The organism is Pseudomonas sp. Pseusp88 (assembly GCF_047303955.1).
In the GTDB taxonomy this organism is placed as follows: Bacteria; Pseudomonadota; Gammaproteobacteria; order Pseudomonadales; family Pseudomonadaceae; genus Aquipseudomonas.
This window is the reverse complement of sequence record NZ_JBGLYM010000005.1, coordinates 288,356-343,965: the sequence shown is the minus strand read 5'-3', so window position 1 is coordinate 343,965 and position 55,610 is coordinate 288,356. Positions and strand designations below refer to the sequence as shown.

Sequence of the window (55,610 nt, the reverse complement as noted above, 5' to 3'; positions counted from 1 at the left end):
TCATGCCGGAAGGTCTGGCCGCCACCTACAGCCTGCCCATCAGCAAGAACTTCGAGCTGTTCGGCAGCGCCGGTAACTACACCCTCAAGGACAACATCGATGGTGACGGTACCCAGTTCAAAAACGACCTGCGTCTGAACGCTGGCCAGTTGGGCATCAAGTTCGCACCGATCGACATGCTGAAGTTCACCGCTGGCGGCAGCGTCTATCAGTACCAGAACGACAAGGACTCCGCGGCCCTGGCGGTCAACGGCAACAACACCAACCGCTTCCGCCTTCTGGAAGGCTTCGGTCAGGTGGACATCAACGGGCTGGCCGTGCCTTTGTCCCTCTATGGCCAGTACGTGGTCAACAACGCCACCGACAGCGACGAAGACACTGGCTGGCTGACCGGTGTGAAAACCAAGGTGTTCGGTTTCAACCTGGACTACAACTACCGCGATACTCAGCGTAACGCAGTGGTTGGCGCCTTTACCGATTCCGACTTCGCCAACGGCACTACCGGTTCCCGTGGTCACAAGCTGAAAGTGGGCTACGACATCGACAAGAACTTCGCTGTCGGCGCGACCTACTTCCTGACCAAGGCTGACTTCGCCAACACCGCTCGCCGCGATGCTGACGCCAATACCCTGCAACTGGATGTGGAAGCCAAGTTCTAAGAATCGCTGAAACCCTGCTGCACGCGTGAACCCCGGCCTCTAGCCGTCTGCCAGTCATGGCAGGTGGCTAGAGGTTTTTTGTGCCTGGCCCTCCGGGGCACGGTCTGCAGGAGCTGCCGAAAGCTGCGAACAGGGTTGGCTGACACCCCGCTATCACAGCCTTCGGCAGCTCCTGCACAAGCACCTTATTCCGGGTAGCGATGAAATATTTGATAGGCTTTGCGCTTCCTACGTCTTTATGAAAGATTTTAAATAACTCTTTCTTCCCTGGAGAAAGCATGGACCTGACCCAACTGGAACTATTCAAGGCCGTCGCCGAGGAAGGCAGTATCAGCGCAGCCGCTCAGCGCCTGCATCGGGTGCCCTCCAACCTGACCACGCGAATCAAGCAGCTGGAGCAGGAACTGGGCGTGGATCTGTTTATCCGGGAGAAACTGCGCCTGCGTCTGTCCGCTACCGGCTGGACTTTCCTTACCTATACCCGTCGCATTCTCGATCTGGTGGACGAAGCCCGCCAGGCTACCTCGGGCACTGAACCCCAGGGCATATTCGCCCTCGGCTCACTGGAAAGCACGGCGGCTGTGCGTCTGCCCGCCCTCCTCGCCGAATTCCATCAACGCTATCCGAAAGTCGAACTGGACCTGTCCACCGGGCCCTCCGGCGACATGATCGACGGCGTGCTCTCCGGGCGACTGAGCACGGCCTTGGTCGATGGTCCGCTGCATCACCCGGATCTTGACGGCGTGGAAGTCTTCAACGAAGAAATGCTGCTGATCACCGCTGCCAGCCATGTGCCAGTGAACCGCGCCCAGGATGTCAACGGCAAGACCGTCTATGGCTTCCGCTCCAACTGCTCCTACCGGCGACATTTCGAGGAGTGGTTCAAAGCCGATGAAGCGATGCCGGGCAAGATCTTCGAAATGGAGTCCTACCACGGCATCCTCGCCTGTGTGACTGCCGGCGCAGGTGTGGCCATCGTGCCGCGCAGCATGTTGGAGAGCATGCCGGGCAGCCGCAATGTCAATGCCTATCCGCTCAACCAGGCCTTTCGCTACCGCACCATCTGGCTTATCTGGCGCCATGGCGCACGCTCAGCGAACCTGACTGCCTTTATCGAGATGATCAAACAGCAGCATCCCGAGCCACTGGCACAGACGACCTGAACAACCTCAAGGCAGACGCCGGTAGCGATAGGCCTGGGTCTGATACGGGAACGCAATGATCTGTTGATCACGCAGGGCCGCATGACTATGAATCAACTGGCGCAGCTGTCGGGCCACGTCCTCATTCTGCTCGGCAGGGAGCGCAGCGATAAAGCTCACCGACATGAAGCGCTTGATGATCACCTCCTCGGCCGTGCCGCTATGGCTGTAGCTGAAACAGCTCAACTGCGGTTCGGAGAAATAACGCCCGGTAAAGGCTTCGCGCCATTTGCCGTTATGGAAACGCGGTGTATCGCCCTCATAAGGGGTGATGATCTCGGTGATTGCAGCGACCCAGTCCACCGACTCGTCGCGCACATTCCAGATCAGCCCTAACTGCCCGGTGGGTTTGAGCACCCGATGAATCTCGGCCAGGGCCGCTTCGCTGGCAAACCAGTGAAAGGCCTGGGCGCAGGTCACGGCATCGGCGGTTTGCGGGTCGCAGGGAATCTTTTCGGCGGTGCCTTCGAGGATGCTCAGGTCCGGCAGACTCTTGACGAACTCGGTGCGCATTTCGGCAACCGGTTCGACGGCGAGGATATCGTGGCTGACGGCGCTGAGCAGACGGGTGAACTTGCCGGTGCCGGCGCCAAGGTCGATTACTGTCGAGTCGGCCCCTATGCCCAGATCTTCAGTCAGCCAGGTCTTGAGGCCCTCTGGATAGTCAGGTCGGCCCTGGGTGTAGGTAGTGGCCTGGGTGGAAAAACCTTTTTGCGCGGATTGGTGGACGCCGGTCATGGTTGCCTCCTGTCGTATCAGATCCGGGACCTGACGTGGAATGAAAACTTTAGGAGCGCCGCCCGGCCGCTCCTGTGAATCCGGTGTTTGCTACGGGACAGCACGGTATCAGCGAAATATTCGCTGGAAATCAACGATGCTTTATACACCTGCAACAAGTCCATTTGCAGGTGGACCATGGTAGAGCACAGCGTTAACCTGCTGCTTTTGATCTAAACATCCGCCCCTGCCCATCGAGACCGCTATGCCCCTGAATCTGGATACCGTCATCGACCGCCACGCCACCGGCAGCAAGAAGTGGAGCCAATATCCCGCCGACGTATTGCCAATGTGGGTCGCCGACATGGATTTCCCGGTTGCCCCGGTCATCATCGACGCCCTGCAAAAACGTCTTGAGCACCCTATGCTCGGGTACTGCGTGGCTCAGGACAGCCTGCGCCAGACCCTGGTCGAGCATCTTTGGAGTGCTTACGCCTGGAAGGTTGAGCCCCAGGAACTGATCTTCCTGCCCGGCGTCATGCCCGGCGTCAACATGGCCCTCAATGCCTTGGTTCGCCCCGGCAAGCCAGTGATCGTGCAGACGCCCAACTACTCGCCCCTGCTCCTGTGCGCTGCCAACTGGAGCCTGCCGCGGGTCGACCTGCCGTTCAGCGCCGATGCCAAGGGTGAATACCACACCGACATCACCGCCCTGAAGAAAGTCCTGCCTGGTGCCGGTGCTTTCGTCATGAGCAACCCGCACAACCCGCTGGGCAAGGTGTTCAGCCGCGAGGAGCTGCAACAGATCGGCGACGCTTGTCTGGCCCACGACACTCTGATCATCAGCGATGAGATCCATGCCGACATCCTGTTCGACGGGCGCAGGCACACGCCGATCGCCTCCCTGAGCCCGGAGCTGGCGCGACGTACCATCACGCTGATGTCAGCGAGCAAGGCCTATAACATCGCCGGGCTCAAGACTGCCTTCGCTATCGTCCAGGACCCGGAACTGCGTCATCGCTTCAATAGCGGCAGGCTGGATATGGTCGACAGCGTCAACGCCATGGGCCTGGAAGCCACGCAAGTTGCCTACGCTCAGGGCGGCGAATGGCTGGCTCAGGTGCAGACCTACCTGCAGGCCAACCGCGACTATCTGGCCGAAGCCCTGAAAACCCGCTTTCCGGGAATCCGCATGCATCTGCCGCAAAGCACCTACCTGGCCTGGCTGGATTGCTCGGGGCTGGGTCTGGTCAATCCGCAGAAGTTCTTCCTGGAAAAGGCCAAGGTCGCCCTCAGCGCCGGGCCTGAGTTTGGCGACGACTGCAAACAGTATGTCCGCCTGAACTTCGGCTGCCCGCGGCCGCTGCTGGAGGAAGGTCTGGCACGGATGGAGCGGAGCCTGCAAGGCCTGTAAAAGACCTGGTGGCCTCAAGACCTGTGGGACCGGCTTAGCCAGGAAGAGGCCGGTACATTCGCGGCATTTTCTCAATCAGCAAAGACGCCTTCCCGGCTGAAGCCGGTCCCACATCGGCGGCTCACAACCCCGCATCGTCCTCCACCGGCCGGCTTGCCCGGTAACTGCCAGGGTTCTCCCCGGTCCACTTCTTGAACGCCCGGTGAAATGCGCTGGGCTCCTGGAAGCCGACCATCACCGCGATATCGCCGATGCTCAAGCGCGTCTGGCGTAGTTTCTGCTGGGCTATGCCGCGGCGTACTTCGTCCTTGATCTCCTGGAAGGCGCAGCCTTCGCGCTCCAGTCGACGGCGGAAAGTGGTCTGACTCAGATGCAGTTCCCTGGCCATCTCAACCAAAGTCGGCCATTGGCCGTAGTGGCTATTGCGCAGGCGCTGGTAAACCTGGGCGGCCAGGCCCTGCTGGTTGCGGAAACGGATGATCAGCCAGTGCGGAGCGGTGCGCAGGAATGTTTTCAGGTTGGCCAGGCTCTGCACTACCGGCAGGCGCAGGTAGTGGCTGGAAAATTCCACTTCGGTACGATTGCCGCCAAAAGTCAGGTTAAAACCCCACAGCAGTGAATCATCGGCCATGCGCGGGCGGCCGTGTTGCAATTGCACCCGGTCCAGCGCAATACGCCGACCGCTGAGCCAGCACAGCAGGCTGACGATCAATTGCAGGAAGGTTTCCACACCGAAGCGCAGGCGCTCATCGTCCTCGCCCCGGCTGTCGACACAAATAATCGCGCGCTGGCCGCGAATCACCAGATTGCCGTGGAAGTCGCGCAAGAACAGACCGAAGTTGCCCAGGCACTGGCGCAAGGCCTTTTCCAGGTTGGGTTCCTGAATCAGCCCACGACAGATCAGGGTGAAACTGCCCCGGGGCATGCCGTGGGAGTCGAGGCGGAAAAACTCGTCGTCCAGCTCGCGCAGCAAAATCAGCCACAGTTGGGCAAATGCACTGACCGAAACCCGCCCGTCCGGCTGACCCAGTACGGCTTCGTCGATACCCGCTTCGGCCAGTACGGCCTGGCGGCGCAACGGCTGCTCGCGCAAGGCGTAGGTCACGGTCTGCACGTAATAGACCGCGACTGAATCCTTTTCCTGCATGCCCGGTTTTCCTTTTTATTTGATCAGAGCCGACCCCTGAGGGTGCCAATGGTAAAGAACGCCAGACGATCTGGACAGTTTCGACATAGGCCCCGACAGGATGCGCGCCCTAGACTGCGCCGCCTGCTATGAAAGCGTCTTTACTTTTATGTTCAACAACAGTTCCAGGGAGTCGACATGAGCAATAACGAGGTTTATATCGTCAGCGCGCTGCGCACCGCCATCGGTGGCTTCGGCGGCTCGCTCAAGGACGTCTCGCCCATCGAGCTGGGCACCCAGGTCAGCCGCGCCGCCCTGCAACAGTCCGGGCTTGAAGCCGGGCACATCGGTCATGTGGTCATGGGCCATGTCATCCCCACCGAAGTGCGTGACGCCTACCTGTCGCGGGTGGTGGCCATCGAGGCCGGGCTGAACAAGGAAACTCCGGCATTCAACGTCAATCGTCTGTGCGGCTCGGGCCTGCAGGCCATTGTTTCGGCGGCGCAAGCGCTGATGCTCGGTGATGCCCAGGCCGTGCTGGCCGGCGGCAGCGAATCCATGAGCCGTGGCGCCTACATCATGCCGCAAGCCCGCTGGGGCGCGCGCATGGGCAATATCCAGGCGATCGACTACATGCTCGGCGCTCTGCACGACCCATTCGCCAATATCCATATGGGCATCACTGCGGAAAATATCGCCGAGCAATACGGCATTACACGCCAGGACCAGGATGCCCTGGCCCTGGTCAGCCAGCAGCGCGCGGCCCGTGCCATTGCCGAAGGTCGCTTCAACGGTCAGATCGTGCCAGTGGAAATCGCTACCCGTAAAGGCACCGTGCAATTTTCGGTGGATGAGCACGTGCGTGGCGACGTCAGCGACGAGCAGTTGGCGAAAATGAAACCGGCGTTCAAGAAAGACGGCACGGTCACCGCCGGCAACGCCTCGGGGCTCAATGACGGTGCTGCAGCATTGGTCATGGCGACAGCGACCATGGTCCGTGAACAAGGCCTCAAACCCCTGGCCCGCCTGGTCGCCTACGCCCATGCCGGGGTCGAACCGTCGATGATGGGCCTGGGACCGATTCCGGCAACGCGCAAGGTCCTGGAAAAAGCCGGGCTGACCGTCGCCGATCTCGATGTCATCGAATCCAACGAAGCCTTTGCGGCCCAAGCCTGCACCGTCGCCCGCGAGCTGGGCTTCGACCCGGACAAGGTCAATCCCAACGGCTCGGGCATTTCCCTCGGTCACCCGGTGGGCGCGACTGGCGCAATCATTGCCACCAAGGCTATCCATGAACTGCACCGGATCCAGGGCCGCTATGCGCTGGCGACCATGTGCATCGGCGGTGGCCAGGGTATCGCCGTGCTGTTTGAACGGGTCTGAACGGAGGAACCATCATGAGTCTGCACAATATTGCCGTGATCGGCGCCGGTACCATGGGTAACGGCATTGCTCAGGTCTGCGCCAGATCGGGCCTGCCCGTCACCCTGCTGGATATCTCCGATGCCGCGCTCGAGCGTGGCATGGCGACGATCCGCAAAAACCTGGAGCGTCAGGTCAACAAACAGGTGATCACTGAAGACGAGGCCGCCACTGCGCTGCATCGTATCCACTGCACCACCGACTACGCAGCGCTGAACGACGCCGACTGGGTCATCGAAGCCGCCACGGAAAACCTTGAACTCAAGCTGCGCCTGCTCAAGCAGATCGCTGAGCATGTCAGCGCCGACTGTGTGATTGCCTCCAATACATCGTCGCTGTCGATCACTCAACTGGCCGCGAGCGTGAATAATCCGGAGCGTTTCATCGGCCTGCACTTCTTCAATCCGGTGCCGGTGATGGGCCTGATCGAGGTCATTCGTGGCCTGCAGACCAGCGACCTGACCCACTTCCAGGCCCTGGAAATGGCCACGCGCCTGAACAAGACGGCGATTACCGCCGGCAACCGTCCGGGCTTCGTGGTCAATCGCATCCTTGTGCCGATGATCAATGAAGCCATCCTGGTCTTGCAGGAAGGCCTGGCCAGCGCCCAGGACATCGACGACGGCATGCGCCTGGGCTGCAACCAGCCTATCGGCCCCCTGGCACTGGCCGACCTGATCGGCCTGGACACCCTGCTGGCAATCATGCAGGCATTCTACGATGGCTTTAATGACAGCAAATACCGCCCCGCGCCACTGCTAAGGGAAATGGTCGCGGCGGGTTATCTGGGACGCAAGACCGGCCGTGGTTTCCACAGCTATAACTGACTGGCCTTGTTCTTGAGAATGTCCAGCACCGCATTGGCGGCATTGGACAGCAACGAAGTCGGTCGGGCGATGACACTGATGCGTCGCTCGACCGGGATCGGCAATTGCACATAGTCGAAAGCGCCACCGGCCTCGGGCAACAGTGCCCTGGGCAGGATACTCAGGCAATGACCCTTGGCGACCAGATCAAGCAAGGTATCGACGTTGCTCAACTCGCCGCGATGGATCAGGCGCAACTGTACCGAAGCCAACTGGCTGTGCAGACGCTCGACGCCGGGATGACGCCAGGACACATAACGGATCGCCTGGACCAGTTCGTAGAAGTTGCGGGTTTGCGGCCATTTGCTGCGCGCCGCGACCAATACGTAGTCATCGCGCCAGTGATGGTGTTCAAGGTGATGGTCGTCCAGCGTGGTGCTGGGCATGATCAGGATATCGGCCGAGTCTTTGTGCAGGACCTCCAGCGAAGGGTTCTGCTCGCTGCTGTGCACGACACTCAGGTGCACTTCCGGATGCAGCCGCGACAGCGCCTCGATCGCCGATTCCAGGGTGGTCTCCTGGATATGGGTGAAGTAATGAACGCTTACACTGCCGCCGACGGCATTTTTTTTAGTTGCTCAAGGGTCGCCATGATCTGCCCCAGGGTCTGGTTGATCACCTGGCCTTCGGGGGTCAGGGTGCAACCGGTGCGGCTGCGCACGAACAGGCGCTTGTTGAAGAAGTCTTCGACCTCTTTGATGGCATAGCTGATGTTGGACTGACTGACGCCGAGAATGGCGGCGGCTTCGGAAAACGAACCTTGCAGCGCGACGGTCTGCACGACTTTGAAGAAGTGGGTTTTCATGGGGCGACTCTCACGGGAGCACGAAGGAAACCGCAGCGGCCGCCCCTTCCCGGCCCGCATGGCGACGGATGCACAGGAACGAAGCGAGCCTGTCCGGGTTACCGGATATTGTTCAGAACAGCGGTGGCAAGCCCGGCGCCCGGGCATGCTCACAGGTTCAGGGTCACGGATGGCGATCCGTGCCAACCATTACAATGCTCTGGCTCCGCAACCCCGAAACCGTGCAGCCTGCATGGCTCAGTCGTTCTCGGTCCAGTCGAAATCCATTTGCAGTGCGGTGCGCTCGGCCAGCTCTCGGCTGTGCAAGCGCTCGACCATATGCAGGCTCATGTCGATACCGGCAGAAATACCGGCCGACGTCACGAAGGCGCCCTCATCGACCCAACGCAGGGTGCTGAGTACGTCCACCGACGGGAACATCTCCTTGAGGTCGCTGATATCTTCCCAATGGGTGGTGACCTGCTTGCCGGCCAGCTTGCCCGTCTTGGCCACCAGGAAAGCCCCGGTGCATACCGCCGCCACGACACGCTCGGGTACCGCCTGATCACTGATCCAGCGAATCACATCGGGCTTTTCCAGCTCGGCATTGACCACGCCACCGGGCACGATCAGGCAATCGATGTGCGGGTGATCGGAGATCGAGTAATCGGGGTCCACTTTCAATCCGGCTCGAGCCCGTACCGGCGCGGTGCTGCGCCCTACGGTAAAGACATTGAACAGCGCGCGGTCATCGCGGCTGTTACGGGCGTGCATACGCGTCGCCGTCGTGAAAACCTCATAGGGACCGGCAAAGTCGAGAACTTCAACGTCATCAAAAACGTAGATGCCAATGTTGATCGACACGAGTGCGCTCCTCGGCCGGCTTGCGCGGCCGCCATTCATAGATAATTTGAAATAACTGGATCTGTTGCTGACAGGGATCAGGTTAACGAGTACAACTACGGCCAACCACTGTCCCAAATGCCAATATCCGGTAACATCGCGCCATGAAAAATCATCTCGTCGTTGCGTTGATCTACAACCAGCTCTGCACCTTCGAATTTGGCTGCACGGTCGAGGTCTTTGCCCTGAAAAGGAAAGAGCTCGGCGTGCCCTGGTACGAGTTCGCCACCTACCCGGTCGACGAGGGTCCGATCACCGCTGCCGGAGGCATAACCATCGTGCCCACGCCCGGCGAAGTGCTCCTGGAAAACGCCGACACCATCATCGTGCCGGGCTGGCGCGGGGTTGAGTCGGCGGTGCCGCAGAAGCTGATCGAACAGCTACAGGCCGCCCACGCCCGGGGTGCACGGATCTGCTCGATCTGCACCGGCGCCTTTGTCCTGGCGGCCGCCGGGCTGCTGGAAGGCCAGCGCGTGACCACTCACTGGCGCTACACCGATCTGTTGGCCAGCATGTACCCCGGCCTGACCGTGCAGCCCAACGAGTTATATGTCGATCAAGGCAATATCGTCACCGCAGCCGGCTCGGCGGCGGGTCTGGACATGATGTTGCATCTGGTACGCAACGATCATGGCGCCAAGGTGGCGAACATGGTTGCCCAGCGCATGGTCATCCCGCCCCATCGCGACGGCGGCCAGTCGCAATATGCCTCGCGTCAGCTGGTGTCTAGCGGTGATGGCCAGGTATCGAAGCTGATGGACTGGATCCGCAGCGATCTGCAGCATCCTCACACCATCAAGGAAATGGCCGACCGCGCCGCCGTCAGCACCCGCACCCTGCACCGCAGTTTCATGGAAAGCACCGGGCTGACGCCTTATGACTGGCTGCTGGGCGAACGCATCGCCTATGCCAAGGAACTGCTGGAGTCCTCGCACCGGCGTCTGACGGAGATTGTCGAAGCAGCGGGTTTCGGCTCGGAAGAGTCCTTCCGACGCCATTTCCGCAATCTGGTGGGGATCAGCCCGAGCAGCTATCGCAAGCAGTTCGCGAGGGCGTGAGCCGTTGGAGCATGCGATGCGGCAACCCGACATGCTCGCGAAGGCTTCGACGCGTTATTTCTGATACTTCGCGGCGCTATTCGCGGGCAAGCCTCGCTCCAACGGGTCTGGTACATCATCCGTAAATCGCAGTTACCAGCCCATCCGCCACCTCCCCCCAGGCCCCGGCAACTGCGGTATTGGTCAGACACACCAGACTGATCCCGGCCTGCGGGTCCACCCAATAGTGACAACCATACAACCCGCACCAGGACCAGGTTCCGGCGCCCTGCCGCTGCCCGGCCACTATCGGATCGGTCAACAGCAATGGCCCCAGACCGAACTTCCAGCCCGGCCCTCGATGACTGATCTCGATGTCGCCAATGGCATTTCCCAGCAACAGCGCGCTACTGGCCGGTTGCAATAACGGCGCACCGCCCATGCGCAGACATTCCAGCAGACGCAGATAATCATCAGCGGTACCGATCAAGCCCGCGCCCCCCGAAGGATATCCGCGGCGATCAGGCGTCAGCCGGGCCTGACAACCGTCGATGTCCAGCACCTCATCGGCCGTCATGGGCAGGCCACCATCCGCATAGCCCATTGGCAGGATTTGACCGGTTTTCAGTTCGAATGAGGTGGCCGTCATACTCAATGGACCGGTTACCCAACGGTGGATGGCGTCAGACAATGCCAGCCCGCTGGCCACTTCGATCACAGCGCCAAGCACATCGGTGGCCAACGAATAGCGCCAGGCGCTGCCGGGGTCGAACAGCAACGGCACCTGCGCCAGACGCCGCAAATTCTCGCCCAGACCGAACGCCACCTGGTCCAGCCCATCCGACACCCCTGCCCGCCCATAATCATTGCCCGGCGGCATTTCGAAGCCATAGCCCAGGCCTGCCGTATGGGACAGAAGATGGCGCAGGCTGATGATCGCTTCGCGCCCATCGGCCAGTCGGGGTCGAAAGCCCGGTAGCCAATGGCTCACCGCCCCGTCGAGCTGCAACAGCCCCAGCTCGCACAGACGCAGAACGCAGACCGAGGTCAACAGCTTGGTCAGGGAGGCCAGGCGAAAGCGCATATGCCGCGTGACCCGCCGCCCGGCCTCACGATCCGCCCAACCGAGGGCACCGGCATAACGCAACTCGCCATCCTGGGCCAGCAACAACACGCCGCCGACAATCTGGCCGCGAGCGGTCACCTCGCGCCAATAATCAGCGACACGCCCTATCACAAGTGGATTCAACGCTATGGGAGCGTGCGGTGCGGTGATCCGACTTGCCCGCGAAGGCCATGGGTCGGGTTCAAAATATCTGTCCGATGTACCGGCCTCTTCTCGGGCAAGCCTCGCTCCCACCGGCTTAGAGCGCACGCAGGAATATCTCGCTATACACCTGCGCCGAATGCCGGATCGGATTGGTATGGGAGCAGCCATCGGCAAACGCCATGCGCCCGACCCGTTCGGCGTCCCGGTCATCGATGCCCAGGGCACTCAGGCGATGGGGAATGCCGATCTGTTCGCGCAGGCCCAGCAGCCAGTCCATCACCCCGCTGAAACCGGGGCGCGGCAGGTCGAGAAGGCGCGCCAGGTCGCTCATCTGCGGCCCCAACACAGAAGCGTTCGCCTGCAGCACATAAGGCAGCAGGATGGCGTTAAGCAAGCCGTGATGGTGGTCGTACAGGGCGCCAAGGGTCTGGGCGATGGCGTGGACGCCGCCCAGACCTCGCTGGAACGCAGCCGCGCCGAGACTTGAAGCCACCAGCATCTGCTGTCGCGCGTCGAGATCGCTGCCATCAGCCACGGCCAGGGGCAGGTACTGCTTGATCAACTGCATGCCCTTGACCGATACCGCTTCGGCCATGGGGTGATACATCGGCGAGCAGTAAGCCTCCATGCAATGAGTCAAGGCATCGACGCCGGTGGCGGCAGTCAGATGTGCAGGCAGTTCCAGGGTCAGCGTCGGATCGAGAATCGCCACCCGCGGCATCATCCGCGCGTGCAGGATGGTGCGCTTGACCCGGGCTTCTTCGTCGGTGATGACCGAAGCGCGGCCGACCTCCGAGCCAGTCCCGGCGGTGGTCGGCAAAGCCACGATGGGCGCGATTCCCAGTGGATCGACCCGCAGATGGTTATCGCCGATATCCTCGAAATCCCACAGTGGACGGTTTTGCCCTGACATCAATGCCACAGCCTTTGCCGCGTCCAGGGCCGAGCCACCACCGAAAGCGATGACGCCGTCATGCTCGCCCTGCTGATAGGCCAGCAAACCCTGGGCGACGTTATGCCCGGTGGGGTTGCCCTTGACCTGATCGAACAGGCCGCAGCTACCAAGCGCGTCAGCGCAATCGGCAACGGCTGAACGAATCATCGCCGTGCCGCCAAGAAACTGATCGGTAATCAGCAAGGGCCGCGTGATACCCGCCACCCGGCAGGCGTCGGCAAGTTCGCGAACGCGGCCAGAGCCCACGCGAATGGCGGTCGGGTAATTCCAGTTAGCGTTATCCATGGGTTCAGCTCCAGGTGATCAGGCCGACCGGCAGCAGGCCGATCAACAGACGAATGCCGAAGGCGACCATGAACAGCCCGGTGACGATATCGATGGTCTTTTTCATGCGCGCATAGCGCTGCTGCACCGAAGGAATCGAGAACAAAGTCGCCAGCAGGACGAACCAGGAGATCGCCAGCACGGCAATGATCGACACCCCGGCGGTACGCACCCACATCGGCATGCCCGGCGTGGTCACGGTGGTGAATACACTGGTGTAGAAGGCCAGGGCCTTGGGATTGGTCATATTGGTCAACAGACCGAAACGATAGGCACGACCCAGGTTCTGGATACCCAGCGAGGCAATATCCCGAGGCTTGGGCTGGCTGCCGGCATTGCGCAGGCTCTTGGTACCCAGCCAGGTCAGATAAGCGCCGCCAAGCAATTGCAGGCCCGGTTGCACCCAAGGCAGTTGCTGGAATACCAGGCCCAGCCCGGTGGCCGCCAGCAAGGCCCAGATGATGCTGCCTGAGGCGACCCCCAGGCCGGCGCAGATCCCCTGCTGCCGGGATTGGCTGAACGACAGTTGAGTGATGACCAGAAAGTTCGGGCCGGGGCTGATGATCAGCACGATAAAGGCGCCGGCCAGGGCTGTGAGCAAAGTGATCTCGGACATCAGTAGTTTCCTTTCAGTTATGGAGTTGAGTGATAGCGAAAAGGGTTAACCGGCCAGGGCGGGCAGCATCCTGGCGCCCCCCAGCGCCTCAAGACACGACTGCACCGCGGCCCTTGCCTGCAAGGGTGCGCGGCACGTCGGGTCGAGGGTGGGTACGTAATGGTTGTAGAAAAGGCAGCCTTCCACCGCCGGGCCAAGCACCCACAGACGCTCATGCACCGAGCCGTCACTGCGTCGGGCACGGTTATGCCGGTCGATGTCGATGCCATCGGCGGGATAGTCATGGGCGCTGCGCAACTGGCCCTGGCGCAGCAAGTCGTCCAGCAACGGATGACGCTGGCAGGACAGGCCGCTATGGGCGTTGCGCGCACGGATCAGGCTGTCCACCTCCACCGTCATGGCGCAGTGTTCGGCCATGGGCCGCAGCTCGTAGCCCATGGCCCGCTCGATCATCCGCATCGGTGGCAGAACCTGCACCACACCGGCATCGATCAAGGCCAGCAGGTCTTCGTAGCGTTCCTTCTGTGGACCGCCTACCAGGCGATTGGATACCCCGGCCCAGTTACCGTAAAAGTCCAGGGTCGAAGCCTCATCGAGACCGTCGTGATCCACCGCCAGGCGCAGCAGATCGCGATAATCGCGCCAGACTTCCAGCGCCTGTTTGAGCGGGCTTTGCCGGGTGCCGAGACGGCTGAGAGCCAGGTCGCTTTCGATCCACTGACGAAACCAGTCGCCATAATCCCTGGCATCGCCCCGCCAGGGTTCGGTACCCATCCACTCGCCCGGATCAAAGTCGCCATAGATCTCGGCCAGTTGGGCGAACAGCGCATCCCGCACTGGCTTCTCCATGGCCCCGCACAAACGGACTTGCAACTGCGCCAGATGTTGCCCGCCGAACTGCCGGGCCTTGGCCTGATAGAACCGCGCGCGCATTTCGTCTTTGATCAGAGGCAACAGGTCGCGGCGAAAATCCAGGCGCCGGTCAGCGCGCCGTTGACGCAAGGTATCGATGGCTGCGGCCGTGAAATACAGGCGCGGGAAGCCCGGTTTTTTGCCCTCCTGCCACTGCGGCCGGGCATGAAACGGCAGGCCGCTGCGGGAGAACAGGAATAGCTGCGGCTCATTCCCCGACGCCTGGTAACGCCAGCGCTGTCCGTCCCGCACATAACGCCCGCCCCTGCCCTGGGTCAGGGCCGCCAGGGTATCCATGGCGGTCAGACCCAGACCCTCGATAGCCACGCGCTGACCGGTAGCCGGCCCTCCCGTCATCATCAACGCGTCCTGTCCGCGAGGATTATGGCCGGTGGTCAGAAACAGCCCGTCAGCTTCGTAGCAATCCCCCTTTTCGCTATGCAGGATATAAGCCTCGCCGCGGGGACGGCAGGCGACGATGCGTTCAGCGTGATGGCGAATGTCGATATGGGCCGGGCACAGCTCCAGTAGCAGCCGATAGCTGGCCTGCAAATAGCGCCCCAGCAGCTTGCGTGGAACAAAGTCGCCGTAAGCCACCGGCTGACCGCAGCCATCAGCGCTCAGGTGGCCGCGTTCATCCAGCAGGACCCCTTGGGCATGACACCACTGCAGAAACCCCGGCATCGGCGCCGCACTGGCAGGAAATGCGGTAGAAAATGCAGTCAACTGCCCGGCCATGGTATTGAGCATCAGATAGTCCGGCTGCTCGGCCCAATGCAGGCCGCCGCCCGGCTCCTGCGGGTCGAAGACTTCGATCCGCAGACGCTGACCGCTCCAGTCCCGGGCCAGGCCCAGCAGCTGTTCCAGCACGCTGAGGCCCCGGGAGCCCATGCCGACGATTGCGATTGTGTGCATGACTTGTTCCTTGTCCATGAGCATCCTCACCATCGGTTCGATTCGAAAAAGAACTGCGGCACCGGCACTGCGCTGCCTTCGGCAAGGGCCTGGCGATACAGGCGCTGCCCCACGGCAAGGTCGAGCACGCCGAGGCCGAACGGCGAGAAGATCGTCGGCAGGTCCGGGTCGAGGGTCACTTCGCCGAGCATTAGCTGCGCCAGGGTCCCAGTGATAAAGGAGCGGTCCTGATAGCGCTGCACGGCCAGATCCGGCGAGGTATTGGCCTTGAGGCAGTGCTCGACGTCATCCAGCAGGTTATTGGCGCGAGCGATGATTTCCGGGCCCAGGTCGCGCAGAGAGATATTCAGCAACAACTGATCGGCACGGAAACGCCGATCCAGCACGTAAGGACTGGGCGCAGTGGTAGCGAACAGCACAACGTCGGCGTCCAGGGCTTCATCCAGTTCGGCCAGACGGGTTTCCAGACGTTGCCGTTCGCCGTGGGCGATCAGGGCATGGGCTGATTCCAGATGCGGGTCATGGATCATCACCTCGCTCAGTTCCCAGCCATCGCTGACGAACAGATCGACAATGCTGCGGGCGATAAACCCGGCACCGATAACTGCCAGGCGTTTGATCTGTCTACGCTGACCAAGAATCCAGCGCGCCGCCAGCACCGCCGATGCCGCCGTGCGCAGGGCACTGATCCGCGACGCTTCCAGGCAGGCGTAGGCATAACCGGTGTGGGCATCGTTGAGGATCAAGACCGCTGAAGCCCGTTGCAGCCCCGACTGAATATTGCCGGGAAAGCTGGAAATCCATTTGATCCCGCTCACCGCATGCTCGCCGCAAAGGCTGGCGGGCAGCGCGATAATCCGATTGGCCGGGGCCTCGGGGAAACGCAGGAAATAGCTGTCCGGGTTGATCGAACGCCCGGCGTGATGTTCCAGATAAGCGTGACGCACGTCCTCGATACAGGCATTTGGATCAGCTGCCAGCAACCGCGCCACGGTCTGGCCGTCGACCACATGGAACGGCGCCTTCTGCTGCTCAGCATGCAACCACGTGGTGCGGGTTTCATCGATGGGCATGTCGTCCAGGGTCATGCCCAGTACGCCGCGACCGAAGCGCTGTTCGACCCAGTCATCGTCGTACAGCGTGTCCAGATAGCGATCGCCCCAGTCCGGCGACAGTGCTACCACCACCGAACCCGGTGCGATGCGCTCACGCCAGGCATGTACCGCCGAAATCACCGTGGCCGTGGAGCCGCCCACCAACAGGCCTTTGTTGCGCGCCAACAGCCGCGACATCGCCACGGTATGGGCTTCCGGGACCATTTCCAGGGCATGAATGCCTTCGACATTGAAGATCGGCGGCCGCTGGCTGGTGCCCAGCCCGGGAATGAAACGCTTGCCCGCCGGGGTGCCGAAGGTCACCGAACCGATACTGTCCACCGCAATGATTTTGGTCTGGGGGTGATGGCGCTGGAAATACTGCACACAGCCCATCAGCGTGCCGGTGGTCCCGGCCCCCACGAACAGGTAGTCGACATGGCCGAAACGCTGGCCGATGGAGCGCGCCGTGGTACGGGCATGAGCCCGGGGATTGGCGGCGTTTTCGTACTGGTTGAGCCAGACATAGCGTGGATCGGCGACGATCTTGTCGCGAATCAGCGCGATCCGCGTGCCGAGGAATCCGCCATTGGCATCGGCGGTCTCGACCTTGATCACCTCTGCGCCGTAGCTGTGCATCATGCGGATGTTATGGGCCGAGCTATTGGGATCGACCACACAGGTAAAGCGAATGCCACGCTCGGCGCAGATCATCGCCAGGGCCACCCCCAGATTGCCGGAGGATGACTCGATCAGCACGGTATCCGGCTTGATCAGGCCACGGCCTTGCAGGTCGTCGACCAGGCCTACGGCGGTCTTGAGCTTGATGGAGCCGGCCGGATTGAGGGATTCCAGCTTGAGGTAAAACTCATGACCCAGACCGGCGACTTTGAGGAAAGCCTGGTCGTGAACGATATCGGAAAGCTTGTCGTACATGATCAGCGCCTCACTCGGCCAGGGCCGGCCGGGGCTGGGCGATCTGCACCGCACGGCCGAGAGCATTGGCGATACGCTCGGCGCGCAGGGCCATCAAGGAAAACGACTGGCTATCGCTGATGCCATGGCTGCGCTCGGACAGGCCGTTGACCCACAGCTGCACATCGCACTCGCCCTGGGTCGCCACGTGGTAGTCGCGATCAATGACCAGGCCGCCGTCGATATCGGCCTGCAGCCAAGGTTGCAGGTTGCTCAGCAGCGGCGGAATCAGGTGCTGCTCAAAGCCGGTGCCCAACACCACCACATCCACTTCGACCACTTCGCTGCGCTGGCTGAAACTGTCGGTGAGGGTCACACGGTAGCCCTCGGCAAGCGGCTCGATGGCGCTGATCACCCGGTAGGCATAGGTGCGCAGACGCTCGCGCCCGGCGATGCGGTCCTCGTAGATCAGAGAAAACAGCTTGCTGCTTTCGTCCGGATCGATGCCCGCATAGTTGGTCGCACGGCTCCAGTCGAGAAAGGTGTGGCGCTCGGAGTGGCTGAGGCTATGAAAATAATCGACATGGTCGGGGGCGAACACCCGATTGGGGAACTGGCCCAGTTGGGTCAGCTTGAAGCCGGCGGAACGGTGTACCGAATGGACCTGGATATCGCTGCGACGGCTGAGCAACTCCAGCACCGACTCACTGGCACTCTGCCCCGAGCCCACCACCAGCCAACGCTTGGGCAGTTGCTCGCCAAATGCGTGCACGCGGCTCAAGAACTGCGAGGTATGAAAAAAACGCGGCCCGAGCAAAGACTGAAAAACGTCGGGCACTCTGGGTACGCTGCCAGTGGACAACACCAGATTGCGCGTAGTGAAGCTGCCTTGGGCGGTGTCGATGCGCACCTGACTCAGGCGGCCGTTGCGGATGATCGGCAACACTTCAGTGACCGGTGCCGAGAAGCTGGTGTGCTGATCGACCTGCTGCGAGACCCAGGCCACGTAGTCCGACCATTCATGACGGCTGGCCGGACGCCCCAGCAGGCCGAAGTCGAACAGGCGACCCCGGCTCTTCAGATACATGGCGAAGGAAAAACGGCTGCGCGGGTTGCGCGGGGTTACCAGATCGCGGAACACATGGTGATTGATATCCGTGCCAGCCAGCAGCAGCTCGCGGTGCCACTGGGTATCGGCAGCGCTTTCCAGATAACGCACGGACAGCCGTGCCAGTGGTGTGTTGTCGTCCCGAGCGTCCTCGAAGACACAGGACAGGGCAATGCCGGCCGGCCCGAAACCAATACAGATTGCATCAGAGTGTTGCGCTGATAAGTGTTCCATACAGAGGTCATCCATCGTGAAGTAATTGGCAAACAACAGGTTCAATCAGCCACGGGCAGCAGCCCGTTCGGGCCCAGGTGCCAGACCCGATTGCAGGCACCTCGGCATTCGCCCTGGTCGAAACCGACATCACCCAGGGGCGTTCGCCAGGTCGAGTGATTCAGGGCGTCGAGCAGGCGGGTACGGCGCAGCCCACGTCCGGCCAACTGGCCGAGCACTTGAAACAGCAGCAGGCTTTCTCGGTAATAGCTCTGCGGCAGGCCGTCGAACAACGTCAGGTGCCAACGCGTCGCCGGACAGGCATCGGCACCCTGCCCGACCGCACCGAAGCCGATCACCCAGGTGTTCCGGTCATCGCTGGCTGCAACGCCGAGATAGGGAGAAGCCGCGTCGTCGGTGAGGATCAGCGGCCCCCGACTGCCAGCGGCCCGGCGCCCCTGCCAGTGCTCGCGGCTGGCGCGCAGACGTCCGGCGAAGACTTCCACCTCGGCCTGATCACACCCGGCAAGCTGTCGCAGACCGGCCTTGCTGGCGGCCGCTGCAATGGCCTGGGCCAGGGCCTGACCATGGGCGCTGCCGTCAGCATCGATGTGCACGGACTGCCAGCCGCACTGGCGGATAAAGCGCAGCAGGTCCCTGGCCAGTTGCCGGTCTGAAGGGCAAAAACGAAAGACGTTGTGATGGTCCAGGGTCAGCCGATCCAGGGTTGCCGCCGGGGTCAGCAAGGCAATCCCCGCCGCCCGGTAGATTGGCACCGCGCCCAAGGCCGCATCGGAGGAGAAATGCCCGACAACGATATCCGCGCCCCACTGCACCATGGCCCGCGCCACATCGGCACCGCGTTCACGGTGGGCGCCATCGTCGAGAAAGTGCCACTCCACCTGCGCCAGTGCCGGCAGGGTGTTGCGCGCCGTGGCCAGGGCCCGCATGAAAGTTCGGGCGTGGGGTGTGTCGGCCGGATCGAACAGCGCCGATATTCCGACCTTGAGGCGTCCATCGCTCATGGCTGTACCGCCGCGAATGCAGGGATCGTCGCGCCGATCCGCTGCGGCGAAAACATCGACCAAGCGCCGCTACTGGGCCAGGCGCCGGCCAGATGCTGCTGCACCTGTTCCAAAGCGATCTGCGCCACACCGGGAGCGAACTTGAAACCCAGCCCGCACATGCCGCTGGCGAGGAATACCGGACTGTCCTCGTTGCAGAAGCCGATCAGCGGGCGACCGTCAGGGCTATAGCTGTCGAAACCGGGCAGGACATCCAGCACCGCTGGCTGGGCCGCAGCCCCCAGCAGTCCTTGAATCCTGCTCCGGGCATCCGCTTCGTGACGCCGGTCAGGCGCCGCCAGTTGCTCGGGATAACGGGCTTCATCACGCAGGCCGCAACCGCTTTGAACAATGTCCGGAGTCAGGGGAATGGCGTAGGACTGCGTCACCGCATCGATCAGCGGCACGGAGCAGCGCAACGCCGTGCCGACCCGGGCCAGGGGAATCGAACGGCTATGCAGCGGCAGGTCCGGCAACAGGCGCCGGGTCCAGGCACCCGTAGCGACGACCACAGCACGACAACGCAAAGTGGTCTGGCCCAATGCCAGGCGCACCTCATGCCGGGATACGCAATCGATGGCCTCGATCTGGCAATGCTCCAACAGTAAGCCCCGTTGGCGCACTATGTTGGCCAAGGCGCTACTTGCCTGGCGCGCATTGCCCACACTGGCGTGGGGCTCGAACAGATTGATTCGTTGGTTATCCACGCGGCTGTCGGGGCTCATGGCGGCCCACTCACGGGCTGACAACAGGCGCATAGGGTAATCCGGCCGGGCAAAGCGCCGGATCGCCGCGTCAATCGCCTCGGCCTGATCCGTGGCCGCTCGATAGATCACCCCGGTACGACACAGGGCTTTGGCATAGGTCTGGGCAAACACACCCTCGGCCAGTTGACCCAGGGACAACGCCGTCAACGTCATCAGCGTCGGGTCGGCGTCATACAGGCGCAGCAGCCCGCCGGAGTAGCCACTGGCCCCCGACGCGCCTGCCGCGCCCTTGTCGATCAGCGCCACGGCAAGTCCGGCGCTGCACAGTCTGGCAGCGATACTGGCCCCGATAATCCCGGCACCAATCACCGCAACGTCATAGTCGATATACATGCATCGCGCGTCCGTTCAGATGGAGTATTCGGCTGCCGAGCCGGTCATGATGGTGGCCGTGACCCGACCTTCGGGCAGGTTGAAAGCCTCTATCAACCGTGCCGCCATGTCCGGGATCAACGACTGTCCGGTAATGGCCATGAACGCAGCGAAATGGCTGACCGGCCGCCCCTCGGCCAGGCGCGTGCGGGTAATGGCGATCACATCCAGCAACACCGCCGCCATGGTTTTCATGGAAAACTGCGCCGGTTCGCTGGCTGCTATCCATTGCAGGCGCAAGGCTTCCAGCAGCCCGGCATCAGCGCCACACAGGCCGCTCCACCAGTCGCCGCCCTGCTGCCCTGCACTGACCAGCAGCGCCGGGAAGAAGCTGCCGAACACCTCTTCACGCCATTCGAGGAAATGCTGCAGGCGAAAATCGCCTTCGCTGTCTTCCGGGGCAATGCTGGCCAGGTACAGCCGCGCACTGTCGGCACAGGCCTGGCGCGCCAGATCGCCGACCCAGATGGCATGGTTGCGGCTGGTGGACAGGTTCAGGCCATCGAGCTTGAGGAACTGGTTGGGCACGAAGCGTTGGTCGATCTTCAGGTGGTCCAGCACCGCCAGTTGCGCCGGGTAGACCACCGCATGACTGAACACGCAGTCGAAACCGAGGAAATGCACCAGGCTGCCCTGCCCTGACTGCCAATACTGGCGGAACAGCTCCGGCCGGCCGATGCGGTCGGCGTATTCACGGAACGCCGCCATATAACCGGCCATGCCCATGAACCAGGTATGTACCCGGCAGGAACCGTCCGCCGCCAGGTCCAGCCCAGCATCCCCCGGCCGGGTCACACCCCAGTCGTGCAGGTGTTCCAGGGTTTCGTGCAGCCAGCTGTCCAGGGGCTTGCGCCACTTGCGATTGAGCAAGGTGTCGCGCAAATGCGGCTTGAACAGCTCCAGTTTGAGAAACGCACGATTCGTGCTTCGCCACTGCGAGGGCTGGCGGCACAGCTTGCAACGCAAGTCGCCCATCAACTCGGCATCCGGGGCCTGGGCACAGTTCTCACACTGGCTGGCATCGGATTCGGCACCGCAGTAGTTGCACAGGCCACGGGCGAAGGCTTCGTAGCCCCAGCGGTCGCAGTCCGGACAGTACGGCTCCATGGCGTCGCGAAACTCGATAAAACCGGCCTTCTGCGCCTTCTCGAAGACTTCGCGCACGGCATCGGCGAAATACGGATTGCGATAGGGCCGCATCCAGTTATCCGGTCGGATATTGATCGCCGCCAGGGATGCTTCAATGCGATCGGTATTGCTACGGGCCAGCTGTACCGGATCGGTGCCGGTTTCCAGGCCCTTGCGCAACATGTACGACTGATAATCATCGGAATAGGACAGCAGCACGCAGTCGTGACCGCGCTGACGCTGGACTCTGGCAAACACATCGGCACCGAGAAAGGGTCCGGCGATATGACCGATATGCAGGTCGCCATTGGGCGTGGGTGGCGTGATGGTAACGACGAACTTAGTCATCAAGGCACCCCGTTTTCTCGTCGTGCCGGGCAACGAAGTCATTGACGTAGTTCATGTCCCACCAGACCACGTAGAAGTGAAAGTCCTCGTCCGAGTCATTGATCACGTAGTGGTTGGTGTGCTTCGGGATCGCCGCAATATCGCCGACCGCGAATTCCATTTCACGCTCCCCGACCACCAGCTTTGCCCGCCCTTTGATGGCGATAAAGATTTCCTGATCGATCTGGGTGTGAGCCTCGCTGGAGGTGCCTGGGCGCACGACGCACCAGCCTCCGGCAAATGGCATCGGATAGCCCTGCCAAGGCAATAAGCGACTGCCATCAAGTCCATATTCATGGACCAGCCCATCGAAGTTTGTTTTGCGATGTATCTCGAACTTTTGCATTTTCAAGCCCGTGCGCTGTTGGTGGGCTGGAGGATGCTAGTTGCTGATAGACCGCGGCTATCCGATTAATAGTTATAACCGATGACTTGCATCGAAATTTTCGATACCCCCAGGCAGGACAGGGCCTGCAGGGCTTTTTACTGTCTTTTTTGTTATGGAACGATCGGCGTTAAAAGAGGTATTCGCGAGTATCACTTTTGATGATGGCGCGTATCACCAAGTACCATTTCATAACTTGTCCGGCACCGGCCTAAAATTATCCCAACAGCGAAGAAACATAATGACTTCGCACCTTGCCTGCAGAATTTGGTAGTACCGGAGAATCCCATGAAATATGTCATGTTTGCCGCCCTGTCGATGTTCAGTCTTTTCGCTGCTGCAGCCGAGGCTCCAGCTGCTGCAACCGCCCAGAGCGAGCAGTACAACTACTCACAGAATCTGGATATCGCCAAGGTGATCAGTATCACCAGCACCAATGCCAACCAGGCGGCCAGCAGCTGCGGCCCGGAAGAGGCGCATATGGTCTATGTCGATAGCAAAGGCGCGCGTCATGACCTGCAGTACACCCGCATGGGTGAAAATTGCGAACAGGGCTGATCAGGTTGTTGTCGACCTCATTGGAGCCAGGCTTGACCGCGAATGCTGTGTTTACCGAGCTCTTCGCGGGCAAGCCTCGCTCCAACTGGTTCAGACTCAACTTTTGGCTGGATGCAACCGCGCCCACATCGCCCGACTGAAGATCCACAGCATGGTTACGGTCGCTACCACGGCAATCACCATGAACACGTCGTTGTACGCCAGGATATTCGCCTCCCGGGTCGCTGATGTGGCAATGGATCGCAGCCCCGCCACCTGCTGCGCAGCGGGGTCGGCCAGCACTTTTGCATAAGCGGACGCCGCCTGCTGCACCCTCCCCGCCACTATTGGATCAGTGCCCGCCAGATGCTCCACCAACTGGCTGGAATGAAATTTCTCCCGCAGCGTCTGGAAGGTACCGAGTGCCGCCGAACCTACCAGGCCACCGACGTTCTGGGTCATGCTGAACAACACCGTGAAACTCACCAGATTGCGCGAGTCGGCAATGACTCCGCCGAGCCCGGTGATCAGGGTCGGGCCGAGAAAATAGGCACCGCCGAAAGCCAGGAGAAACTGGCTGATATACATGTTCGAGGCTCGAGTCAGGTTAGTGGCGCTACTGTCCATCCAGGCGCCGACGGCCATCATTGCCAGGGAGATCACCAGGGGCTTCATGAGGTGCGCCGGGTCGATGGTCAGGGCGCTGGTGACCAACCCGGCGATACTGGCCACCAGGATCACGGCAAACAGCGTCTGCAACTGGTCATTCTGCAGATCGAACAATTGCAGAAAGCCCACAGCACCAATAGCCTGTTCCGATAGCACCACGCGAATCAGGATGACAGCCAATGCAAGCTTGACGATATCGGCACTGCCCAGCCATTTCAGATTGAGCAATGGCCGGGCGCGGTTGCGCTCAATGGCCAGACCGGCACAGAAGCACAGGATCGAACCGGCGCTGGCCAGGCCGATCCACGGTGCCTCAAACCACCAGTCAATCCGCCCCAGGGACAGCACCCCACAGAACAGCGCCGCCCCGGTAGACAGCAAAATAAACGTGAGGAAATCCATTTTCTCGAACACTTTGCTGCGATCCCCCGGCGGCAGTTTGAGAGCAAATACGCAGGCGAAAGACAGCAAGGCCAGGCCCAGCTCAAATACATACAGGCCTCGCCACTCGTCGATTTGCAGCAGATTCATGGAGACCATGCGGGCGATGGGAATCGCCAATTGCGACGAGCCAAAACCCAGCACTACCGCGCGCAGGCGCCACTTCCCCGGAAACGCCTGAATCATATAAAACAGCCCCAGAGAAGTCAGGGACGCACCGACCATGCCATGCACAGCGCGCACGGCAATTGCCGAATCCAGGGTATTGACGAACAGATGGGCAAAGGTCACCAGCACGTACAACAGCAGAAACAGCTCGGTAAAGAGTTGCAGACCAAACTGCTGACGGAACCGCACCAGGATCAGATTCATCGACACGTAGGTCATGTAGTAGGCCGCAGGCAGCCAGGCGATTTCCGGGGTATCGGCGGCCAGATAACCCTGCAGATACGGCAGGTTGACCATGACCATGGCGTTGCCCAGACCACCGGTAATACCCAGCAGCACGCTGATGAAGGCAAAAGCGAAACGCTCCGGCGTGCTGTGCTCGGGGGTCGAGGGCGAGCCAGGGACGAATGGCTTTTCCGAGGGCAGCCATTGATGAGGGGCGTATTTATCCAACGGGTTCAACTCCGGACACGGGCCAATGCGGCTAGATGCCATAGGGCGCAAGCCCGGTATTGCATCCTTGTGCGGACTTCGCCGCCAGCCATACCCAGGTATGACAGGCACCACCCAAGGGTATGGCTGCATGAGCCGAAGATAGAAGTGTTCCATGAGTCTGACTTGCATAAGGTGGCTTCACCGCCAGTCAGGCATCAGGCTCGCTCAGGAAACATCATGGACATCAAGCAGCTGAAGTTTCTCATCGCACTGGAAGAGACCCGTCATTTTGGTCGCGCAGCCCTGCGCTGCCACATCACCCAGCCGACCTTTTCCATGCGTATCCGTAACCTGGAGGCCGAGCTGGATCTGCTGCTGGTCAATCGCGGCCAACGCTTCGAAGGTTTTACCGGTGCCGGTGAGCGAGTACTGGCCTGGGCCCATACTGTCCTGGCGGCCTACGACGGGCTGAAGGCCGAAGCCGAAGCCTGTCGTGGTCATCTGATCGGCACGCTGCGCATCGGCACAGTGGCGATGTCCGGCTTCGATACCATGCATCTTTTGAACCGTATTCGTGTCGAGCATCCGGAAATCAATTTCGAACTGGCGGTATTGCCCGCCGAGCACATCCTGGAAAAACTCGGCAGCAATACCCTGGATATCGGTGTGTCCTTTATTGACGACCTGGACACCGCCCGTTTCGACGTCCTGCCGCTGGCAGAGCCCGGCCTGGGACTGCTGCATGACACCCGGCGCTATCATTTCGACGGGCGCAACCTGAACTGGCAGCAAGTGGCCGACCTGCCCCTGGCGGTCATGAGCCCTGGCAGTCATTTGCGCGCGGTGATCGATCATAATATGTGCAGCCGCGGCCTGAGCCTGCATCCGCTGCTGGAGGCCGATGAGATTTACCCGTTGCTGCAAGCGGTCGACAGCGGCCTGTGCTGTAGCCTGATCCCGCTCAACAGCGACTTGGCCCGACAAAACACCCACTTGCGCCTGATCCCCCTGCTCGACACCCGCCCCCTGAGTAGCCTGGGTCTGATCAAGCGTCATGGGAGCAATCGCTCGCCCTTGGCCGAAACCTGTTTTGCGCTGTATCAGAGCAGTTGCTCGGGTGAGAGCTTGCGAATGGTGTCTTAGGTGAATCCATAGAGTTGGACACAACCATCTGAATGGGATGAGGCTCCACAGCAGCCGCCTTGGTGGCGATCGAGTGTGCAGCACTTGCAATGAGCGCCAATACTGACCAAATGCCATCGCCAGCAAGTCGGCACCCACGAAAGTAGCGCCCTGCCCCCATCATCGCTACTCTGGTCAGGCCTTCATTCATCAGCCTCAAGGATGCGCTCGCGTGAATCAATCGTCTCTTGCCGCACTGCTCGTCGATGCCTACCAGAACCGCCGAACCATCAGCCCGGAACAGATCCCCGCCGACAAACCGGCGTCCTATGCCGTCCAGCAGGAAGTCCTGCGCTTGCGCGGATCTGAGGTTGGAGGCTGGAAGCTGGGGTCGAAATCGTCCACAGGGCCGATCCAGGGCGCGATGCTGCCGGCCGATTGCCTGCTGGCCAGTGGCACTGAACTTGAGTTCGGCGCTTATGTGAAACCGGCCGTCGAACTGGAGATCGCCTTTCGTCTGAACCGCAGCTTCATCCCGCGTGACGAACCTTACAGCGATGCCGAAGTGCTCGGCGCCATCGGCTCCATGGGTACCACTATCGAAATCGTCGCCAGCCGGATCAATACCTGGCCGAAAGTCGAGCCGCTGCTGTCCCTGGCTGATCTGCTCAACCATGGTGCGCTTATAGTGGGTGATTTCATCGATTACGACGCGGCGTTCCCGTTTATCGAGCCCGCGTTGAGTTTCACCTATGCTGGCGAAGACATCGTGCCTGGCGATGGCGTCAACCCCGCCGGCGATCCTCGTCGCCTGCTGCCGTGGCTGGTCAATCACTACACCGGCCAGGGCCTGACCCTGACGCCGGACATCGTCATCACCACCGGTTCCTACACGGGCATGCACTTCCCTGCAGGTCCAGGTGTAGCGGTGGCCGAGATCAGAGGCCTGCCGGGTATCGGCTTCAGCTTCATCTAGCCCGACAACGCCAGGCAGTCATTGCGACTGGCCTGGCGCCCACCTTCACATCAGAAGATATTGATCGGGTAGTCGGCGATCAAACGGAACTCGTTGATATCGCCTTCAGCCTGGTCGGCATTGGCGCGGTGCCAGGACTGACGCATACGCAACGCAAGATCCTTGACCGGGCCGGATTGCACGACATATTTGGCTTCAAGGTTGGTTTCGTGGTGTTTGCCATCTTCGCCATAACCGTAGTTGCGATAAGGGCTGTTAGCGGCCATATGGCTGCCATCGATATCATCGCCATTGATATAACGCGCCATGAAACTCAGGCCGGGAACACCATAAGTTGCCATGTTCAGGTCATAACGCAGTTGCCAGGATTTCTCACCCGGACCGTTGAAGTCAGAATACTGCACGGAGTTAGCCAGGAAGATCGAATCGCCAGTATCACCAGGGCCGTTATGGCCAAATGCCACATAATCAAATGGCGTATCGCCATGAACTTTCTGGAACGCCAGCGTTACAGTGTGAGCACTCAAGAAAGAGTAAGCCGCTGCCAGGGACCAGGTCGTGTTGCTGATGTCGCCAGCCTTGGCTGAGCCGGTATCGTTGGTGCGATAGATATTGAAATCGAAGTTCAACGATTGCAGATCGGAGATCGGCAAGGTCCAGTTGGTATTGGCGTAGTACTGATCCCAGATATCTTCGAGTTTCGACCCGTACAGGCTGACGGTCAGGTTGTCCGAAATCGCGTACTTGCCACCGGCATAGTCGATGCTGTTGGCCGCCACGTTGGCATAGGAGGCATACAGCTCCTGATCGTGGTTAGTGGTCACCGGGCCGTTGCTGCTGGTGAAATGGCCAGCATCGAGGTCAAGACCGGCGATCTCGCTGCTCAGCAGGTTGAAGCCGGTTGCGGTCTGCGGGAACAGGCGCGAGCCACCTGCGGCAAACACCGGCGCCGTCGGTTGCAGGTCGCCGTAATGCAGTTCGGTCTTGGAAATACGCACTTTCACCGAACCGCCAGCCGTGCCGTACTCGTCTTCAGGCTTGCCATTATTGCGTACCGGCAGGTTGCCGGTGCCGCTGGTGCCTGCGCCGCCATCAAGCTTGATACCCCAGTAACCATAGGCATCAACGCCAAAACCGACGGTGCCTTGAGTAAAGCCGGAGCTGAAGTTACCCAGTACACCCTGAGTCCAGTCCTTGCGATCGCCACCGCCGTTCTTGCCGTCGCGATTGAAGTAGTAATTCTTGAGGTGGACATTGAGAGTGCTACCTTCGACAAAACCCGTGGCTGTCGATTGGTCACTGACCACCGCGGCCATGGCCATTTGACTCACGCCCAGAGAGACGGCGAGCGTGACGAGATTCCACTTCATGAACGTCATTGTTTTCCCCTGTTTCAAATGTGTACCAATAGCCGTTAGTGCCGAGAAAAAGGGCATTGCCCGGAACTCTGACAACAACGAAATACTGGTAGAAGAACGACGGCAGATGAAAAAAAATTTAATGAAGCCGTTATTGAAATGCCACGGCTATACCACAGGTCTTTGACCCGATTCTTATATTCGCTACGGTCGATCCGTATAGGGTTTGCTCACCCTTGCGACAATTTTGTAACATTTTCTATCCGATTTGATCTTGTCGAATTAGTGATAGTCACTATCGATCTTCGTAATAGTTTGATTCTGCACTGCGATGGTAACGTGACTCCCGATGAATTCAGCAGCTCAATTGCTTTCTGCTATCCGCATCAGATAAGCGGTTGAGCAGTTGCTCCACTTCATCATTCCTTTGGTAACGCCTTTATAGCCACCCCATTGCTCAGTGAGGTGGCTTTTTTTATGCCCGCAACCCTGTCTACAGCCCGCCGACAAAGGCTTTGATGCGTTCACAGGCACGTGCCAGATGCGCCTCGCTGAGGGTAAAGGAGAGGCGCACAAATCCCTGGGCCGACTCACCGAAGGCAGCAGCATCGAGCACCGAAACACCGCCTTCACGATACAGCCGCCAGGCGAAATCCAGAGAGCTGAGGCCTGTGCCGCGCACATCCACGAGCACGAACATCCCGGCATCGGGCTTGATGACCTTCAACTGCGCGCACGCTCCCAGGCTCTGTACCACCAGGTCGCGGCGACGCCGATAGACCTCGCACATGTCACGGGTCACTTCGTCATGCGCCAGAACCGCCGCCAGGGCGCCCTCCATGACAAATCCGGGCAGGCCATAAAGCATGCTCAGCGACAGGTTCTCGATATGGGTGACCAACACCGGTGTCGCCACCAGCCAGCCAATCCGCCAGCCGGTCATGGCATGGGACTTGGACAGACTGCAGACGATCACACAGCGATCTTCCATGCCCGGCAGGCTGGCCAGGCTGACGTGTTCGCGCTCGTAGCATAGGCTTTCGTAGACTTCGTCCACCACTACCCATAAATCATGGGCAATGGCCAGTCGGGCGATGCCTTGTAACTCCTCGGCATCGAGGACGACACCGGTAGGATTGTTCGGATTGGACAGAAAGATCGCTCGAGTGTGGGGGCTGATCGCCGCTTCCAGTCGTTGCAGGTCAGGACGAAAGCCGGTATCGGCATCGCAGGCCACACGCACCAGCGTTGCACCAGACGCCTTGAGCGTGGCCTCGTAGGTAACGTACATCGGATCGAGTACCAGCACTTCATCGCCGGCCTGCAACAGGCACAGGGACGCAGCGAACAAGGCATTCTGCGCGCCGGCCAGCGTGATCACGCCGGATGCTGTGATTTCCCGGCCCAGGCGTTTGCTGTAACGCCCGGCAATGGCCTGACGCAAATCAGGACGCCCGGCGATATCCGTATAATGGGTATCCCCTGCCTGCAACGCTCCCACAGCGGCCTCGGTGATGAAGTCGGGAGTGGCAAAATCCGGATCACCGACGCTGAGAATGAGCACATCACTGCCCTGACGCTGGGCCTCAAAAGCTTCGTGGTGAATGTCCCAGGCGGCCACACCATGCCCGGCGATTCGGTCGACAAAAGGAGAAAAGCGCATGCCAGAGCCTCTGCAGAGAAAAATCGGTCTTGCCACACTACACCACGCGACGCTCGTCACGGGTCAACATAGGCAACGAATCACGTTCGATCAATTGTAGATAATGTCGAATCGATGGCGTTGATAGTTAAAAACAGCGAGCCGATCTTCACTTGACAGTGTAAAAGAGCGACAAAGTGATGGCTTAGTAGAATCACCCACTCTCTCCCCTGTCGTCCGGAAGGCTTTATGTCCAAACAACTTACAATCGCCAAAAGACTCGGGCTGGGTTTCGGCCTGGTCCTGGCCCTCATGATTGCCGTCGCCGCCATCGGCGTGCAACGCGTCGGATTGATCGAAAACACCCTGAATGGTGTCAGCGAAGACGCCTCAATCAAACAGCGCTATGCCATCAACTTCCGCGGCAGCGTGCACGACCGCGCCATCGCCATCCGCGATGCGGTGCTGGTACACAGCGAAGAGAACCTGGCCCTGCACCTGCGTGATATCGAGCGGCTCAACGCCCTCTACCAAGCCTCGGCAACACCGATGGATCAGATATTCCAGAGCAAAGGCGCCAGCGGCGAAGAACGAAAACTTCTGGACGACATCAAGGCCAGCGAGCGTGCCACCCTGGCGGCCACTGACGCGCTGCTCAAGCTGCGCCAGCAAGGTGAACAGGACAAGGCGCAGACGCTGCTGATGAGTCAGGTTTCCGGGCTCTACAAGGAATGGCTAAATCGCATCAACGCCCTGATCGATCATGAAGAAGCGTCGATCGGCAAAGACGTCGGCTTTGTCCGCGAAACCGCCTCGCATTTCGCCCTGCTGATTTCCCTGGCCACGGCCGTGGCGGTGATCATTGGCGTGATTGCCTCACTGCTGATCATCAATAGCATCAAATCGACCCTGGGCGCAGAGCCCCATGAAGTCGCCCGGCTGATTCGCCGTCTGGCCAGTGGCGAGCTCAACGACACCATCGAAACCAAGTATCCGGACAGCGTCATGGGCGCCCTGAAAGCCACCACCACGCATCTATCCGCGACCATTACCCAGGTACGTACGGTGGCCATGGAATTGATGGGCTCCTCGTCGCAGCTGCGCGCCAGTTCCGACAGCAACAGCGAGCAGATGCGCCTGCAAACCAGCGAGACCGAGCGCATGGCTACGGCCATCTCGCAGATGAACGCTACCGTGCATGAAGTGGCCGGTTATGCCAGCCAGGCCGCCAACGCCACACAGAACGTCGACCTGGAAGTGGAAAAAGGCAAACAGGTGGTCGAAGGCACCGCCAGCGCCATGGGTGAATTGGCCCAGACCCTGGAAGCCGCCGCACAGTCGGTGGGCCAGGTCGCTCAGGACAGCCAGCAGATCGAGGGCATTGTCGATGTAATCAATTCCATTGCCGAACGCACCAACCTGCTGGCCCTCAACGCCGCCATCGAGGCTGCGCGTGCCGGCGAGGCCGGCCGCGGCTTTGCCGTGGTTGCCGATGAGGTACGCTCCCTGGCGACCCGGACCCAGGACTCGACCCGGGAAATTCGCGAAATGGTCGGCCAGTTGCAGGCCGGCGCCGGAAAAACCGCCGGACTGATGCATGACAGCCGGCAGATGGCCCAGCGCACCGTGGAACAGACTCGCCTGGCGGAAAGCGCCCTGAGCCAGATTCGTCACGAAGTCAGCGCGATCAACGGCATGAATGCACAAATCGCCACGGCTTCCGCGCAGCAAGGCGTCGCGACTCAGGATGTCAGCCTGAATATCCACCGCATCCACGACTCGGCCATGGAAGCAGCCGTGGGTTCCAATCAGGTCGCCCGCTCCAGCCTTGAGCTGTCGAACCTGGCGGATGTACTGACGGATCGGGTGAGTTTCTTCAAGGTGTAAATGAGTGGAGCGAGGCTTGCCCGCGAAGGTCCTGACTCGGTATGCCTGGTGTATCCCGTCGTTCAATTCGCGGGCAAGCCTCGCTCCTGCATGCGACCTGCGTAAATATTTACAGGCCACACTGAATAAACCCTCCCCCTGCGGTGTTCACACTCAGACACCACAGAGGGCTTCCCATGAACGAACTGCACTCCCCCGGCCACGATCGCTACGACCGTCTGACCCAATGGTTCCACTGGCTGACCGCCGCAGCCGTGATATTCCTGTTTGCCAGTGCCCATATCTGGGAAAACCTGGCCAAGGGCACAGACCTGCGCCGAGGCCTGCAATCGGTGCATATTTCCCTGGGCATCGCCCTGGCCGCGTTGATCGTATTGCGGATCGTATGGCGAGTGTTCGTCGGTACGCACTTGCCCGCCCACGGCTCTCCCGCGACTCGCCTGCTGGCCAGACTTGGCCATTTGGCCCTGTATGGCCTGTTGCTCGCACAAATTGCACTAGGCTTTCTGTTCCGCTGGGCTCAGGGTGAGCGCTTCGAGTTCTTTGGCCTGTTTGCCATTCCTTCGCCGTTGACCACCGATCACGATTTCGCCCATGTGCTTGGCGGTCTGCACGACAAGGTGGCCTGGGTGATCATCATCCTCGCCGGCCTGCATGCCTGCGCTGCGCTGATTCATCACGCCGTTCTGAAGGATCCGACCCTGCGCCGGATGCTGCCGGCATCACGCAGCTGATTTTTTTCGGGACCAATGAATAAAACCGCGAGCCGGGGTGTTTACCTCAAGTACAAGCCCGACTCCTCAGGAGATATGCCGATGAATACTTCATGCTTTAACCGCACCCTGCTGCTGGCCGGTTGCCTGACCGCTGCAATGTCCAGCTTCCAGGCCCAGGCCTCCGGCGATGAAGATGCGCCACCCAAGCCTGACTGCCCCAAAGGCCAGGTCCGGGACAGCAAGACCAACAAATGTGTACCTCAACTGAGCAAGGCCGCCTCCGACGCCGACCGCACCGATTACGCTTACCGCCTGGCCAAGGCCGAGCGTTATGAGGAGGCCTTGAGCCTGCTCAATACCCTGCAGGAACCCAATACCGCCAAGGCCCTTAACTATCGCGGTTATGCCACGCGCAAGTTGGGTCGTACCGATGAAGGCATCGGTTACTACCTGAAATCAGTGGCTCTAGACCCCAACTATGCGCAGGTTCGCGAATACCTCGGCGAAGCCTATGTGATCAAGGGGCGCAAGGATCTGGCCCAGGAGCAGTTGCAAACCATCAAGACTCTGTGCGGCACCGGTTGCGAGGAATACCGTGATCTGGCTGAAGCCATCGATAACGCTTCACGCACCTGAAGCCTCCCTGAAAAACCTGCGCGCCTGACCGGAGGTCGCCATCGCCAGCGATGCACAGCTCAGGACAGAACTGGGCCGATTCCTGCCACGCCTGTGGCGCTACGGCCTGTTGCTGTCACGCCAGCGCCACGTCGCCGATGATCTGGTCCAGGCCACTTGCGTGCGCGCTCTGGAGCGCGCGGCGCAGTATCGGCCCGACACCCGGCTCGATCGCTGGCTGCTGGCAATCCTGCATTCGATCTGGCTCAACGAGATCCGCTCACAACGTGTGCGTCAGGGCCAGGGCTTTGTCGATATCGACGACGCCCTGGCCGTGGATGGCGAACATATCGCCGAACAACAGGTGCTGGCTCGCCAAGTGATCCGCCAGGTCAACGCCCTGCCTGAGGCCCAGCGGGAAACAGTCTTTCTCGCCTACGTTGAAGGTCTTTCCTACAAGGAGGTTGCCGAAGTGCTGCAAGTGCCGATCGGTACGGTCATGAGCCGCCTGGCCAGCGCCCGCCTCAAGCTGGCCCAAGGCGCACCTACCCATGCGTCCGTGGACGGTTCGCCGAATGTATTGGCAGGAGAACGGCCATGATTGATCTGCCTTCGAATCCGCTCGCCGATGAACATCTGGTGGCCTATATCGACGACGAACTGAGTCCGCAACAGCGCGCCAGCGTCGATGCCGCGCTGCAACAGCAGCCGCAACTTGCCGAACGACTGGAACTGTTGCGCGGCAGCGAGCTGCCATTTCGCCAGTCTTTCGACAGCCTTTTGGCCGAAGCCCCCCGCGAGCGATTGCAGGCCATGCTCGATAACCTGCAGCCGTCGAAACCCGCCGCCAGGCCTCTGGGTCGACGGCGCTTTCTCGCGGTGGCCGCCAGTTGCATGTTGGCCGGCGTGCTGGCGGACCGCCTGTTCCTCGCCTTGCGCACGCCTGCGCCGGTCAGTCGTGGCTGGCGCGGTGTTGTCGCTGAGTATATGGCGCTGTACACGGAGCAGACTCTGGAAAACCTCAGCCCTGACATCGCTGCGCAAAACCGACAACTGGCCTCCGTCGGCCAGCGCCTGGGCCTGCCCCTGGATGCCGAGCGGGTGGATCTGCTCCGGCCGCAACTCAAGCGCGCGCAGATCCTCGAATATGACGGCGTGCCGATCGCCCAGATTACTTACCTGGACCCGCAATTCGGCCCGCTGGCCCTGTGTATCACCGGCAATGCCCAGAGTACGCCCACTCAAGGCAGCGAACAGCGCCTGGGCATGAACGTAGAGTTCTGGTCCAGCAACAGGCATGCCTTCATGCTTATCGGACACAACCCGCCTGACGAGCTACGCAATCTGGCCGAACGCCTTCGACAACGTCTTCCTACGTGAAAAAGCGTCATCTGACGCTGGAGTCACGCAGCTCTTTCTGGTCTAGTAGCGCGCTTGCTTCTGCCCATTGGTTTTAAAAAGGTACCCGCATGTCTGCTCAACGCCTCAAGCGCACCCTGGCTTCCCTCACCCTGTTCGCAACCCTGGCCGCCGCCCCGTCGGTGTTCGCCCATGCGCACCTGGAAAGCCAACTGCCTGCCGCCGACAGCACCGTCCCCGCCGTCAAGGAGCTGCGCCTGAACTTCTCCGAAGGCGTCGAGGAGAAGTTCACCAAGATCAGCATTACCTCCACTGTCGGCGGCAAGACAGAAGTCGAGGCCACGGCCAATGTCAGCACCGACCCCAATGACAAGAAAATCCTCATCGTCACCCCTGCCGCTCCCTTGAGCGCCGGGGCTTACAAGGTCGAGTGGCACGCCGTCTCGGTCGACACCCACAAGAGCGAAGGCAGCTACAGCTTTACCGTCGCTCCGTAAGCGCATCCATGCAAGACGCGTTGATCCTGTGCCGTTTCCTGCACTTTTGCTCGGTGCTGGTGCTGTTCGGCCTGTGTTTTTGTCGGCATGTGATTTTCGTCGGCTTACTGAACCGCGGCGACTCCAGTCCAGGCGATGTTCGATTGAACAGGATTCTTCGCTGGCTCGCTGCTTTGGGCCTGCTTACCGGCCTCACCTGGCTATTGCTGACCGCCGCGAGCATGGGCGGCAACTGGCAGGAGGGTCTCGATCCGCAGACCCTCCTGCTGGTGCTGGGCAATACCTTCTTTGGCCATGTCTGGAGCTGGCACCTGGGGCTCAATGCGCTGTTGCTGACTGCATTGCTGTTTGCACTTCCGGCCGCCTGGCGATTGTCGCTGAGCACCCTGCTGCTGGTGACCCTGGCACCTGTGGGCCATGGCGCCATGTTCGATGGTGGCAAAGGCCTGCTGCTGATCCTCAATCAGGCCGTGCACCTGCTGGCCGTGTCCACCTGGCTCGGCGCACTGGTCCTGCTGATGCTCCTGGCGCGGGCTCGCGATACAGACAAACGCGGCCTGCTTCTGCGGTTCAGCGGTATCGGCTATGGGCTGGTCGCGGCGATCATCCTGACCGGCCTGATCAACGTCCGTGCCCTCAGCGGCGCGCTCTGGCCCAGCCCGGCATTCGCAGGCTTCGGCCTGATCCTGTCGATCAAACTGGCCACGGTCCTGTGCATGCTGGCCCTGGCCCTGTTCAATCGCCTGGTCTTGCTCGATCCGCAGCGCCCCATCGGCATTCTCAAGCTCAGTATCGCCGTCGAGTGCCTGTTCGGTTTTGCGGCGGTGGCGGCAGTATCGCTGCTGGGGACCCTGCCACCGGTGCTGACGGGCTGATCAGCGCGCCAGATTGACCACCACTCGCCCGCGCACTTTGCCTTCAAGAATCTGCGGCGCCACTTCCAGCACCTCACTCAAACCGATTTCATGGCTGATCAGCGGCAGCAACGCCCGATCGAGATCCGTGGCCAGACGCGCCCAGGCTTCCAGGCGGTCTTCCCGTGGCCGATTGACGCTGTCGATCCCGGCCAGGGTGACGCCGCGCAGAATAAAGGGCGCCACCGAACCAGGGAACTCCATGCCCTGGGCCAGGCCACAGGCAGCCACGGTGCCGCGATAACGTGTGCTGGCGCAAATATTGGCCAGGGTATGACTGCCCACTGAGTCGATGGCGCCGGCCCAGCGTTCCTTGGCCAGCGGCCGCCCCGGTTCGGACAGGGTGGCGCGATCGATGATGTCTGCAGCCCCCAGTTGCTTGAGGTATTCGCTTTCAGCCATGCGACCTGTAGACGCGACCACCCTGTAGCCCAGCCGGGCCAGGATCGCGATGGCAAAGCTGCCGACGCCGCCATTGGCGCCGGTGACCAGAATTTCGCCCTTGTCCGGGGTGACGCCGTGTTTTTCCAGGGCAATCACGCTGAGCATGGCCGTGTAGCCCGCCGTGCCGATCGCCATGGCCTGGGCCGGAGTAAACGCGCTCGGCAGCGGAATCAGCCAGCGGCCCTGCAGGCGAGCTTTCTGCGCAAGACCGCCCCAATGCACCTCGCCTACGCCCCAGCCATTGAGCAGTACCTGATCGCCGGGCTTGAACTCGGGGTCGCGGCTGTCCTGCACGGTGCCGACCAAATCAACCCCCGGCACCATGGGAAAGCTGCGTACGACAGGGCTGGCGCCGGTAATAGCCAGACCGTCCTTGTAATTCAAAGTGCTGTAGGAGACGTCCAGGGTGACATCACCTTCCGGCAGTGAATCTTCGTTGATATCCGTCAGCCGGGCGTGATAACCGCTGTCGTCTTTCTCGATCAAGATGCCTTTGAACATAACGCCTCCGATAATTTAGACCGATCGTCTTTTAATAGGCCAGACAACTTATTGCGGCAGGCCACGCAGGAACCCCGCAATGAAGGTATTCAGTGGGCCATCGCTTTTTACCAATCGGGCGCGTAGCACTGCGCCTTCCCAACCAATCCAGAAATAGGCAGCCAATTCGACACAATCGGCGCTCCTGGCCAATTCGCCATGCTCCTGCGCCGCTTCGAGACAGACCGTCAGGCGTGTCTGCCAGTCGAGAAAAATCGCCTCCAGTCGCGGGCGAAAGACTTCCGGCAGGACACTGACTTCCTGCCCCAGATTACCCACCAGGCAGCCGCGCCGATATTCGTAGCGAGCCATGCCGGCCTTGGCCTGCTGAACAAAACCCACCAGCCGTTCCAGGGGCGTCAGGCTTTCATCCAATAGCCAGCGGTCCAGCCTGCGGGCAAAGAACGTCGCGTAGTTTTCCAGCACGGCCTGGCCAAAGGCTTCCTTGCTGTCGAAGTAGTGATAGAACGAGCCCTTGGGCACGCCGACGCGCTTGAGGATGAAATCCAGCCCGGTGGCCATGAACCCCTGCTCGGTAAGCACCTCGGTGCCGCAGCGAATCAGCAGTTCACGGGTGTGCAGGTTGTCCCGGTCCACGCGCGGTGGTCGGCCGGGTCGACGAGGCAAGGGTGGTGTCAGGAGGGCTTCTGTTGTCATGTTTTGAATAATAGACTGATCGTCTCTTAATTCAAGTACGACTAAAGAATGGCACGCTGTTAACCTTGTGCCGTTGCTCAACCATCCCCCACAATCATGGAGAGAAAACAATGACTGCCTGGCCCGATACCCGCATCCTGACCCTGTTCGGTATTGAACTGCCGATACTCGAAGCGCCCATGGCCGGACCGTCCGGCTCGGCCCTGGCCATTGCGGTAGGCAACGCCGGAGGCCTGCCGTCCCTGCCCTGCGCGCTGCTGACCGAAGAACAGATTCGCAGCGAAGTGGCCTTGATCCGCCAAGGCACCCGGGCGCCACTGAACCTGAATTTCTTCTGCCATCAACCGCCGGAGCCGGACGAGCGCCGCGCTTTACAATGGAAATTGGCACTGCGCCCGTACTATCAGGAACTGGGTGCCGATTTCGACGCGCCTACGCCAGTCTCCAACCGCGCGCCTTTTGAAGAAAGCAGCTGTGCCCTGGTGGAAGAACTGAAGCCGGAAGTGGTCAGCTTCCATTTCGGTCTACCGCCCAAGGCATTCATGGATCGGGTAAAGGCTGCCGGCGCCAAAGTCATTGCTTCGGCGACCACCGTGGATGAAGCGGTCTGGCTCGAAGAGCGCGGCTGTGATGCGATCATCGCCATGGGCTATGAAGCCGGTGGGCATCGCGGCATGTTTCTCAGCGATCGCCTGGAAACCCAGGTCGGCCTCTTTGCCCTGATCCCGCAGATCGTCGATGCAGTCAGCGTGCCGGTGATTGCCGCAGGCGCCATCGCCGACGGCCGTGGGGTCGCCGCTGCCTTCATGCTCGGCGCTGCTGCGGTGCAGGTTGGCACCGCTTATATGTTCTGCCCGGAAGCGAAAATGACTGCTCCGCATCGCGCCGCCCTGGGCAAGGCCAAGGACAGCGAAACGGCGGTGACCAATATGTTCACCGGCCGCCCGGCCCGGGGCATCATCAATCGGGTGATGCGCGAACTCGGCCCCATGAGCGATCTGGCGCCGCGCTTCCCGCTGGCGGGCGGCGCCTTGATGCCGTTGCGGGCCAAATCAGAGCCAACGGGCAGTGGCGATTTCATGAATATGTGGGCAGGCCAGGCCCTGGGCATCAAGCATGAGCTGTCGGCAGAGACGCTGACCCGGCAAATGGCCATCTCAGCACTGGAAAAGCTCTCGGGTCGTTGAAACCGGGCTTCCGCGAATCGTGCCAGCGCTATATATTCAGCTATATAGCCATATGCTGGCGCGATTCCCCCCAAACAACATCATGGAGCTGTTCATGCGCTTGTCTTCCCGTCTGTCCCTTGCTGCCGTCGTCGCCACCCTGGCGACAAATCCGGCTTTTGCCGATGAAGTCCAGGTCGCCGTTGCTGCCAACTTCACCGCGCCGATTCAAGCCATTGCCAAGGACTTCGAAGCAGACACCGGCCACAAACTGGTCGCCGCCTATGGCGCCACCGGGCAGTTCTACACCCAGATCAAGAATGGCGCACCGTTCGAAGTATTCCTTGCCGCCGATGACACCACCCCGGCCAAGCTGGAGCAGGAGGGCGATATCGTCAAAGGCTCGCGCTTCACCTACGCTGTCGGCACTCTGGCCCTATGGTCGGCCAAGGACGGTTACGTCGACGATAAAGGTGAAGTGCTGAAGAAAAACGCCTACCAGCATCTGTCCATCGCCAACCCCAAAGCCGCGCCTTATGGCCTGGCAGCCACCCAAACCCTGGCCAGACTGGGCCTGACCGAAGCCACTCAGGCTAAAATCGTCGAAGGCCAGAACATCACCCAGGCCTATCAGTTCATCTCCACCGGCAATGCCGAGTTGGGTTTTGTCGCCCTGTCGCAGATCTACAAGGATGGCAAGGTCACCAGTGGTTCGGCGTGGATCGTCCCGGCCAACCTGTATGAACCGATCAAACAGGACGCGGTGATTCTCAACAAAGGCAAGGACAACGCCGCCGCCAAGGCCTTGGTCGAGTACCTGAAAGGCCCGAAAGCTGCTGCCGTGATCAAGTCCTACGGGTATCAGCTGTAAATGTTGAGCGGGGCCGACTTTGCGGCGATAGGACTGACCCTGAAACTGGCGTCCCTGACTACTCTGATTCTGTTGCTGGTCGGTACTCCCATCGCCCTGTGGCTGGCCCATACGCGCTCCTGGCTCAAGGGGCCCGTCGGTGCCATCGTGGCACTGCCACTGGTGCTGCCGCCGACGGTGATCGGTTTCTACTTACTACTGCTGTTGGGCCCCAATGGCGCCGTGGGGCAGCTCACTCAGTCCCTGGGGCTTGGCACCCTGACCTTCAGTTTCACCGGGCTGGTCATAGGCTCGGTGCTCTACTCCATGCCCTTTGTCGTGCAACCGTTGCATAACGCTTTCGCGGCCATCGGCACTCGTCCGCTGGAAGTCGCCGCGACCTTGCGGGCCAATCCGCTGGACACTTTTTTCTCCGTCGTGCTGCCCCTGGCCCGACCGGGCTTTGTCACTGCGGCCATTCTCGGCTTCGCTCACACCGTCGGCGAGTTTGGCGTGGTGTTGATGATCGGCGGCAATATTCCCGACAAGACTCGCGTGGTCTCGGTACAAATCTTCGATCACGTCGAGGCTATGGAATACGCACAGGCTCACTGGCTGGCGGCGGTCATGCTGGTCTTTTCATTTCTGGTGCTGCTGGTGCTGTATTCCAGCGGCACGCGCAAGGCCGGCTGGAGCTGACTCTTGACCTCACCCATCGAAATCCGCCTGCGTGTGGACTATCCCGAATTCAGCGTTAATGTCGACTTGAGTTTGCCGGGCCGTGGCGTTACGGCGCTGTACGGTCATTCGGGCTCGGGCAAGACCACCTGCCTGCGCTGTGTCGCGGGTCTGGAAAAGGCCGGGCAAGGTTATATCCGTATCAACGACGAAGTCTGGCAGGACAGTGACCGGGGGATGTTTCTGGCGCCGCACAAACGCGCACTGGGCTACGTGTTTCAGGAAGCCAGCCTGTTTCCCCATCTGTCGGTGCAGAGCAATCTCGAGTTCGGCCTGAAGCGTATCGCCGCCAGTGAACGGCGTATTCAATTGAATCAGGCAGCTGAACTGCTGGGCATCAATCATTTGCTGGGCAGGCGCCCGGACAAGCTCTCCGGTGGCGAGCGCCAACGGGTCGGCATCGCCCGCGCCCTGCTGACCAGTCCACGCCTGCTCTTGCTCGACGAGCCTCTGGCGGCGCTGGATAGCTTGCGCAAGAACGAAATCCTGCCGTATCTGGAGCTTCTGCATGACGAACTGCAGATCCCCATGCTTTATGTCAGCCACTCACAGGATGAAGTCGCGCGGCTGGCTGATCATTTGGTGTTGCTCGAGCAGGGCCAGGTCATTGCCAGCGGCCCCATCGGCGAGACCCTGGCGCGTCTGGACCTGCCCCTGGCCATGGGCGATGACGCGGGTGTGGTGATCGAGGGCGTGGTCAGTGCCTATGACGACAAGTACCAACTGGTGAGCCTGACACTACCCGGCAGCGCCCTACAGATGCGTGTTGCTCATGCCGCGCTGGCGGTTGGCAAGGCCTTGCGTTGCAAGGTCCAGGCACGTGATGTCAGTTTGAGCCTGCTGGGCGACGAACCCAGCAGCATCCTCAACCGCCTGCCGGTGACGGTGATCAGCCAGGTCGCCGCCGACAATGCCGCCCACGTCCTGCTGCGTCTGGACGCCGAAGGCACGCCGTTGCTGGCGCGGATTACCCGCTACTCGTTCGATCACTTGCAGATTTGCCCAGGCCAGCAGCTATGGGCGCAGATCAAGGCGGTGGCGGTGTTGGCGTGAGTCCCATAGAACACATCAGCGCCTGGTTGTCGCCATCGCTTCGGTAAACGCCCGCACTGCCACCTCCACTTCCTTGAGCAACGTATCCTGCGGGGTGACGACCGTGTCGGGATTGCGCACAGCGTGATCCAGCCGATCGGTCAGCACATACAGCACATCTACCCCGCCCTTGGCCAGCGCCACCAGATAGTCCGCCTTGGGCAGACGCTCGCCACTTTCGTACTTGCCCTGGGCATTGGCTGCCACGCCGCCCATGGCGCCGAGTACCTGCTGCGACAATCCCAGACGCTTGCGCTCTGCCCTCAATCGCATACCTAGTTCTTTCATGGACCTGTCTGCTCCGCTTGTCTTGGGCGCGCAAGTCTCGCAAAAAGCGTCGGGGCCAACTCGTCTCCAGACCACCCGGTCGACCTTTCAGTAAAAACAAAGAGACTATTCCTACAAAAAACCGTCAGAACCCAACAGCATTTGATACAAAACAGCCACATGACACTTATTGACTCCTGACGTAGGCCGCCAATGACTTCACAGCATGACGCTCCCGATGACGCCCTCCTTGCCAGCCCGATCAGCCGAGGCCTGGTCAGGGTGCGCGGCGCCCGGGAACACAACCTGAAAAATGTCGACGTGGATATTCCCCGGGATGCCTTGGTGGTGTTCACCGGGGTGTCCGGTTCGGGCAAGTCGTCCCTGGCGTTTTCCACCCTGTATGCAGAGGCGCAGCGACGCTATTTCGAATCCGTGGCGCCTTATGCGCGGCGCCTGATCGATCAGGTCGGCGTGCCGGATGTCGACTCCATCGAAGGCCTGCCACCTGCCGTGGCCCTGCAACAGCAGCGCGGCACACCGAGCACGCGCTCGTCGGTGGGCAGCGTTACTACGCTGTCGAGCCTGATCCGCATGCTGTATTCCCGGGCCGGTCACTACCCGGCCGGGCAAGCCATGCTGTACGCCGAAGACTTCTCGCCCAACACCCCGCAGGGCGCCTGCCCGCAGTGCCATGGCCTTGGCCGGGTGTATGAGGTTACGGAGCAGACCATGGTCCCGGACGACTCTCTGACCATTCGCCAGCGCGCAGTAGCCGCATGGCCTACGGCCTGGCAGGGGCAGAACCTGCGCGACATCCTCGTCACGCTCGGCTATGACGTGGACATTCCCTGGCGCGACCTGCCCAAGGAGCAGCGCGACTGGATTCTGTTCACCGAAGAACAACCCACCGCGCCAGTCTACGCCGGACTTACCCCGGCCCAGACCCGCGAAGCCCTCAAGCGCAAGCTCGAACCCAGCTACCAAGGCACCTTCACCGGCGCTCGACGCTACATCCTGCACACCTTCACCCACTCGCAAAGCGCGCTGATGAAGAAACGTGTCTCGCAGTTCATGATCGGCAGCCCCTGTTCCCTGTGCGAAGGCAAACGTCTGACCCGGGCGGCGCTGTCGGTTACTTTTGCCGGTTACGACATCGGCCAACTGGCGCAAATGCCGCTGCTGCAACTCGCCGAAATCCTGCGTCCCGTGGCGCAACAAAACACAAACACTTCGGATTTGTCCGTAGAAAAACAGTTGGCAGCACAGCGCATCGCCCAGGACCTGTTGGCCAGGGTCAGCACCCTCACCGATCTTGGCCTGGGTTATCTGGCCCTGGAGCGCAGCACACCGACTTTATCCTCAGGAGAGCTGCAACGGCTGCGTCTGGCCACGCAACTAGGCTCGCAACTGTTTGGGGTGATCTATGTACTGGATGAGCCGTCTGCCGGGCTGCATCCCGCCGACGGTGAGGCACTGTTCAATGCCCTGCAACGCCTCAAGGCTGCCGGGAACTCACTGTTCGTCGTCGAGCACGATCTGGAAACCATGCGCCGCGCCGACTGGTTGATCGATGTAGGTCCCGCTGCCGGTGAGCACGGCGGCCAGGTGCTGTATAGCGGCCCGCCGGCGGGACTGGAGCATATCGAAGCCTCGCGGACTCGCCTGCACCTGTTCGCCCAGTCCGATACCCGCCAGCACACTCGACGCGAACCCAAGGACTGGCTGCGCCTGGAGGGAATTACCCGCAACAATCTGAATAACCTAAACGCCGAATTCCCCCTGGGCTGCTTTACCGCCGTGACCGGGATTTCCGGCTCGGGAAAATCCAGCCTGGTCAGCCACGCGCTGCTGGAACTGGTTGGCGAACATCTTGGACAGACCCGCGCCAATAGCGATAACGAAGCACCGAGCCTGGAAGACGATGCACCCCAGACCAGCAGTGGCCATGTGGTGGCCGGGCTCCAGGCGATTCGCCGTCTGGTCCAGGTCGATCAGAAACCCATCGGCCGCACACCGCGCTCCAACCTGGCAACCTATACCGGGCTTTTCGACAATGTGCGCAAATTGTTCGCCGCCACCGCCGAGGCACAGGCCCGGCACTATGACGCCGGGCAATTCTCCTTCAACGTCGCCAAGGGCCGCTGCCCGAACTGCGAAGGCGAAGGCTTTGTCAGCGTCGAACTGCTGTTCATGCCCAGCGTCTATGCACCCTGCCCGACCTGCCACGGCAGCCGCTACAACGAAGAAACCCTGGCGATCCAATGGCAGGGTCTGAACATCGCCCAGGTGCTGCAACTGACCGTGGACGACGCGCTGCCGGTCTTCGCCGACGAGCCCGGCATCCTGCGCGCCCTGACTGTGCTCCGTGACATCGGCCTGGGCTACCTGCGCCTGGGCCAGCCCGCCACCGAACTGTCCGGCGGCGAAGCCCAGCGCATCAAGCTGGCCACCGAACTGCAACGCAACCAGCGCGGCGCGACCCTTTACGTACTCGACGAACCCACCACCGGCCTGCACCCCAGCGATGTAGATCGCCTGCTCAAGCAGCTCAACCAGTTGGTCGATGGCGGTCATACGGTAGTGGTGGTCGAGCATGAAATGCGCGTTGTGGCCCAGAGCGACTGGGTTATCGACATTGGCCCGGGGGCCGGGGATAAAGGCGGCAGGATTGTGGTGAGCGGTACGCCGGAAACCGTGGCGGAGAGCAAGGAGAGTCGAACGGCGCCGTTTTTGCGCAAGGTGTTGGCATGAGAAAATCGGCCCACGTTACGTAGATTCATGATTTTTCGACATTTTTGCAAACACGTGCATGCAGGATTTTGTCGCACTTTCCTGGACAGTCGGCTTGCTTCACTGGGGAGGGATGTATATATTCCCTGCCTTGGCGCTACCGCCCCGATGGCGAAATTGGTAGACGCAAGGGACTTAAAATCCCTCGTCCTTTGGACGTGCCGGTTCGACCCCGGCTCGGGGCACCATATATAGATCAAGGGCTTGCGTGAGGTTTTCCTCCGCAGGCCCTTGTTGTTTCTACCTTCCGATTTTGCCGCCCTCCCCTGACGACGCCCCTCAGCAGGAATGCTAAAGTGCGCGCACCGGGCATATGCGCAATCAAAAAGCCACTATCCCGCGGGTTCAGGCTTACACTTCAACACAGTCATCAATCCCTCTTCATCGTAATCCCGAGGTTCATATCATGCGTTTGACATTCCCTGCCCTGGTTCTTGGATTGCTGGTCGCCCAAGGCGCGCTGGCGGGCGAGGCTTCTACAGCTGTGGGTGGTGGTCTGGGCGGTGCGCTGGGCAATATCGTCGGCCAGAAAATGGGCGGCAGTACCGGTGCTGCACTGGGTGCCGGTGTTGGTGGTGCAGCCGGGAGCGCAGTCGGTGCCAAGAAAGGCAGCAAGGTCAAAGCAGCCATCGGTGGTGGACTGGGCTCGGCCGGTGGTTCGTTGCTGGGTAACAAGCTGGGCGGCAGCACCGGCGGAACCATCGGCGCAGGTCTGGGCGGCGCTGCGGGTGGCGCGATCGCTGGCAGCATGGGCGATGGCAAGAAGTCGCACAAAAAACACGACAACTGAGTCAACCGCAGACTCTCTTCCATTGGCTTTGCAGCCCCCCCCTGCAAAGCCGTTGAACGGGCTTATTTACGCGAAGAAATCAGCAACAGCGTCAACAGCAGAAGAAACCCAACACTCAACCAGTCCGCGACACCACGTTTGCGCCCTGCCCGTTGCAGTACTCTCTGCTCCAGACGCAAGACTTCCTCGACATACATCCTTAGAAATAACAGCTTTTCGTCTTCCGGCCAGGACGCTAAAAACGTCTGCAGCGCCTCCATCTGTACATCCTCCAGGCGCAGCACGTCCCCGCCACGTTCAAGCACAACCCGCCTCTCGGTAAAATCACGTAACGCCCTGCTTTTGGCCACGGTTCGGTGAGTTCTTCTTTCAATAGCCATATGCCCTCCGAATAAATCCGGAGGGCCTTTCAATGATTGATATCGACATTCCATTCATGCCCCTGACCCCAAGACCTTTGGGGAGCGGCTGAAAGCTAGCAATTCGCTAGTTGTCATGGGAGGTTCGAGCAGCAATAACAGAAACTTCCCACATAACAGCAAGAGGAGGACTACAAGAAGCTATCTATTTGATTAGCTTTAAATTATAGATTCAACCTGTCCGGATGGCCGCAATATCTCTTCAAACATATCGCCAAGGCTCATGGCAGTGAATCCTGACGTCTGCTTCATTGCGGTCCTGGCCCCTCACCGCCTGCTGAACGGCATTAAAATAAATTCTATCGATGACGACAATTCATGAAAAAGATGTGATTTTTTTGTGAAAATATCGTTATTTGATCGCCGAGCTGACAAGTCGATCAGCCCCTGGATGGAGCTCTTGACGTGCAATCCCCTTTTGAAGATCTGAAATCAGCATCATTTGCACTACTACTCAGGCTTGCCCTGGTCGGGCTGGCACTGACTATGATCTGGCTCGACGTCACGGTCTTTCATACCGAAATCCTGGAAATATCCTTCACCGAAATCAGCCAGGAGCTGATGCTATTCATTTGTGCACTGCTCTTCTGGTTTTCATCAGGCGAAGCCAGCCAGAAAGGCTTCAAGATACTGGCGGGCGGCTTTTTTGCCTGCCTGTTGATGCGGGAGCTCGACGGCCTGTTCGATCCCATCAGCCATAGCGCCTGGTGTTTGCCCTTCTCCCTTATCGTGATCGTCTGCCTGATTAAAGGCTTCAACGCTCAGAATCGGGATAACACTTTTGCCGCGCTGGCCGCTTTCAGCCGCACACCTGCTTTCGGTACGCTCTCGACCGGATTGGGCATCCTGGTGTTTTCCCGGGTATTTGGCATGGGTTCGCTATGGCATGCGATTCTGGGCGATGGCTACGCACGCCTGGCCAAAACGATGGTGGAAGAAAGCGTCGAACTGCTGACGTACTCAATGTGGCTGGCCGGGAGCATCGATTATTTTTTGCAGCAGCGCGTATTGGCGGCGGACAACAAGCAGAGGCTTTCGGTCGAAAGTCTCGGGCGTCATGTCTATGTCCCGAGCAAGTAAGTCAGCTCAACTCGGGGCCTGTCCAGGGGGTCTGCATCGGTGATGGTGGTGCGCAGTGATAGCAAGGTAGAATCGCTGCCCCACCCTGAAACGGAATTCCTCCATGTTGCTCCGCGCAGTGTTGATCCTGTGTGCCTTCGCCACCCTTGGCGGCTGCGCATTTGGCCAGAAAATCGATTACCGGCAAGCCACCACCGCCCTATCAGCCCATACAGCTACGCCAATCATGGTCAACGTGATCGACCAGCGCCCTTACGTAATCTCCGGCAGCAAGAAACCGATCTACGTTGGCACACTGCGAGCCCTGTATTACAACCCGTTCAATATTAATACCCTGACCGGCCAACCATTGTCCTCGGACCTTGCCGAAGCCGTGCGCGCCTCACTGGAACGCTCGTCGATAAATGCCAAAGTGGTGTTTTCGGCCCTCAGCGCAGAGCCCGGGCAAAAACTGCTGGTGCTGAAAGTCCGAGAGTGGAAAAGCGACGCCTATATGCGTGTCCGATTCGACTACGACATTACCGCAAGTGTGATCGACGGCGCCGGGAGAGAACTGGCGACTAAGAGCGCCAAAAGCACCGGGCAGATCAATAACTACATTCTCGCGGGCTCCAACGCCCTGGGCAGCGTGCTGAATGACAGCGCGATTATCACCGCACTCTCGGCGGATACGGTGACCACAGTCGGCGTCCAGACTCCGAGCGCGCCCGCGCCATAATCCTCTGACAACAGTGTGGACAGTGTCATGAAGATTTTCGACGCCACACAGTGCATGGCTTCGATGAGTATGTGTGACGATATCAGGTAACTTGCACTTGCACCTTGGGAAGCCCACTACAAAGTGGGCTTCTTTTTTGCGCTACGCATAAGCTTCAGATTCATCGGAACCAGAAAGTCGATGACATCATCAGTCACGTAGAAATAGCCTTCAAACTGCGCATTATCCTTGCGCCAGAACGCCACATGACTGGTGTAACGGCTGGGATCTCCAGCACCAATCAACGACGCCGGATAAGCAGAATCAAAACCCGTTCCGCCATAAAAACGGCTTAGGTAAGCGACAATGGCTTCGTATTCCTCGCGGCTTTTTGACTCGATGGCTACTTCATAAAAGAGCCCGGCAAAAAGACAGGCCCTGGCACTGATCTGATCCTGTCCCGGGATAACATCGCGCAAGCCACTGGCCTTGCGACAGTTCAATGCAGGACTGATCTGATCCGGCTTGAACTCCTTTGGAACAGCAGCAGCGAGCTCTCCCAACTTCAACCCCGCAAACATGAACGCCGGTCTGATTGTACGTTTTAGTTGCAGATCAGCGACGTTCAGCTCGAACTTGGCGATCCCGCGTGATTTGACGGGGATTTCGATGGACAACCGTTGCGCCATGGTCAACGCGCCTGCAAAGGCCGCGCTTTTGGCCGGTGCGAATTTACCCTGGGCATGATCGAGCACAATATCGACGTACTTGACCGTCCCAACATCGAATTGGACGGCCGCTACGCAGTCTTTACCATCGCAATCGAGCTGGTCGTTTTCCAGGACAAACGCGACATCAGATTGTTGCTCACCCTGACTGCTCACCGTGATTGTCAGGCTTGCAAAGTCGTCGGTGGCCTTGACTGTTTGCCTGGCGACGGGGATAGCCTGGTTCTTGAGATCCAAATATTCCCAGGACGATGACAACGCCGGTACAGAAATAAATGCGGCACTCGCTAACACCATTAATCGACGAATGTTCATCCCCGGGCCTTCTCCTTTTGAGACGTAATTTAGCAGCATCTCGCTCTCCGGGCGCCCTGCCATCTTCACAATCCCGCCCAGTGAGTGATCAGAGTCGACGCTGGCTCGCTGACGGACGCATCCCGCACGATAGGGAGGCTGTGTTCTACCTGCGCCAACATTGTGCTCAAGGACAGGCATATGAATTGCTCAAAACCGCTCATCGTACTCGCCATCACAATGCTAGCAGGATGCGCGTCATACAATGAACGAGGCACTGGCGAAGGTCAGGACTCAAGCAAGGTCGGGAAAATCTCCTGCGACGCGAAGCCGCCGAACCAGCCTGGCTGCTACCAGAAAAACTCCACCGACTGGCATTTCGGGAACTTCAGGCTTGGGTTTGGGGTTTGATCCATCAACGTCGCGGCTAGCCGAGACAGAATTGTCTGCGTCGACACGTTCTGGAGTCGCAGAGCAGGATCGAATGAAGCATCATTCCGACTTTATTGATAGACATCGGCCGAGATGGGCTGATTTCGCTCATCTCACTCCGCGCAATTAGCTATTTTGAAACCCGTCCGGTTTTTTCACACCCAATAAAAAACCCCGCAGACGTCAATCTGCGGGGTTCTTATGAGGTGGAGGCCGAGATCGGAATCGAACCGGCGTAAGCGGATTTGCAATCCGGATGTAAAAATTATATTTTTCAATGAGTTAACCACCATCCCTTTCCGCAATTCTGAATTTTATCGTTCTGATTTGTCCAGTAAAGCCTGAGCACGTTAGGTTGATTGCGGAAATGTTTTTTGTCCTTCTTATCGCGTCTCGCTGCCAGATTAAAGCACCAGCACTCAGCAAGCTCAGCGATGCTGGCCTCCAGAACGTACATCTAAAAACCCCATAGCTACTGAGTCAAGTAACAAAAAAGATACAGTCATCCAGTTTTTTGCATCATCCAACTAACACACAGTTCTCAAAGGTATATAAATCAAAGATTTTCAGCAAAAATAATCTTTAACTTAAAATACCTTCTCTACTTTTCTCAACTTAACTTTTGTAAAAAACGAAAGCCAAGGGATTGTCAAAATGAAAACATTGATACCTGCATACTACCTTATCATCTGCTCGAGCCTCATCGCAGGCTGCGTGACCTCACCTCCACCGGGAATTTCAGTAGCCCGTGCTCTGTGTGAGATAAAAGTGGGCTTTTTAAAAGATGAAGCAAACTTTCCTGGGCAAAAAATTGGTGTTATACCATCAACAATATCCGTGGAGCTCGTAGTGGAGGCGACCAAGACCAGTAAGGGCCAACTTGAGCTTGGACTGGCCATGCCCACTACACAAACTACTGCCGGTGCGTTATTTGCTCGAGAAAAAGGTTTCAAGAACACAAGCACCATCACCGTAAACTTTGTTAATCCACTCACACTCGCACAGTCTACGATTGCCGGGAAGTCATCACCCTCTGATATCAGCCCCCCTCGGTGGTTCAATGATAGTCACTTTACAACATCAAAAGATGCATTTGAGACGATAAAATCATTAGAGCGCAACCCATTAAAAGCAGATGCTAGTAGCGATGGGGCTGCTAAGGCATCCACGGCTGAAAAACAAAATTTCGACTGTTCATCTTTGGATCGGGCAGCCTAAATAGCGGTATATAAACGAGGAAGCCCGTTGCGCACGGGTTTCATAGCTCTTGGGCATAACACAGCGGTATCTGACTGAGAGTCATTAACTAAATCTACGGCTTGCCGACACTCATCATCTTTTCCCGGCGTCCTGCCATTATTCAATCTGCAATCTTAAGTATTGCCCCCTCACCGATCGCCCACCACCTGGCACAGTCGATCAGCTCGTACATCTCGACCAGGTCTTCATCTGCGATCACACCCCGGCAACCCGCCACGAAAGCCTCCAGATAATCACGCCGACCATCAGGATCAGCGATCAACGCTTCCCGATCGTTGATAGCCACATTCCATTCGTCCAGAAGGACCTTCAATTGCACTTCACAACCCACAACTGATCGAGGCGTGTCGTGTAGCTCTGGCTCATCAGGTTGCGCTGCATACCCCAATCTGGCGCCGCTGGAACCGTAGCAGAACGAACAGTCCCCCGGCCCCAGCGACCATTGATCTCATCCATCACGCTCATGATCCGGTCGCTCGTCTGCGGCTGGGTCACGGCGAACAGGTCATCAGTAAACTCGTCCGGCTGCCGCAGATCGAGCAGCAGCACTTCGGCCTTGCTGTACCGGAAACCCTCCCTGAAAACCCGATCCACCGCAGCGGTCGCGGCCCGCGTCATCATCAGCGTGTCATTGGTGGGATATGGCAGTTCTACCAGCGCTCCTTGCGCATATTTGGCTTCGTCGGGGTTGAACATGCCCGTGCGGATGCTGACGCGCATCCTCTTGCACAGCGAGCCCTGGGCTCTAAGCTTCTCGGCGGCGCGGGCGGTGTAGGTGGCCACTGCCTCTTTGATGGGCGCGATGTCGGTCAGGCGCTTGCCGAACATCCGACTACTGCAGATCTCTTGCTTTGGCGGTTCTTCTTCGCCCAGCTCCAGGCAGGGTGTGCCAGCCAGCTCCCGAGCCGTCTTTTCGATAACAACACTGAATTTTTGCCGCAACATGGTCGGGTCTGCCTTGGCCAGGTCCATCGCCGACAGGATCTTCATGGCTTCCAGATGAGCTTTCATTTTGCGGCCGATGCCCCAGACCTCGGAGACGGCGGTATTGCGCAGCACCCAGTCGCGCTTGTGCGGGTCGCAGATATCCACGACACCTCCCGTCTGGGCTTGCAAGCGCTTCGCGGTGTGGTTGGCCAGCTTGGCCAGCGTCTTTGTGTGCGCAATGCCTACCCCGACCGGGATGCCGACGTAACGTTGAACGTTGCTGCGAATGCGACGGCCTAGAGCTGTCAGGTCGCCGGAAATCCCGGTCAGATCGGCGAAGGCTTCGTCGATGCTGTAGATCTCTACGGCTGGCACCATGGATTCGATGACGCTCATGACTCGCTCGCTCATGTCGCCGTACAGCGCATAGTTGCTGCTGAAGGCCATGATGCCGTTCTGTCGGAGCACATCTTTAATCTGGAAGTACGGCGCGCCCATCTTCACGAACGGCTTTGCGTCGTAACTGCGGGCGATGACGCAACCGTCGTTGTTGCTCAACACCACAATGGGCGTTCTGGCCAGGTCCGGCCGAAAGACTCGCTCGCAACTGGCGTAGAAGCTGTTGCAGTCGATCAGCGCAAAAACCGGCTCAGGTTTTGTCATGATCGCGCACGCTGAACCTGACCACGCCGATGATGATCAGGTCATCGCCCTCCAGTATGTGTCGCGGTGGGTATTTGCTGTTTTCGGATTTCAGAATGAAGACGTTATCGCGCATGTGCAGGCGCTTGCAGACCGGTTCGGAGTTGAGCGCGGCAATCACGATGTCGCCATGCTCGGCATACCGACTGCGGTCTACAATCACTAGGTCGCCGCCGTAAATCCCCGCCCCTTGCATGCTGTCACCTTCGATCTTGGCCAGGTACACATGCGGCGCACGAAGCTCGAACAGCTCATCCAGGGAGATGTGCTTTTCGATGTGATCGGCAGCCGGCGACGGGAAGCCGGCCGGGACCTGGAACGAGTAAAGCGGGAATTTATCGCCGCTGGCCGACAACGGCCCGAGGATGGTGACGCTCATGATGCGAACCTTGTGGTTGATAACTGTATGCATATACAGTTAACGACGAAGGCTGTTTCTGGTCAATGTCCTGTGTAGGAAATTTCGACGGGTGACATCATGTGTGGACGCTACTCGATCTACGAAACAATGGACCACTACCTGCGACAGCTTGCCCTGGACCTGGTCGTGATCAATGGCTACGACCACGAAGAAATCAACCGGTACAACGTGGCGCCATCGACTCGGGTTGAGATCATCCGGCCCGGTGATGGCGGCCTTCGGGTAGACAAGGTCAAGTGGGGCTGGAGCCCGTTCTGGGCGAAGGGCAAGCGGCCTGATCCGATCAACGCCAGGGTTGAGACCGTCGCTACGGGGAAGTTTTTCAAGCAGCTGTGGCCCAATGGTCGCGCGCTAGCCCCAGCAAATGGATGGTTTGAGTGGGTGAAGGACCCGGACGACCCGAAAAAGAAACAGCCCTATTTCATCAGGCTGAAAAGTGGCGAGCCGATGTTCTTCGCTGCGCTGGCGCAGGTTCACACGGATTTGGAGCCGCATGAGGGTGATGGGTTTGTGATTATCACGGATGCGACTGATGCGGGAATGATTGATATCCATGATCGGCGGCCGGTGGTGCTGAACCCGGATGATGCGAGGGAGTGGCTTGAGCCCAACCTCTCCAGCGAACGAGCCTTGAGGCTGGCTCGGCACGCAAGGCCCGTTAATGACTTCGAATGGTACCCAGTTGATACCGCAGTTGGAAATGTTAGGAATGATACGCGAAAGGTAATTACAGATAAAGTATTTACTATATTTACCAAATGATGGCCTAGTATATTATCAGTGATGAGATGCTAAATCATCAATAATTGAAAATCCAGGGTTTTGGAAGGTTCGCGCAGTATGGACGACTAGAATAAAGTAAATGAACAAGAGACCGACGTTAATCAGCTATCGAAAATAACTGATGTTGTCGAGGCCGTTGTAACTGGGATCTCGCCTGCCATTCGCAAGAGTGCGGCTAAAGTATTCGAGCGACTATGCTCAGCGGCGATAGAATATCCTTTAGCATTGATCGAGCCTAAGATTAACGAACACAAAGCAGCATCCCAATCCAGAATCAAAATAATACAAACGTCCGGCGAGCAAATTGCAAGCCAGATATCAGTCAAACCTGAATATGCTGAAGCCGCTTCACATATATATTCCAGAAGAATAATAAGAGAGCAGCTAAATATCGACAAGATCGGGAGAATTGCAGCCGATCAATTACGATTAGAACCCTATGTCGCTGATACACTAGACGCTGATCCAGAAAAAGAGGTTCCAAACGTAGATGTGGACTGGCTCAATACCTTTGAAAAAGAGGCAGGCCAGAAAAGTACGGAAGAGATGCAGCTATTATTCGGAAAAATACTCGCCGGTCAAATTAAAAAACCCGGCTCTTTCTCCATTAAAGCTTTGAAGACGATTTCTGAGCTTGAGCCCTCAATTGCGAAATCCTTCAAAATATTATGTTCGCTGGCCGTTTCGCTAAATGTTGTTGGTGGTTCAACGGCGGATGTTCGTGTGCCTGCGAACAATAGCGCAGGCGACAACGAATTAAGGGCTTACGGCCTGCCTTTCAGCACTCTTAACGCATTGGCTGAATACAATCTTATAAGCGGAAATTTTGACACTTACGCACACTATGGCCATGCGATTGATCGCCACCAAGGAATGATATATCTAGGGTTTCAAGGTGAAAAATACATCTTGGTTCCTGACGGCTCTGACGCAGACACTACCGAATCAACTGTGATATCAGTAACACCCGTTGGAGCCAAGATCTCAACAACAATAAATAAGCAAGTCAAGCTACGCGGCGTACTATTCTCTCAAGTTGGCAGAGAGCTTCTATCAATTGTTGACATAGAGAAGAACGAAGCATACAAAAACTACTTAACCAAATACATAAAGTCTTTTGGCTTCAACCTTACAAAAATAGACTCGAAACAATGATTTAGTTTAACGGTTGTCTCTAACTTGATGATAAGTTAGCTCGCATACCCTGCCGACTAGTCTGGCCCGATCATAAGCATGCGCCAACTCTCCCGCTCTCTGATCAGCCCTTTCGAGCGGGTCGGAGAGCACCATCGCGGCGCGGGTGGCTGTCTGGGTTCGTTCGGCAGTGGCGGTATCGCCGGGGCAGTGGTTGGACATGGCTGCCAGTTGTCGCGCTTGGTCGTGCAGCCGCTGGCCAGCACGATCAGAGTCAGCAGCATCCAGCGCGGCGGTTTCGAGTTGTAGTCTTGCATGCTCGTCTATCTCGTTCGCCGCCTGTTGGCGGCGTTGTTCTTCTGCGCGGGCGGCGCGTTCTGCCTCTGCCCTGCTCTTAGCCGTTATGGCGATCTGTTCGGCCCAGCGGGCCTGCCACTTGTGTTCGGTGGCGTTTGCGCCGTGGCGGTACTCACCCAGCTTGGGATATTGCTCACCGGGTACTTGGCCAGGATCTCGCGCCCCGCCACGGCAGGAAGCCGGGAGATGATGAAGGTATGTTTCTGGCCCTCGACGTCCTTTACCTGCACGATCTTGGGCTTGTTAAGCTCGGTCATGGTGACTCCTTATTGCGTGGCGCGGGTGCGAGCAGGGCTGACCAGGTATCTAGTTTTTCGGGCATGGAGAAGCATCTCGACAGCCTCCCGGCTGGGAGCTGAGAAACAAATTGATAGAAACCGCCTCGTTGACCGATAGGCCCAATGGGCCTAAAATAGCACGCATGGGAAGCGCATAACGCCCGGCCCGACAGCCCCTAAGGGAAGAACATATGAGCAACGAAATGACCACCGCCGAACTCGAAAAGATCCACTCCGGGATTGCAAAGCTGACGACCGAAGCCAGCAAGCTGGACGCGGAAACCAGCAAGCTTCGCTCCGAAGAACGCAAACTCAGCCGCGAAGCACTTTGGTATCCGCTGGCGATGGGATCAGGCCTTGTTGGCGCTACAGCCGCCGCCACACTCGCCCTTAGCAGATACCTCTCTTAATCCAAAGGCCCCGCGAAAGCGGGGCTTCTCATAGGTCAATATGAAAATCATCAAACACTACACGCCGCCCAGCACCGTCGACCTCGAAGCCCTGAAAACCCGGCTCAACAAAACCGGCAATGACATGGCCAATATCGCGGGGCTGTCCGATGGTCGCCAGTGGCGCAAGTACACAGGCGGCGCAAGCCCTCGGGAGGTCAGCGTACAGATGCTGTTTTTCATTGCTGCCCGGCTGACGCTGCCGGAGGAACAGTTAGAGGCGCTGTATGGGGAGATGCGGGCGATGGGGGCTGAGTTGGTCTTGGAAGAACTGGTAGATTGACCGACACCGAAAGCAAGGAGGCAAAACTCGCGAGCGAGTGCTATTGATTCTTTATCAAAATCATAGCAATGTGCCATCATAGAGTGAATATTCATTCGGCAGCCCATCTGGCGGGCCAACAAGCAGGTACACATGGAC

At 59.4% G+C, this 55,610-nt stretch carries 57 protein-coding genes, 1 tRNA gene and 2 pseudogenes (2 of these 60 running past the window's edge); 32 read left to right on the top strand and 28 right to left on the bottom strand.

Annotated elements, in window-relative coordinates:
• Both ACCD02_RS09865 and ptrR read left to right on the top strand, forming a co-directional pair.
• Positions 1–659, top strand: the 3' portion of a protein-coding gene (locus ACCD02_RS09865; RefSeq protein ID WP_413300800.1) for a putative porin. 610 nt of this gene lie to the left of the window's left edge; 659 of the gene's 1,269 nt are visible here — the last part of the coding sequence; the start codon falls outside the window, past its left edge; its stop codon occupies positions 657–659.
• 278 nt (positions 660–937) lie between these two features.
• Entirely contained in the window at positions 938–1,822 is an 885-nt protein-coding gene (ptrR, locus tag ACCD02_RS09860) for a putrescine utilization regulator PtrR (protein ID WP_413300798.1), read from the top strand.
• Between the two features lie 6 nt (positions 1,823–1,828).
• Here ptrR and ACCD02_RS09855 read toward each other — a convergent pair whose 3' ends face one another.
• Positions 1,829–2,599, bottom strand: a complete 771-nt coding sequence (locus ACCD02_RS09855; protein ID WP_413300796.1) for a class I SAM-dependent methyltransferase — start codon at positions 2,597–2,599, stop codon at positions 1,829–1,831.
• A 244-nt stretch (positions 2,600–2,843) separates the two neighbouring features.
• Here ACCD02_RS09855 and ACCD02_RS09850 point away from each other — a divergent pair, with 244 nt between their 5' ends.
• Complete coding sequence (locus ACCD02_RS09850) at positions 2,844–3,992, top strand: MalY/PatB family protein (RefSeq protein ID WP_413300794.1); 1,149 nt, start codon at positions 2,844–2,846, stop codon at positions 3,990–3,992.
• Between the two features lie 121 nt (positions 3,993–4,113).
• On the opposite strand, the gene ACCD02_RS09845 is transcribed toward ACCD02_RS09850, so the two are convergent.
• On the bottom strand, positions 4,114–5,139 hold the full coding sequence (locus ACCD02_RS09845) for an AraC family transcriptional regulator ligand-binding domain-containing protein (RefSeq protein ID WP_413300792.1): 1,026 nt from the start codon (positions 5,137–5,139) through the stop codon (positions 4,114–4,116).
• 177 nt (positions 5,140–5,316) lie between these two features.
• On the opposite strand from ACCD02_RS09845, the gene ACCD02_RS09840 reads away from it, so the two are divergent.
• Together ACCD02_RS09840 and ACCD02_RS09835 are read left to right on the top strand one after the other, a co-directional pair.
• On the top strand, positions 5,317–6,501 hold the full coding sequence (locus tag ACCD02_RS09840) for an acetyl-CoA C-acyltransferase family protein (protein ID WP_413300790.1): 1,185 nt from the start codon (positions 5,317–5,319) through the stop codon (positions 6,499–6,501).
• A 14-nt stretch (positions 6,502–6,515) separates the two neighbouring features.
• On the top strand, positions 6,516–7,367 hold the full coding sequence (locus ACCD02_RS09835) for a 3-hydroxybutyryl-CoA dehydrogenase (RefSeq protein ID WP_413300788.1): 852 nt from the start codon (positions 6,516–6,518) through the stop codon (positions 7,365–7,367).
• Here the strand turns inward: ACCD02_RS09835 and ACCD02_RS09830 are convergent.
• From ACCD02_RS09830 to ACCD02_RS09820, 3 genes are all read right to left on the bottom strand, one after another.
• Positions 7,358–7,915, bottom strand: a complete 558-nt coding sequence (locus ACCD02_RS09830) for a LysR substrate-binding domain-containing protein (protein WP_413300862.1) — start codon at positions 7,913–7,915, stop codon at positions 7,358–7,360. The two genes, ACCD02_RS09835 and ACCD02_RS09830, sit on opposite strands and share 10 nt — an antisense overlap.
• A 35-nt stretch (positions 7,916–7,950) precedes the next feature.
• On the bottom strand, positions 7,951–8,211 hold the full coding sequence (locus ACCD02_RS09825) for a LysR family transcriptional regulator (protein ID WP_413300786.1): 261 nt from the start codon (positions 8,209–8,211) through the stop codon (positions 7,951–7,953).
• 237 nt (positions 8,212–8,448) lie between these two features.
• Positions 8,449–9,054, bottom strand: coding sequence for a DJ-1/PfpI family protein (locus ACCD02_RS09820; RefSeq protein WP_413300784.1), 606 nt, complete (start codon positions 9,052–9,054; stop codon positions 8,449–8,451).
• 143 nt (positions 9,055–9,197) lie between these two features.
• On the opposite strand from ACCD02_RS09820, the gene ftrA reads away from it, so the two are divergent.
• Positions 9,198–10,151 (top strand): transcriptional regulator FtrA, encoded by a 954-nt coding sequence (ftrA, locus tag ACCD02_RS09815; protein WP_413300782.1) that lies wholly within the window; start codon positions 9,198–9,200, stop codon positions 10,149–10,151.
• A 115-nt stretch (positions 10,152–10,266) separates the two neighbouring features.
• Here the strand turns inward: ftrA and ACCD02_RS09810 are convergent, their stop codons facing one another.
• From ACCD02_RS09810 to ACCD02_RS09765, 10 genes are all read right to left on the bottom strand, one after another.
• The gene (locus tag ACCD02_RS09810) at positions 10,267–11,364 is read right to left on the bottom strand and encodes a serine hydrolase domain-containing protein (RefSeq protein ID WP_413300860.1); all 1,098 of its coding nucleotides are present in this window, start codon (positions 11,362–11,364) and stop codon (positions 10,267–10,269) included.
• A 130-nt stretch (positions 11,365–11,494) separates the two neighbouring features.
• A complete protein-coding gene (locus ACCD02_RS09805) occupies positions 11,495–12,640 on the bottom strand; it encodes an iron-containing alcohol dehydrogenase (RefSeq protein WP_413300780.1) in 1,146 nt (381 codons plus the stop codon).
• 4 nt (positions 12,641–12,644) lie between these two features.
• On the bottom strand, positions 12,645–13,295 hold the full coding sequence (locus ACCD02_RS09800; RefSeq protein WP_413300778.1) for a LysE family transporter: 651 nt from the start codon (positions 13,293–13,295) through the stop codon (positions 12,645–12,647).
• A 45-nt stretch (positions 13,296–13,340) separates the two neighbouring features.
• The gene (locus ACCD02_RS09795) at positions 13,341–15,122 is read right to left on the bottom strand and encodes an FAD/NAD(P)-binding protein (RefSeq protein ID WP_413300776.1); all 1,782 of its coding nucleotides are present in this window, start codon (positions 15,120–15,122) and stop codon (positions 13,341–13,343) included.
• Between the two features lie 26 nt (positions 15,123–15,148).
• A complete protein-coding gene (gene sbnA / locus ACCD02_RS09790) occupies positions 15,149–17,152 on the bottom strand; it encodes a 2,3-diaminopropionate biosynthesis protein SbnA (protein ID WP_413300774.1) in 2,004 nt (667 codons plus the stop codon).
• A 10-nt stretch (positions 17,153–17,162) separates the two neighbouring features.
• Positions 17,163–18,473, bottom strand: coding sequence for a SidA/IucD/PvdA family monooxygenase (locus tag ACCD02_RS09785; RefSeq protein ID WP_413300772.1), 1,311 nt, complete (start codon positions 18,471–18,473; stop codon positions 17,163–17,165).
• A 41-nt stretch (positions 18,474–18,514) separates the two neighbouring features.
• A complete protein-coding gene (locus ACCD02_RS09780) occupies positions 18,515–19,477 on the bottom strand; it encodes an ABC transporter substrate-binding protein (RefSeq protein WP_413300770.1) in 963 nt (320 codons plus the stop codon).
• The gene (locus ACCD02_RS09775; protein WP_413300768.1) at positions 19,474–20,616 is read right to left on the bottom strand and encodes an NAD(P)/FAD-dependent oxidoreductase; all 1,143 of its coding nucleotides are present in this window, start codon (positions 20,614–20,616) and stop codon (positions 19,474–19,476) included. Before ACCD02_RS09775 ends, ACCD02_RS09780 begins: the two co-directional genes overlap by 4 nt.
• 15 nt (positions 20,617–20,631) lie before the next feature.
• A complete protein-coding gene (locus ACCD02_RS09770; protein WP_413300764.1) occupies positions 20,632–22,131 on the bottom strand; it encodes a methionine--tRNA ligase in 1,500 nt (499 codons plus the stop codon).
• Entirely contained in the window at positions 22,124–22,516 is a 393-nt protein-coding gene (locus tag ACCD02_RS09765) for a cupin domain-containing protein (protein ID WP_413300763.1), read from the bottom strand. Before ACCD02_RS09765 ends, ACCD02_RS09770 begins: the two co-directional genes overlap by 8 nt.
• Positions 22,517–22,843: 327 nt before the next feature.
• Between ACCD02_RS09765 and ACCD02_RS09760 the strand changes: the two genes are divergently transcribed.
• A complete protein-coding gene (locus tag ACCD02_RS09760) occupies positions 22,844–23,113 on the top strand; it encodes a DUF2790 domain-containing protein (RefSeq protein ID WP_413300761.1) in 270 nt (89 codons plus the stop codon).
• Positions 23,114–23,209: 96 nt separating this feature from the next.
• Here ACCD02_RS09760 and ACCD02_RS09755 read toward each other — a convergent pair whose 3' ends face one another.
• Positions 23,210–24,823, bottom strand: a complete 1,614-nt coding sequence (locus ACCD02_RS09755; RefSeq protein ID WP_413300759.1) for an MFS transporter — start codon at positions 24,821–24,823, stop codon at positions 23,210–23,212.
• Between the two features lie 219 nt (positions 24,824–25,042).
• On the opposite strand from ACCD02_RS09755, the gene ACCD02_RS09750 reads away from it, so the two are divergent.
• On the top strand, positions 25,043–25,948 hold the full coding sequence (locus ACCD02_RS09750; RefSeq protein WP_413300757.1) for a LysR family transcriptional regulator: 906 nt from the start codon (positions 25,043–25,045) through the stop codon (positions 25,946–25,948).
• A gap of 211 nt (positions 25,949–26,159) precedes the next feature.
• Positions 26,160–26,903 (top strand): 2-keto-4-pentenoate hydratase, encoded by a 744-nt coding sequence (locus ACCD02_RS09745; protein WP_413300755.1) that lies wholly within the window; start codon positions 26,160–26,162, stop codon positions 26,901–26,903.
• A 50-nt stretch (positions 26,904–26,953) separates the two neighbouring features.
• Here the strand turns inward: ACCD02_RS09745 and ACCD02_RS09740 are convergent, their stop codons facing one another.
• Positions 26,954–28,282, bottom strand: coding sequence for an OprD family porin (locus ACCD02_RS09740; protein WP_413300753.1), 1,329 nt, complete (start codon positions 28,280–28,282; stop codon positions 26,954–26,956).
• Between the two features lie 484 nt (positions 28,283–28,766).
• Positions 28,767–29,924 (bottom strand): annotated as a pseudogene (locus ACCD02_RS09735) (pyridoxal phosphate-dependent aminotransferase); the annotation flags it as partial.
• Between the two features lie 228 nt (positions 29,925–30,152).
• Between ACCD02_RS09735 and ACCD02_RS09730 the strand changes: the two are divergent.
• The 8 genes and pseudogenes from ACCD02_RS09730 to copD all read left to right on the top strand — a co-directional run.
• Positions 30,153–30,662, top strand: a pseudogene (locus ACCD02_RS09730) (MCP four helix bundle domain-containing protein); the annotation flags it as partial.
• Between the two features lie 246 nt (positions 30,663–30,908).
• Complete coding sequence (locus ACCD02_RS09725) at positions 30,909–31,790, top strand: methyl-accepting chemotaxis protein (protein ID WP_413300858.1); 882 nt, start codon at positions 30,909–30,911, stop codon at positions 31,788–31,790.
• A 176-nt stretch (positions 31,791–31,966) separates the two neighbouring features.
• On the top strand, positions 31,967–32,524 hold the full coding sequence (locus tag ACCD02_RS09720) for a cytochrome b (RefSeq protein WP_413300751.1): 558 nt from the start codon (positions 31,967–31,969) through the stop codon (positions 32,522–32,524).
• A gap of 138 nt (positions 32,525–32,662) precedes the next feature.
• Positions 32,663–33,142, top strand: a complete 480-nt coding sequence (locus ACCD02_RS09715; RefSeq protein WP_413300856.1) for a hypothetical protein — start codon at positions 32,663–32,665, stop codon at positions 33,140–33,142.
• Between the two features lie 70 nt (positions 33,143–33,212).
• Positions 33,213–33,722 carry an RNA polymerase sigma factor gene (locus tag ACCD02_RS09710; RefSeq protein WP_413300854.1) on the top strand — a complete coding sequence of 170 codons (510 nt, stop codon included), beginning with the start codon at positions 33,213–33,215 and terminating at the stop codon, positions 33,720–33,722.
• On the top strand, positions 33,719–34,501 hold the full coding sequence (locus ACCD02_RS09705) for an anti-sigma factor family protein (RefSeq protein ID WP_413300749.1): 783 nt from the start codon (positions 33,719–33,721) through the stop codon (positions 34,499–34,501). Before ACCD02_RS09710 ends, ACCD02_RS09705 begins: the two co-directional genes overlap by 4 nt.
• Before the next feature lie 89 nt (positions 34,502–34,590).
• Positions 34,591–34,977 (top strand): copper homeostasis periplasmic binding protein CopC, encoded by a 387-nt coding sequence (gene copC, locus ACCD02_RS09700; protein WP_413300747.1) that lies wholly within the window; start codon positions 34,591–34,593, stop codon positions 34,975–34,977.
• An 8-nt stretch (positions 34,978–34,985) separates the two neighbouring features.
• On the top strand, positions 34,986–35,852 hold the full coding sequence (copD, locus tag ACCD02_RS09695; protein ID WP_413300745.1) for a copper homeostasis membrane protein CopD: 867 nt from the start codon (positions 34,986–34,988) through the stop codon (positions 35,850–35,852).
• On the opposite strand, the gene ACCD02_RS09690 is transcribed toward copD, so the two are convergent.
• Together ACCD02_RS09690 and ACCD02_RS09685 are read right to left on the bottom strand one after the other, a co-directional pair.
• Positions 35,853–36,836 (bottom strand): MDR family oxidoreductase, encoded by a 984-nt coding sequence (locus tag ACCD02_RS09690; protein WP_413300743.1) that lies wholly within the window; start codon positions 36,834–36,836, stop codon positions 35,853–35,855.
• A 48-nt stretch (positions 36,837–36,884) separates the two neighbouring features.
• A complete protein-coding gene (locus tag ACCD02_RS09685) occupies positions 36,885–37,532 on the bottom strand; it encodes a TetR/AcrR family transcriptional regulator (protein ID WP_413300741.1) in 648 nt (215 codons plus the stop codon).
• Positions 37,533–37,642: 110 nt separating this feature from the next.
• Here ACCD02_RS09685 and ACCD02_RS09680 point away from each other — a divergent pair, with 110 nt between their 5' ends.
• The 4 genes from ACCD02_RS09680 to modC all read left to right on the top strand — a co-directional run bounded on the left by ACCD02_RS09680 (position 37,643) and on the right by modC (position 41,339).
• Positions 37,643–38,719 (top strand): NAD(P)H-dependent flavin oxidoreductase, encoded by a 1,077-nt coding sequence (locus ACCD02_RS09680; protein WP_413300739.1) that lies wholly within the window; start codon positions 37,643–37,645, stop codon positions 38,717–38,719.
• A gap of 94 nt (positions 38,720–38,813) precedes the next feature.
• Positions 38,814–39,569 (top strand): molybdate ABC transporter substrate-binding protein, encoded by a 756-nt coding sequence (gene modA, locus ACCD02_RS09675; RefSeq protein WP_413300737.1) that lies wholly within the window; start codon positions 38,814–38,816, stop codon positions 39,567–39,569.
• Positions 39,570–40,247 (top strand): molybdate ABC transporter permease subunit, encoded by a 678-nt coding sequence (modB, locus tag ACCD02_RS09670; protein ID WP_413300735.1) that lies wholly within the window; start codon positions 39,570–39,572, stop codon positions 40,245–40,247.
• 3 nt (positions 40,248–40,250) lie between these two features.
• A complete protein-coding gene (modC, locus tag ACCD02_RS09665) occupies positions 40,251–41,339 on the top strand; it encodes a molybdenum ABC transporter ATP-binding protein (RefSeq protein ID WP_413300733.1) in 1,089 nt (362 codons plus the stop codon).
• A 15-nt stretch (positions 41,340–41,354) separates the two neighbouring features.
• Here the strand turns inward: modC and ACCD02_RS09660 are convergent, their stop codons facing one another.
• Positions 41,355–41,666, bottom strand: coding sequence for a helix-turn-helix domain-containing protein (locus ACCD02_RS09660; RefSeq protein ID WP_413300731.1), 312 nt, complete (start codon positions 41,664–41,666; stop codon positions 41,355–41,357).
• A 192-nt stretch (positions 41,667–41,858) separates the two neighbouring features.
• On the opposite strand from ACCD02_RS09660, the gene ACCD02_RS09655 reads away from it, so the two are divergent.
• From ACCD02_RS09655 to ACCD02_RS09645, 3 genes are all read left to right on the top strand, one after another.
• Positions 41,859–44,399: an excinuclease ABC subunit A gene (locus ACCD02_RS09655; RefSeq protein ID WP_413300729.1), complete on the top strand. Its 2,541-nt coding sequence runs from the start codon at positions 41,859–41,861 to the stop codon at positions 44,397–44,399.
• Between the two features lie 141 nt (positions 44,400–44,540).
• A tRNA-Leu gene (locus ACCD02_RS09650) sits at positions 44,541–44,626 on the top strand.
• Between the two features lie 218 nt (positions 44,627–44,844).
• Positions 44,845–45,228, top strand: a complete 384-nt coding sequence (locus tag ACCD02_RS09645) for a bacteriocin (RefSeq protein ID WP_413300728.1) — start codon at positions 44,845–44,847, stop codon at positions 45,226–45,228.
• Between the two features lie 62 nt (positions 45,229–45,290).
• Here the strand turns inward: ACCD02_RS09645 and ACCD02_RS09640 are convergent, their stop codons facing one another.
• Positions 45,291–45,608: a hypothetical protein gene (locus ACCD02_RS09640; RefSeq protein WP_413300726.1), complete on the bottom strand. Its 318-nt coding sequence runs from the start codon at positions 45,606–45,608 to the stop codon at positions 45,291–45,293.
• Between the two features lie 444 nt (positions 45,609–46,052).
• Between ACCD02_RS09640 and ACCD02_RS09635 the strand changes: the two genes are divergently transcribed.
• Both ACCD02_RS09635 and ACCD02_RS09630 read left to right on the top strand, forming a co-directional pair.
• Positions 46,053–46,727: a hypothetical protein gene (locus tag ACCD02_RS09635; RefSeq protein WP_413300724.1), complete on the top strand. Its 675-nt coding sequence runs from the start codon at positions 46,053–46,055 to the stop codon at positions 46,725–46,727.
• Between the two features lie 103 nt (positions 46,728–46,830).
• Positions 46,831–47,445 (top strand): hypothetical protein, encoded by a 615-nt coding sequence (locus ACCD02_RS09630; protein WP_413300722.1) that lies wholly within the window; start codon positions 46,831–46,833, stop codon positions 47,443–47,445.
• Positions 47,446–47,561: 116 nt separating this feature from the next.
• Here ACCD02_RS09630 and ACCD02_RS09625 read toward each other — a convergent pair whose 3' ends face one another.
• Positions 47,562–48,530, bottom strand: coding sequence for a hypothetical protein (locus ACCD02_RS09625; protein WP_413300720.1), 969 nt, complete (start codon positions 48,528–48,530; stop codon positions 47,562–47,564).
• Positions 48,531–49,532: 1,002 nt separating this feature from the next.
• Here ACCD02_RS09625 and ACCD02_RS09620 point away from each other — a divergent pair.
• Entirely contained in the window at positions 49,533–50,096 is a 564-nt protein-coding gene (locus ACCD02_RS09620; RefSeq protein WP_413300718.1) for a hypothetical protein, read from the top strand.
• Positions 50,097–50,238: 142 nt separating this feature from the next.
• Here the strand turns inward: ACCD02_RS09620 and ACCD02_RS09615 are convergent, their stop codons facing one another.
• The 3 genes from ACCD02_RS09615 to ACCD02_RS09605 are packed head-to-tail and all read right to left on the bottom strand — an operon-like array spanning position 50,239 to position 52,146.
• Entirely contained in the window at positions 50,239–50,451 is a 213-nt protein-coding gene (locus tag ACCD02_RS09615; RefSeq protein ID WP_413300716.1) for a hypothetical protein, read from the bottom strand.
• Positions 50,448–51,728: a Y-family DNA polymerase gene (locus tag ACCD02_RS09610; protein ID WP_413300714.1), complete on the bottom strand. Its 1,281-nt coding sequence runs from the start codon at positions 51,726–51,728 to the stop codon at positions 50,448–50,450. Before ACCD02_RS09610 ends, ACCD02_RS09615 begins: the two co-directional genes overlap by 4 nt.
• Positions 51,715–52,146 carry a LexA family protein gene (locus ACCD02_RS09605; protein WP_413300712.1) on the bottom strand — a complete coding sequence of 144 codons (432 nt, stop codon included), beginning with the start codon at positions 52,144–52,146 and terminating at the stop codon, positions 51,715–51,717. Before ACCD02_RS09605 ends, ACCD02_RS09610 begins: the two co-directional genes overlap by 14 nt.
• Positions 52,147–52,245: 99 nt before the next feature.
• Here ACCD02_RS09605 and ACCD02_RS09600 point away from each other — a divergent pair, with 99 nt between their 5' ends.
• Both ACCD02_RS09600 and ACCD02_RS09595 read left to right on the top strand, forming a co-directional pair.
• Complete coding sequence (locus ACCD02_RS09600) at positions 52,246–52,950, top strand: SOS response-associated peptidase (RefSeq protein ID WP_413300710.1); 705 nt, start codon at positions 52,246–52,248, stop codon at positions 52,948–52,950.
• Between the two features lie 246 nt (positions 52,951–53,196).
• Positions 53,197–54,126: a DUF2806 domain-containing protein gene (locus ACCD02_RS09595; protein WP_413300708.1), complete on the top strand. Its 930-nt coding sequence runs from the start codon at positions 53,197–53,199 to the stop codon at positions 54,124–54,126.
• Between the two features lie 6 nt (positions 54,127–54,132).
• Here ACCD02_RS09595 and ACCD02_RS09590 read toward each other — a convergent pair whose 3' ends face one another.
• Together ACCD02_RS09590 and ACCD02_RS09585 are read right to left on the bottom strand one after the other, a co-directional pair.
• Positions 54,133–54,582 carry a DUF2514 family protein gene (locus ACCD02_RS09590; RefSeq protein ID WP_413300852.1) on the bottom strand — a complete coding sequence of 150 codons (450 nt, stop codon included), beginning with the start codon at positions 54,580–54,582 and terminating at the stop codon, positions 54,133–54,135.
• Positions 54,507–54,719, bottom strand: a complete 213-nt coding sequence (locus ACCD02_RS09585; protein ID WP_413300706.1) for a hypothetical protein — start codon at positions 54,717–54,719, stop codon at positions 54,507–54,509. Before ACCD02_RS09585 ends, ACCD02_RS09590 begins: the two co-directional genes overlap by 76 nt.
• Positions 54,720–54,931: 212 nt before the next feature.
• Here ACCD02_RS09585 and ACCD02_RS09580 point away from each other — a divergent pair, with 212 nt between their 5' ends.
• The 3 genes from ACCD02_RS09580 to ACCD02_RS09570 all read left to right on the top strand — a co-directional run.
• On the top strand, positions 54,932–55,150 hold the full coding sequence (locus ACCD02_RS09580; protein ID WP_413300704.1) for a hypothetical protein: 219 nt from the start codon (positions 54,932–54,934) through the stop codon (positions 55,148–55,150).
• Between the two features lie 40 nt (positions 55,151–55,190).
• The gene (locus tag ACCD02_RS09575) at positions 55,191–55,472 is read left to right on the top strand and encodes an XRE family transcriptional regulator (protein WP_413300703.1); all 282 of its coding nucleotides are present in this window, start codon (positions 55,191–55,193) and stop codon (positions 55,470–55,472) included.
• Between the two features lie 132 nt (positions 55,473–55,604).
• Positions 55,605–55,610 carry the 5' portion of a hypothetical protein gene (locus ACCD02_RS09570; protein ID WP_413300701.1) on the top strand. Its footprint extends 657 nt past the window's final position, so 6 of the gene's 663 nt are visible here — the first part of the coding sequence; its start codon is at positions 55,605–55,607; its stop codon lies beyond the right edge, outside the window.

Excerpts from the sequence above, each read along its gene's own strand:
- ptrR (WP_413300798.1), top strand. The coding sequence starts at position 938 with ATGGACCTGACCCAACTGGAACTATTCAAGGCCGTCGCCGAGGAAGGC.
- ACCD02_RS09855 (WP_413300796.1), bottom strand. The coding sequence starts at position 2,599 with ATGACCGGCGTCCACCAATCCGCGCAAAAAGGTTTTTCCACCCAGGCC.
- ACCD02_RS09850 (WP_413300794.1), top strand. The coding sequence starts at position 2,844 with ATGCCCCTGAATCTGGATACCGTCATCGACCGCCACGCCACCGGCAGC.
- ACCD02_RS09845 (WP_413300792.1), bottom strand. The coding sequence starts at position 5,139 with ATGCAGGAAAAGGATTCAGTCGCGGTCTATTACGTGCAGACCGTGACC.
- ACCD02_RS09840 (WP_413300790.1), top strand. The coding sequence starts at position 5,317 with ATGAGCAATAACGAGGTTTATATCGTCAGCGCGCTGCGCACCGCCATC.
- ACCD02_RS09835 (WP_413300788.1), top strand. The coding sequence starts at position 6,516 with ATGAGTCTGCACAATATTGCCGTGATCGGCGCCGGTACCATGGGTAAC.
- ACCD02_RS09825 (WP_413300786.1), bottom strand. The coding sequence starts at position 8,211 with ATGAAAACCCACTTCTTCAAAGTCGTGCAGACCGTCGCGCTGCAAGGT.
- ftrA (WP_413300782.1), top strand. The coding sequence starts at position 9,198 with ATGAAAAATCATCTCGTCGTTGCGTTGATCTACAACCAGCTCTGCACC.
- ACCD02_RS09805 (WP_413300780.1), bottom strand. The coding sequence starts at position 12,640 with ATGGATAACGCTAACTGGAATTACCCGACCGCCATTCGCGTGGGCTCT.
- ACCD02_RS09800 (WP_413300778.1), bottom strand. The coding sequence starts at position 13,295 with ATGTCCGAGATCACTTTGCTCACAGCCCTGGCCGGCGCCTTTATCGTG.
- ACCD02_RS09795 (WP_413300776.1), bottom strand. The coding sequence starts at position 15,122 with ATGCACACAATCGCAATCGTCGGCATGGGCTCCCGGGGCCTCAGCGTG.
- sbnA (WP_413300774.1), bottom strand. The coding sequence starts at position 17,152 with ATGTACGACAAGCTTTCCGATATCGTTCACGACCAGGCTTTCCTCAAA.
- ACCD02_RS09785 (WP_413300772.1), bottom strand. The coding sequence starts at position 18,473 with ATGGAACACTTATCAGCGCAACACTCTGATGCAATCTGTATTGGTTTC.
- ACCD02_RS09780 (WP_413300770.1), bottom strand. The coding sequence starts at position 19,477 with ATGAGCGATGGACGCCTCAAGGTCGGAATATCGGCGCTGTTCGATCCG.
- ACCD02_RS09775 (WP_413300768.1), bottom strand. The coding sequence starts at position 20,616 with ATGTATATCGACTATGACGTTGCGGTGATTGGTGCCGGGATTATCGGG.
- ACCD02_RS09770 (WP_413300764.1), bottom strand. The coding sequence starts at position 22,131 with ATGACTAAGTTCGTCGTTACCATCACGCCACCCACGCCCAATGGCGAC.
- ACCD02_RS09765 (WP_413300763.1), bottom strand. The coding sequence starts at position 22,516 with ATGCAAAAGTTCGAGATACATCGCAAAACAAACTTCGATGGGCTGGTC.
- ACCD02_RS09760 (WP_413300761.1), top strand. The coding sequence starts at position 22,844 with ATGAAATATGTCATGTTTGCCGCCCTGTCGATGTTCAGTCTTTTCGCT.
- ACCD02_RS09750 (WP_413300757.1), top strand. The coding sequence starts at position 25,043 with ATGGACATCAAGCAGCTGAAGTTTCTCATCGCACTGGAAGAGACCCGT.
- ACCD02_RS09740 (WP_413300753.1), bottom strand. The coding sequence starts at position 28,282 with ATGACGTTCATGAAGTGGAATCTCGTCACGCTCGCCGTCTCTCTGGGC.
- ACCD02_RS09725 (WP_413300858.1), top strand. The coding sequence starts at position 30,909 with ATGGGCGCCCTGAAAGCCACCACCACGCATCTATCCGCGACCATTACC.
- ACCD02_RS09720 (WP_413300751.1), top strand. The coding sequence starts at position 31,967 with ATGAACGAACTGCACTCCCCCGGCCACGATCGCTACGACCGTCTGACC.
- ACCD02_RS09715 (WP_413300856.1), top strand. The coding sequence starts at position 32,663 with ATGTCCAGCTTCCAGGCCCAGGCCTCCGGCGATGAAGATGCGCCACCC.
- ACCD02_RS09705 (WP_413300749.1), top strand. The coding sequence starts at position 33,719 with ATGATTGATCTGCCTTCGAATCCGCTCGCCGATGAACATCTGGTGGCC.
- copC (WP_413300747.1), top strand. The coding sequence starts at position 34,591 with ATGTCTGCTCAACGCCTCAAGCGCACCCTGGCTTCCCTCACCCTGTTC.
- copD (WP_413300745.1), top strand. The coding sequence starts at position 34,986 with ATGCAAGACGCGTTGATCCTGTGCCGTTTCCTGCACTTTTGCTCGGTG.
- ACCD02_RS09690 (WP_413300743.1), bottom strand. The coding sequence starts at position 36,836 with ATGTTCAAAGGCATCTTGATCGAGAAAGACGACAGCGGTTATCACGCC.
- ACCD02_RS09685 (WP_413300741.1), bottom strand. The coding sequence starts at position 37,532 with ATGACAACAGAAGCCCTCCTGACACCACCCTTGCCTCGTCGACCCGGC.
- ACCD02_RS09680 (WP_413300739.1), top strand. The coding sequence starts at position 37,643 with ATGACTGCCTGGCCCGATACCCGCATCCTGACCCTGTTCGGTATTGAA.
- modA (WP_413300737.1), top strand. The coding sequence starts at position 38,814 with ATGCGCTTGTCTTCCCGTCTGTCCCTTGCTGCCGTCGTCGCCACCCTG.
- modB (WP_413300735.1), top strand. The coding sequence starts at position 39,570 with ATGTTGAGCGGGGCCGACTTTGCGGCGATAGGACTGACCCTGAAACTG.
- ACCD02_RS09660 (WP_413300731.1), bottom strand. The coding sequence starts at position 41,666 with ATGAAAGAACTAGGTATGCGATTGAGGGCAGAGCGCAAGCGTCTGGGA.
- ACCD02_RS09655 (WP_413300729.1), top strand. The coding sequence starts at position 41,859 with ATGACTTCACAGCATGACGCTCCCGATGACGCCCTCCTTGCCAGCCCG.
- ACCD02_RS09645 (WP_413300728.1), top strand. The coding sequence starts at position 44,845 with ATGCGTTTGACATTCCCTGCCCTGGTTCTTGGATTGCTGGTCGCCCAA.
- ACCD02_RS09640 (WP_413300726.1), bottom strand. The coding sequence starts at position 45,608 with ATGGCTATTGAAAGAAGAACTCACCGAACCGTGGCCAAAAGCAGGGCG.
- ACCD02_RS09630 (WP_413300722.1), top strand. The coding sequence starts at position 46,831 with ATGTTGCTCCGCGCAGTGTTGATCCTGTGTGCCTTCGCCACCCTTGGC.
- ACCD02_RS09625 (WP_413300720.1), bottom strand. The coding sequence starts at position 48,530 with ATGGCAGGGCGCCCGGAGAGCGAGATGCTGCTAAATTACGTCTCAAAA.
- ACCD02_RS09620 (WP_413300718.1), top strand. The coding sequence starts at position 49,533 with ATGAAAACATTGATACCTGCATACTACCTTATCATCTGCTCGAGCCTC.
- ACCD02_RS09610 (WP_413300714.1), bottom strand. The coding sequence starts at position 51,728 with ATGACAAAACCTGAGCCGGTTTTTGCGCTGATCGACTGCAACAGCTTC.
- ACCD02_RS09605 (WP_413300712.1), bottom strand. The coding sequence starts at position 52,146 with ATGAGCGTCACCATCCTCGGGCCGTTGTCGGCCAGCGGCGATAAATTC.
- ACCD02_RS09600 (WP_413300710.1), top strand. The coding sequence starts at position 52,246 with ATGTGTGGACGCTACTCGATCTACGAAACAATGGACCACTACCTGCGA.
- ACCD02_RS09585 (WP_413300706.1), bottom strand. The coding sequence starts at position 54,719 with ATGACCGAGCTTAACAAGCCCAAGATCGTGCAGGTAAAGGACGTCGAG.
- ACCD02_RS09580 (WP_413300704.1), top strand. The coding sequence starts at position 54,932 with ATGAGCAACGAAATGACCACCGCCGAACTCGAAAAGATCCACTCCGGG.
- ACCD02_RS09575 (WP_413300703.1), top strand. The coding sequence starts at position 55,191 with ATGAAAATCATCAAACACTACACGCCGCCCAGCACCGTCGACCTCGAA.